Source organism: Paraburkholderia translucens (genome assembly GCF_020881035.1).
Taxonomy (GTDB): Bacteria; Pseudomonadota; Gammaproteobacteria; order Burkholderiales; family Burkholderiaceae; genus Paraburkholderia; species Paraburkholderia translucens.
Map to the genome: position 1 here is coordinate 1 of NZ_JAJITC010000024.1, position 50,914 is coordinate 50,914.

Genomic DNA, 50,914 nt, shown 5'->3' on the forward strand with positions numbered 1-50,914 from the left:
CACCCGACATTTCAGGTGCGTCAGGAAGACCCGACATGAAGAAGCCCCTGTAAGTCATTGACTAACAGGGGCTATTTTGCAGAATCAAAACACGCTTATCAACAGATTAAGCGATGGGCTTGCCCATACCGGCCCGTTTTACATGCCGGGCCGTCCGCAGCGTGCGTCACAGTGCAAGCTTTCTCGCGCGTATTGCGTGCGCTCGCCCACCTTCGGCGTCCGCCGTCTCGCTGTACCCTCGCCCTTGCTCCGCCGGCGCGCAACCTCGCGGGCCAACACGTTGGCACAGCGTTTGCTGGTTTGCGCGAGGAGCGATCACCCGCCCCGCTCGACCGCCGTCTGCCGTCAAAGCACCCGCGACGGGGCAGCGGGGCGACGATCTTTGCACTACATTGACCAATACGCGCCCCCGCTGACGCATCGCGTGGTATCCGGCACGGGAAGCCCGATGAGCGCTGTGATCGCATGCCAACTGCATCCACACCGCAGCAGGACAACTCTGGAAACGACCGATGGAACCTCCAAACGGGTACGCGCCGCGGATTTACTTTCTTCATTCTCTTCTCGTCGGGCCCCTCGATGCCTGGCCCGCGCAGTTCGCACACGCGGCCGCCCTCGGCTTCGATCATGCGTTGATCGGCGGGCTGTTCGAGCCAGGTCAGGCCGGCCACGCCCAGGTGGTCGGCAATCACGCGCGGCTGCATCCGGTGTTCGATGCACAGCAATCAACCCGCGACGGCGTGCGCATGCTCGCCGAAGCCGCGCGCCGCAACCGCCTCACGCTGCTGGTGGATATCGTGATGGACCGCATGGCCGCCGACGGCGTGCTGTACGCCGAACATTCGGACTGGTTCCATGCGCGCGAGTCCGAGCTCGCGCGGCTCGATCCGCGCCATGTGCATCGCGAAGACAATGTCGTCTACGCGAATTTCGACGACCCCGCGACAAGCGGCGCGCTGACCGTATGGTGGACCCAGCAACTGCTCTCGCTCGCCGAGGCAGGTGTCGGCGGCTTCCGCTTCGATTCGCCGCATCGCGTACCGGCCACCGTATGGCGGCATCTCGGCGACGAAGTGCGCGCGCGGCATCCGCAAGTGCGCTTTCTCGCGGCGACGCCGGGCCTTTCGCGCGGCGATCTGCCCGGTCTCGAAACAGCCGGCTTCGACAGCGCATTTTCGTCGGTCCGCTGGTGGGATTTCCGTTCGAGCTGGATGGCCGAGGAATACGCGACGCTCACGCGCATCGGCGGTCCGATCGCGTTTCCCGAAGCGCCGTATGACACGCGGCTCGCCGCCGAGCTGAGTCAGGTGCATGATGCGGCGATCGTCGAGCGTGCGTATCGACGCGCGCTGTTCACGTCGGTTGCACTGGGCAGCGGCTGGATGATGCCGATGGGCTTCGAATACGGCATGACCGAGCCGATGTCGCAAACGCGCGGCGACGCCGCGCAGTTCGCGCGCGCCGCGCAGTCACGCCGCTTCGATCTGAGCGCCGCCGTCACCCAGGCCAACGACATCGCGCGGAATACGCCGACGCTGCACGCCAACGGTGAATTGCGCCCATTGAGCGGGCCCGGCGCGCCAGCCGCGGTTCTGCTGCGCGCCGACGCGGCCGATCTGCGCGACGCAACCGAAGCAGTCCTGATCGTCGTGAACCCCGAACTCGGCGCGCCGGTGCGCGTCGATCCCGCGCGCTTCCTTGCGGGCGTGCCGGGCAGCTTTACCCGCTTCGCGCCGCTCGACGCGCGGGGCCGGACCGAACCCGTGGCGCTCGCGCCATTCGCGCTCGCGCCCGGCGCAGTGCGGCTGCTGCGCGCGTTCGCCGAAAAGCCGATCTACCTCGCGCCGCCGATCGACAAGACGAACAGCAAGCGCAGCGGCCACAAGACCGTGCTCGAAGCCATCGAAGCGCCGCGCGTCGCGATCGAGAGCGTGTCGCCGTCGGTCGAGAACGGCCGCTTCGCGGCCAAGCGCAGCGTCGGCGAGCGCGCTGAAATCCGTGCGGCGATATTCGCCGAAGGTCACGACAAGATCGCGGCCGCCGTGCTGTGGCGCGCTGCCGACGAAACCGCGTGGCACGAAGTGTTGATGTCACCCGCGCCGCCGGCCGGGCTCGATTTGTGGAGCACGCGCATTCCGCTCGAGAGGATCGGCCGCTATGAGTTCACCGTGATCGCTTGGCGCGACGACTTCGCGTCGCTCGTCGAGCACATCCAGAAGAAGCTGAAGGCTGGGCAAACGGTCGAGATCGAACTCGAGGAAGCCGCGCATCTGTTCGCACTCGTGCTCGCCGAAGTCGAGACGGCCGAGGGCGCCGACAAGGAACCACTCGAACAGATCGTGCGCAACTTCCAGAAAGCCGACGCTGAACAGAAGCTCGCGCTGATTCTCGCGCCCGCCACCGCGCAAGCGATGACGGCCGCACGCCATCGCCCGTTCCTGAGCCGCGATCCGATCATCTATAAGATCGACTCGGAGCGTACGGCCGCCTGTTTCGCGAGCTGGTACGAGATCTTCCCGCGCTCGATGAGCGACGACGAATCGCGCCACGGCACGTTCGCCGACGTCACCGCGAAGTTGCCGCGCATTCGCGACATGGGCTTCGACGTGCTGTACTTCCCGCCGATTCACCCCATCGGTCTCGCGAACCGCAAGGGCCGCAACAACACGTTGACCGCGCAGCCCGGCGACGTCGGCAGTCCGTATGCGATCGGCGCGGCCGAGGGCGGCCACACGGCCGTGCATCCGCAGCTCGGCACGCTCGACGACTTCAAGGCGATGCTCGCTGCCGCGCATGCGCACGGCCTCGAAATCGCGCTCGACTTCGCGATCCAGTGCTCGCCCGATCACCCGTGGCTGAAGGAGCATCCGACGTGGTTCGCGTGGCGCCCCGACGGCACGCTGCGCTATGCGGAGAATCCGCCGAAGAAGTATCAGGACATCGTCAATCCCGACTTCTACGCGCACGACGCGAAGCCCGACCTGTGGCTCGCGTTGCGCGACGTGATCCTGTTCTGGATCGACGCTGGCGTACGCATCTTTCGTGTCGACAATCCGCACACCAAGCCGCTGCCGTTCTGGGAATGGATGATCGCCGACGTGCGCGCGCGCCATCCCGACGTCATCTTCCTCGCGGAAGCCTTCACGCGGCCGCGCATGATGAACCGGCTCGGCAAGATCGGCTTCTCGCAGTCGTACACGTACTTCACGTGGCGCGAGTCGAAGCACGATTTCATCGAGTACCTCACCGAACTCACGCAGACTGGCGCGCGCGATTTCTACCGGCCGAACTTCTTCGTCAATACACCGGACATCAACCCGCGCCATCTGCAATCGCAGGGACGCACGGGCTTCCTGATTCGCGCGGCGCTCGCGGCGACGCTGGCGGGCCTGTGGGGCGCCTATAGCGGCTTCGAACTGTGCGAGGCCGCCGCGCTGCCCAACAGCGAAGAATATCTGGACTCGGAAAAATATCAGCTGCGTGCATGGGACTGGCACCGGCCCGGCAATATCGTCGGCGAGATCACTGCGTTGAACCGCATTCGCCGCGCGAATCCGGCGCTGCATACGCATCTCGGTCTCACGTTTCTCGCCGCGCACAACGACTACATCCTGCTGTTCGAGAAGGCGACCGAAACGCGCGACAATGTGATCGTCGTCGCGATCAATCTCGATCCGTTCAACGAACAGGGCGCGGACATCGAGTTGTCGTGGGACACGTTCCAGCGCTGGCATCTGCACGATCACGCCGCGCTCGAAGTCATCGACCAGATGACCGGCGCGCGTTTCGAATGGCACGGGCGCTGGCAACACGTGCGACTCGGCCTGGGCCAACCGTTCTCGATCTGGGGCATCGCGCCGCTAGGCGGCCTGCCCGCCGAACGCCCGGAGGAGACCGATCACGAACCCGACAGCGCTCTTCACGCAGACGCTGACAACCCAACCTGGATGGAAGGTGGAACATGAAGCGTGACGACCCAGCCCAAACCGTGCACGAGGCCCAAACGGCCGTAGCCGCCGGCACCGCGGCGAAGGTACGCACGCGCCGGCGCCGCAAGCCCGCGGCGCTCAGCGACGATCCGCTGTGGTACAAGGACGCGATCATCTACCAGGTGCACGTCAAGTCGTTCTTCGATGGGAACAACGACGGCGTCGGCGATTTCCCCGGCCTGATAGCGAAGCTCGACTACATCGCCGAGCTCGGCGTCAACGCGATCTGGCTGCTGCCGTTCTACCCGTCGCCACGCCGCGACGACGGCTACGACATCGCCGATTATCGCAACGTGCATCCCGACTACGGCCAGCTCGCCGACGTACGGCGCTTCATCCAGGAAGCGCACGCGCGCGGCATCCGCGTGATTACGGAGCTGGTGATCAACCACACGTCGGATCAGCACCCGTGGTTCCAGCGCGCGCGGCGCGCGAAGCCCGGCTCGAAATATCGCAACTACTACGTGTGGTCCGACACCGATCAGAAGTACCTGGACACACGCATCATCTTCATCGACTCGGAGCCGTCGAACTGGACACACGATCCGGTCGCGGGCGCGTACTACTGGCACCGCTTCTACTCGCACCAGCCGGATCTGAACTTCGACCATCCGGCGGTCATGAAAGAGGTATTGCAGGTGATGCGCTTCTGGCTCGACATGGGCATCGACGGGCTGCGGCTCGATGCGGTGCCGTACCTCGTCGAACGTGAAGGCACCAACAACGAGAACCTGCCGGAGACGCACGCGATCCTGAAGAAGATTCGCGCGACCATCGACGCCGAGTACCCGAACCGGATGCTGCTCGCCGAGGCAAACCAGTGGCCCGAGGACGTGAAGGAGTACTTCGGCAACGAAGACGAATGCCATATGGCGTTTCACTTCCCCCTGATGCCGCGCATCTATATGTCGATCGCGAGCGAGGACCGCTTTCCGATCACCGACATCATGAAGCAGACGCCGGATCTCGCCGAATCGAATCAGTGGGCGATCTTCCTGCGCAATCACGACGAGCTGACGCTCGAAATGGTCACCGATTCCGAGCGCGACTACCTGTGGAACACCTATGCGAGCGATCGCCGCGCGCGTCTGAACCTCGGCATTCGCCGCCGCCTCGCCCCGCTGATGGAGCGCGACCGCCGCCGCATCGAGCTGATCAAATCGCTGCTGCTGTCGATGCCCGGCACGCCGGTCATCTACTACGGCGACGAACTCGGCATGGGCGACAACATCCACCTCGGCGACCGCGACGGTGTGCGCACGCCGATGCAGTGGTCGTCGGATCGCAATGGCGGTTTCTCGCGCGCCGACCCCGAGCAATTGGTGCTGCCGCCGGTGATGGGTTCGCTGTACGGCTTCGACGCGGTCAATGTCGAGGCGCAGAGCCGCGACCCGCATTCGCTGCTGAACTGGACACGCCGCATGCTGGCGACGCGGCGCTCGAAGCAAACCTTCGGACGCGGCACGATCCGTTTTCTGAAGCCGGAAAACCGCAAGATTCTCGCGTATCTGCGCGAAGCACCCGAGGACGCGCCGATCCTGTGTGTCGCGAACCTGTCGCGCGCGCCGCAGGCGGTCGAACTCGACCTGTCCGAATTCAACGGCTTCGTGCCGATCGAGATGACCGCCGACTCGGTGTTCCCCGCGATCGGCCAGCTAACCTATCTGCTGACGTTTCCGCCGTACGGCTTCCTATGGTTCATGCTGTGCAAAAACGGCGAGCGTCCGACGTGGGCGCAGGCGCATTCGGTGCCGCTGCCGGAGTTCGTCACGATCGTGATCCGCGAAGGGCAGACCGGGCCGACACCGGAGAACGTGCGGCTGCTCGAATCCGAGGTGCTGCCGTCGTGGCTGAGCCGGCGCCGCTGGTTCGCGTCGAAGGATCAGAAGATGCATGCGGTGCGGCTCGCCGCGCTGACCACGATTCCGAACGGCGGCTTCGCGTTCACTGAAATCGAGGCGGACGTCGGCGACCACACCGAGCGCTATGTAGTGCCTATCGCGATCACGTGGGGCGGAGAAACCACCACGCCGCTGTTCATGCAACTCGCGTTAGCGCGCGTGCGGCGCGGCCGCAACGTCGGCCATCTGACCGACGCGTTCGCGCTGCCGATCTTCGCGCACAACGTGCTGCGCAAGCTGCGCGAGCGAGCGGTCGTGCCGACCGTGCAGAAGAGCGAGATCAGGTTCCTGCCGACCGAGCGCTTCGCCGAACTCGACAGTCTCGGCGAGCGGCCCGAGATCCGCTGGCTCGCGGCCGAGCAGAGCAACAGTTCGCTGATCATCGCCGATGCCGCGGTGCTGAAGCTCGTGCGGCGGCTCGTCAGCGGCATTCATCCGGAAGCGGAAATCAGCCGTTACCTGACCCAGCTCGGCTATGCGAACACCGCGCCGCTGTATGGCGAAGTGGTGCGCGTCGACCCCGCGGGCGTGCCGCATACGCTCGCGATCCTGCAAGGCTTTATCGACAATCAGGGCGATGCATGGAACTGGTCGCTCGATCATCTGCGCCGCTCGGTCGACGAACTCGCGATCGCGGTCGACACCACCGAAACGCAGACGGTCCCCGACCGCACGAACGAATCGATCCTGCTGGACGGCTATGGCGAGCTCGCGGGCATCATCGGCAAACGGCTCGGCGAATTGCATGTCGCGCTCGCCACGCCGAGCGACGATCCCGCGTTCGCGCCGGAACCGGCCACCCCGGAGCAGGTGAAGGCGTGGATAGCCGCGACGCAGACGATGCTCGCCAGCGCGCTCGATCTGCTCGCGCCGCGCATCGCGGACATGAGCGACCCGGAGACGAAAGGTCTCGCGCAGAGTCTGATCGATCGCCGCGCCGCGCTCGTCGAGGCGGTCGACAAGCTGGTGCCGGACGACGCAGGCGCATTGCGCATCCGCATCCACGGCGACTTCCATCTCGGCCAGGTGCTGGTTGCTCATGGCGACGCCTATCTGATCGACTTCGAAGGCGAGCCTGCGCGTTCGCTCGAAGAGCGTCGCCAGAAATCGAGCCCATTGCGCGACGTGGCCGGTCTGATGCGTTCGCTGTCCTATGCAAGCGCTGCCGCGCAGTCGACCACCGAAAGCGCGCCGCAACAAACCGCCGGTCGCAAGCGTGCGCTGTTCGAGCGCTTCCGCGCGCACGCCACCAGCGTATTCCTGGCCGAATACCGCGCGGCCGCCGCGCAGTCGCCGACGCCGCTCGTCGCTGCGGAATCCGAGCAGGCGCTGCTCGATCTGTTCCTGATCGAGAAGGCCGCTTACGAAATTCGCTACGAAGCGGCCAACCGGCCGACGTGGCTGAGCTTGCCGGTGCGCGGCCTCGCGGCGCTCACGAGCCGTCTGCTAGGCGACACCGGCGCGCCGCCGCACGGCGATCCATCAACCCAGGCGCCTGGCGCCGCCACGCCGCCTAACCCGGCGGAGGGCGACTATGAGTGAGCATGATCCGGCCGCAGGCCTTCAACCCGTCGATATCGACGCGCTCGTCGAAGCACGTCACCCCGATCCGTTTTCGCAGCTCGGGCTGCATCAGACCGGTGCCGGGCCGATCGTGCGCGCGCTGCTGCCGAACGCCGCGCACGTCAGCGTGATTTCGCGCGCCGATGGCGCGACGCTCGGCGAACTCGAACAGTTGCGTCCCGGCCTCTTCGCGGGTCGCATCGCGTCGGCGATGCCGTACCGTTTGCGAATCGACTGGCATGGCGTCGTTCAGGAAGTCGAGGACACCTATTCCTATGGTCCTGTGCTCGGCGACGAACCGCTCGAACGGCTCGCGCGAGGCGATCCGTACGCGGTGCTCGAATGTCTCGGCGCGCGGCCGGTCGACATCGACGGTGTGCCGGGCGTGCGCTTTGCCGTGTGGGCGCCGAATGCGCGGCGCGTGTCGGTGGTCGGCGACTTCAATGCGTGGGACGGCCGCCGTCATCCGATGCGGCTGCGTCATCAGGCAGGCGTTTGGGAGCTGTTCGTGCCGCGCGTCGGCGCGGGCGCGCGCTACAAGTACGAGCTGCTGTCGCGCGACGGCCATCCGCTGCCGCTGAAGGCCGACCCGTGCGCGATGCAGTCGGAAAAGCCGCCGGGCACCGCATCGATCGTCGCGCACGTGGACGAGATCGAGCAGTTTCCGTGGAGCGATCACGAGTGGCTCCAGACGCGCGCCGGCAAGCAGACCGCGCGCACGCCGATCGCGATCTACGAAGTGCACGCGGAGTCGTGGCTGCGCATCGCGGAGGAAGGTCAGCGGGGTCTCGACTGGGAGGAACTCGCCGAGCGGCTGATTCCGTACGCGAAGAGCATGGGCTTCACGCACATCGAATTTCTGCCGATCGCCGAGCATCCGTTCGGCGGCTCCTGGGGCTATCAGCCACTTGGGCAGTTCGCTCCGTCCGCGCGGTTCGGCAAGCCCGAGCAGTTCGCGCGGTTCGTCGATCGCGCGCACGCGGCGGGGCTCGGCGTGATTCTCGACTGGGTGCCCGCGCATTTTCCGAACGACGCGCACGGCCTGATCGATTTCGACGGCACGCCGCTCTATGAGCACGCCGATCCGCGCGAAGGCTATCACCAGGACTGGAACACGATGATCTACAACCTCGGCCGCCACGAGGTCAGCGCGTTCCTGATCGCGTCGGGGCTCGCGTGGCTGAAGCGCTATCACGTCGACGGATTGCGCGTCGACGCGGTCGCTTCGATGCTGTATCGCGACTACTCGCGCGCGGCCGGCGAGTGGGTGCCGAACATCTACGGCGGGCGCGAGAATCTCGAAGCGATCGCCTTCCTGAAGCGCCTGAACCACGAGGTCCGCTATGTGCCGGGCGCACCCGGCGCGATCACGGTCGCCGAGGAATCGACCGCATGGCCGGGCGTCACCGCGCGCGTCGCGGATGGCGGCCTCGGCTTCGACTTCAAGTGGAACATGGGGTGGATGCACGACACGCTGCATTACATGCACGAGGACCCGGTGTATCGCCAATATCACCACCACAACATGACGTTCGGCATGGTGTACGCGTATTCCGAGCGCTTCGTACTGCCGCTTTCGCACGACGAGGTGGTGCACGGCAAGGGCTCGCTGCTCGGCAAGATGCCCGGCGACCGCTGGCAGCGGTTCGCGAATCTGCGCGCGTACTTCGGTTTCATGTGGACACACCCGGGCAAGAAGCTGCTGTTCATGGGCGGCGAATTCGGGCAGATGGCGGAATTCGACCACGACGGCTCGCCGCATTGGCATCTGCTCGATGATCCGAACCACCACGGCGTGCAGTTGCTGGTGCGCGACCTGAACCACCTGTATCGCAACGAGCCTGCGCTGCATCTGCTCGACAGCGAACCGGGCGGCTTCGAATGGTTGATCGGCGACGACAGCCACAACAGCGTGTTCGCCTATCGGCGCACCGACGGCGCGGGCCAGGAGTTCGTCGTGATCAGCAACATGACGCCGGTTCCGCGGCTCGGTTATCGGCTCGGCCTGCCGCGCGGCGGACGCTGGGCGGAAGTGCTGAATACCGATGCAGGGGTGTACGGCGGCTCGAACATGGGTAATGGCGGGCTGATTCACACGGACGAGGTATCAAGCCACGGCAGGCCGCATTCCGCTGCGCTGACCTTGCCCCCGCTGGCAACGATCGTATTGCGCGCGGACTAAGGAAACGTGCCGCAGACCGGGCGCGCGGCGAGAGGCACGCGCCGCGCGCCCGTTGCATGAAGACCCAGGCAGACCGAGGCTCTAGCTCGACAATCAGAACGGGACAACGGAAAACATGTCGCATGCGCTGCCCGACCGGTTGCTGCCCGGCTCGCCATATCCGCTCGGTGCGAGCTGGGATGGGCTGGGCGTCAACTTTGCGGTGTTCTCGGCGAACGCACAGAAAATCGAGCTATGCCTGTTCGATTCCACCGGCCGCAAGGAAATTCGCCGCTTCGCCATGCCCGAATGCACCGACGAGGTCTGGCACGGCTATCTGCCGAACGCGCATCCGGGCACTGCGTACGGCTTTCGCGCGCATGGGCCGTATCAACCGCATTTCGGGCATCGCTTCAATCCTCACAAACTGCTGCTCGATCCGTATGCGCGCAAGCTCGTCGGGCAGTTTCGCTGGTCCGATGCGCTGTTCGGCTATCGCGTGCATTCGAATCGTGCGGACCTTTCCATCGACCGGCGCGATTCCGCGCCCGCGATGCCCAAGTGCGTCGTGATCGACGAGGCGTTCGACTCGTCGCACGACAAGCGCCTCGACGTGCCGTGGGGCGAGACCGTGATCTACGAAACGCACTTGCGCGGCGCGTCGATGCTGCGCGCCGATCTGCGCCAGCATGAACGCGGCACGTTCGCGGCGCTCGGGACGCCCGAGTTCATCGAGCATCTGCTGAAGCTCGGTGTGACCGCGGTCGAGTTGCTGCCCGTGCACGCGTTTCTGAACGACCGCTTCCTGGTGGGGCGCGGTCTGCGCAATTACTGGGGCTACAACACCGCCGCGTTCTTCGCGCCGGAGCCGACCTATCTGAGTACGCACAGGCTCGACGAAATGCGCATTGCCGTGCGGCAGTTGCACGCGGCGGGCATTGAGGTCATTCTCGACGTGGTCTACAACCACACCTGCGAAAGCAACGAGATGGGCCCGACCATTTCGTGGCGCGGCCTCGACAACGCCAGCTACTACCGGCTGATTCCCGGCGACGAGCGTCACTTCATCAACGACACCGGTTGTGGCAACACGGTCAATCTGCCGCATCCGCGCGTGCTGCAGATGGTGATGGATTCACTGCGCTACTGGTCGAGCGCGTTCAACATCGACGGTTTCCGTTTCGATCTCGGCGTGACGCTCGGGCGCGAAAGCCACGGCTTCGACCCGGGTTCGGGTTTCTTCGACGCGTTGCGTCAGGACCCGGTGCTCTCGCAGCGCAAGCTGATCTCAGAGCCGTGGGACATCGGCCCCGGCGGCTATCAGCTCGGCAATCATCCGCCGGGCTTCAGCGAATGGAACGATCGTTTCCGCGACACCGTGCGACGCTTCTGGCGCGGCGACGCGGGCCTGCGACCCGATCTCGCCGCGCGCCTGACCGGCTCGGCCGATGTGTTCAACCGGCGGCATCGCAAGCCGTGGGCATCGATCAACTTCGTCACGTCACACGACGGCTTCACATTGGCCGATGTCACCGCGTACGAGCAGAAGCACAACGAAGCCAACCTGGAAGACAACAACGACGGCCACAACGAGAATTGCAGCCGCAATTGGGGCGTCGAAGGCGCCACTGACGATCCCGCGATCCTCGCAACGCGCCGTCGCGTGTCGCGCTCGCTGATCGCGACGCTGATGATCGCGCTCGGCACACCGATGCTGCTCGCCGGCGACGAAGCCCTGCGCACGCAGCGCGGCAACAACAATGCATATTGTCAGGATAACGACCTATCGTGGCTCGACTGGGATCTCGCGGATTCGCAGGAAGGCCGGCGCATGACCGAGTTCGTCGGGCGCGTGATCGCGTTGCGCAAGCGCCATCCGTTGCTACGCGAAACGCGTTTTCTGTTTGGCGACCGCGAAGTACTGCCTGGCCTGTTCGACGTCGGCTGGTTCGACGAGCACGGCGATCCGCTCACAATCGAAGCGTGGCAGGACCCGGAGGGACGCGCGTTCACTTTGCGTCGCGCGGGTCCGGGCCTGAACGGCGAATCCGAAGTATTGTTACTGATGCTCAACGCCCACGAGCACCCGCTGCAGTTCATGCCCCCCGCGCCGCACCTGGAATGGCATGTGCTGTTGGACACGGCCACCCCGGAACGCGCGCCGCAGCGGCTCGCGACCGCAGAGTTCGAAGTCGCCGCGCACGGCCTCGTGATACTCGCCGCACAGCCGACCGGCGAAGCGGATTGGCAAGCGGGCTGGAAGGCTGGCGCACAGCACGGGCCGCGGCTCCTGACCGCACTGCCGCCCGATCCGGGCGCGCAGCAGTCAAACGGCGATGGTTCGCAATGAGCGATGCGCCGCGGCAAAACCGTTTGAGCGAGGTCAACTCGCCATGCAACCGGGGTGGCAAGAATGTTGCGACGCAATGCCTGCTGCGTCGCGTCGCATTTCGATCCAGGCTGGGTAGCAGATTCGAATGGTGAAGACATGTCTGAACGCCCGATTGATCCACACGCGCATCATCATGCGCATTGCCTGCCGTTCAGCGCGCAGTTGATCGGCGCGAGCGGCACGCGAGCGCAAACGCGGTTCCGTTTTTGGGCACCGTCGTGCAAAAGCGTGCAGGTGGTTATCGAAAATGGACCCTCGCAAGGCGCGCACGTCATGGAGCCGACCAGCAACGGCTGGTTCGAGACCACCGTGGAGAGTGGCGCGGGCACGCTGTATCGGTTCCAGCTCGACAACGGACTGTTGGTGCCCGATCCGGCCTCGCGTTTCCAGCCGCAGGATGTGCACGGTCCGAGCGAGGTCATCGATCCGCGCGCTTACCGCTGGGAAAGAACCGACTGGCACGGCCGGCCCTGGGAAGAAACGGTGCTGTACGAATTGCACGTTGGCGCAATGGGCGGCTATGCGGGCGTGCGCAAGCGCTTGCCCGAACTCGCCGCGCTCGGCGTCACCGCGATCGAGCTGATGCCGTTGAACGACTTTCCCGGTCGTCACAACTGGGGTTACGACGGCGTGCTGCCGTATGCGCCCGACTCCGCATACGGCCGCCCCGAAGAACTGAAAGCGCTGATCGACACTGCGCACGGTCTCGGCCTGATGGTGTTTCTCGACGTCGTCTACAACCACTTCGGTCCGGACGGCAACTATCTGCACGCTTACGCGGAGCCGTTTTTCCGCGCAGAGGTGAACACGCCGTGGGGCCCCGCGATCGACTTCGAGCGCAGCGAAGTCAGCGACTTCTTCACCGACAATGCGGTCTACTGGATCAACGAATATCGTTTCGACGGTCTGCGTTTCGATGCGGTGCACGCGATCGACAATCCAGAGTGGCTGCGCGAGCTGTCGGACCATATCCGCGCGCGCGTGCAGCAAGGCCGCCATGTGCATCTGGTGCTGGAAAACGAGCACAACAGTGCGAGCCTGCTAGAGGCGCATTTCGACGCGCAATGGAACGACGACGCGCACAACACGCTGCACGTGCTGCTGACCGGCGAGACCGAAGGCTATTACCACGCGTATGCAAACGAACCGATTCGCCGGCTCGCGCGCGTGCTGTCCGAAGGCTTCGCATATCAGGGCGAGCCATCACCGCTGCACGATGGCGCACCGCGTGGCGAAGCGAGCGCGCATCGGCCGCCCACGTCGTTCGTGATGTTCTTGCAGAACCACGATCAGATCGGCAACCGCGCTTTCGGCGAGCGTCTGCGCACGCTGACGACGGACGACGCGCTACGCGCCGCGACCGCGTTGCTGTTGCTGTCGCCGCAAATTCCGCTGCTGTTCATGGACGAGGAACACGGCTCGACGCAGCCGTTCCTGTTTTTCACCGATTACACCGGCGACCTCGCCGACGCCGTGCGCGAAGGTCGGCGCCGGGAATTCGCACGCTTCGCCGCGTTCAGCGACGAACAGCGTCGCGCGCAGATTCCCGATCCCAACGACGAAAAGACCTTCGCCGCTTCGTCGCCACCCGGGCCCGACGCCACGCCGACGCCTGATCGGCTCGACTGGTTGCATTTCTACAAGTCTGCGCTCGCGGTGCGCGCGAAGCTGATCACGCCGCGCCTGCAACATACGAAGGCGCGCGGCGCGGCCGTGCTGCGCGATACCGGCGGCGGCGACGCAAATGCGCTCATTGCGCGCTGGAAACTCGGCGATGGCGAGACGCTGTCGATCGCGCTGAATCTGTCGCAGCAGCACGTCGCGTTCGACGACATCCCCGACGGCAAGGTCATTTTCGAAACACCGCCGCGCGCGCGCGAGCAGGCCGACGCGCGGGTGCTGCCGGCGCATGCGTGCATTGTGTGGGTGAGCGGCGATGTCAACGAATTCGCGAGCCGCCACGATGCGCGCGTCGCATCCCAAGAGGAGCAGCGCGCGTGACGACCCGACGCCCCAACGACAGGCTCGCCGCCCTCGCCAGCCGCGCAGGCTTCGAGGTGGAATGGCGGGACGCGCACCACAACACGCAGCACGTGCCCGAGAGCACGCTCGCGACGCTGCTCGAACGCATGGGTCTGCCGTGCGGCAACGCCACGCAGATCCGCCACAGCGCGACTGATCTGGAGGCCGAACTATCGGGCCGCAAGCTGCCGCCGCTCATGACCGCGGTGATTGGGCGCGGCATCGCGCTGCCTGCTGCCGCGGTCAAGTCGGGCAGCCATTACCGGATCGAGCTGGAGAGCGGCGCGATCATCGACGGCCGCTTCACCGCGCCCAAGGGCGAGCAAGCGTTGCTCGCGCCGATCGACGAGGCGGGCTATCACTCACTCGTGATCAACGACCACCGCATGACGCTCGCGGTCGCCCCGCCGCGCTGCTACACCGTCGCCGACGCGTGGCGCACGCTGCACGACGGCGAAGGCGATCGAGAAGCCGCGCCGCCCGTGCCGCCGCTGTGGGGCATCGCCGCGCAGCTTTACGGCTTGCGCCGCACCGGCGACGGCGGGATCGGCGATTACACGGCGCTCGCGCAGCTTGCCCGACACAGCGCGCAGCGTGGCGCGCACGCGCTCGCCGTCAGTCCCACGCACGCGATGTTCAGCGCGCAGCCGGAGCGCTTTAGCCCCTACGCGCCGTCGTCGCGCTTGTGGCTCAACGTCACGCATATCGATCCGGCGGCGGTGTTCGGCGCGGACGCGTCTGCTTGCGCATCGGCGCTAGCCGGTAACGCACGGTCTCAATACGAGGACCTGGCGCTGATCGATTGGCCCAACGCGACGCGGCTGAAGCTCGCGGTGTTGCGCAAGTTGTACGAGCAGTTCAACGCGAACGAGCGCCCGCAACACTCGCCGCGCGCGCTCGAATTTCATGGCTTCTGTGAACGGGCCGGGCGCGCGCTCGAAGATCACGCGCGCTTCGAGTCACTACAGGCCGCTCAACTCGCGCAAGGCGGCGACGGTCATTGGCGCAACTGGCCCGACGCGTTGCGCGACCCTCGCAGCCCCGAAGTCGAGGCGTTCGCGGCCGCGCATCGCAATGAAGTGGACTTTCATCTGTTTCTGCAATGGCTGGCCTCGCGCGGCTTGTTGCACGCGCAGCACACCGCGCGCGAAGCCGGCATGGCAATCGGCCTGATCGCCGATCTCGCGGTCGGTTGCGACAGCGCCGGCAGTCACGCCTGGTCCTACCCCGACGACATGCTGCAGGGCGTGTCGGTCGGCGCGCCGCCCGACCTGTTCAACCAGGCCGGCCAATCGTGGGGACTCACCACGTTCTCGCCGCGCGCAATGCGCACGCAAGGATTCGTCGCGTTCATCGACATGCTGCGCGCGGCGTTCGCGCATGCCGGCGGCATCCGCATCGATCACGTGCTCGGCTTGCGGCGTCTGTGGCTCGTGCCCGAGGGTGAAAGCGCGCGCAACGGCGCGTATCTGCGCTATCCACTCGAAGATCTGCTGCGGCTGATCGCGCTCGAATCGTGGCGGCATCGCGCGATCGTGATCGGCGAGGATCTCGGCACCGTGCCGGCCGGTTTTCGCGAGCGGCTCGACGAGCACGGCATCGAAGGGATTCGCGTGCTGTGGTTCGAAGGCTCGCCCGACGGCCACGGCTTCAAGGCGCCAGCCGATTGGGACCGCTACGCGGTCGGCACGACGACCACGCATGATCTGCCGACCGTCGCGGGCTGGTGGCTTGGCAGCGACATCAGATGGCGCAACCGTATCGGCCAGACGATGGCGCGCGCCGACGGCCGCGATCCCGAGCAAGCGGCGCTCGAAGAGCGCGCGCGGGAGCGCGCTGACTTGTGGCGCGCATTCCAGCAAGCGGGCGTGGCCGCGGCCGGCGTCGCGGCGCCGGCCGACGACGACGCGCCTGTCGACGAAGCGCTCGCGTTCGTCGCCGCGACGCCTGGCTCGCTCGTCATGTTCCCGCTCGAAGATCTGCTTGCGCTCGCCGAGCAGCCGAACCTGCCGGGCTCGATCGACGAACATCCGAACTGGCGCCGCCGCATGACGCTGCCCGTCGACGCGATGTTCGACGACCCCACGTTCACCGACCGCCTGCTGGCCGTCGACCGCGCGCGCCGCGCTGCCGCGAATGTCGCGGCAGCGCCTCCATCCAACGCTTCTTCGGAGCCTGACACGCCATGACCGTCCCACGCTCCACGCTGCGCCTCCAGTTCCATCGCGGCTTCACGTTCGACGACGCCGCGCGCTACGTCGAATACTTCGCCGCGATCGGCATCAGCCATGTGTACGCGTCGCCGATCACGACTGCCGCGCCCGGTTCGATGCACGGCTACGACACCGTCGACTACACCCAGGTCAGCGCGGAATACGGCGGCGAGGAGGGTTTGAAGCGCCTCGTCGAGAAGCTGCGCGCGCACGACATGGGTCTCATCGTCGACGTGGTGGCGAATCACATGGGTGTCGGCAGTTCGAACAACGCGTGGTGGCTCGACATTCTCGAATGGGGCCGCCACAGCGCGTATGCGCGTCACTTCGACGTCGACTGGCATTCGCCCGATCCCGCGCTGCGCGGCAAGGTGCTGCTGCCGGCGCTCGGCGCGCCGTACGGCGACGAACTGGCGGCAGGCCGCATCGGGCTGCATTTCGCGGCCGACAGCGGGCGCTTTTATGTCGGCTACGGTCCGCACGTATTTCCGGTCTGCCCGGTCGATTACGCGGCGATCCTGCAAAGCGCCGACCGCGCCGATCTGAGCACGCTCGCCAATCGCTTTCAGGGACTCACCACGCAGCCCGCCGATCAGCCGCGCGCCGCCGAGGCGCGCGACGCGCTGCGCGAGTTCGTCGCGCGTGAAGGCAATGCGGCGATCGAGTTCGTGCTGGAGACTTACGCGCCCGAAGATCCGGTCACACGCGACCGGCTGCATCGGCTGATCGAGCGGCAGCATTTCCGGCTCGCGTGGTGGCGCACTGCCTCCGACGAAGTGAACTGGCGACGCTTCTTCGACATCTCGGCGCTCGCCGGCGTGCGCGTCGAGCGGCCCGAGGTGTTCGAAGCGGTGCATGCGCTGATCTTTCGCCTCTATCGCGAAGGGCTCGTCGACGGCTTGCGGATCGATCACGTCGACGGGCTCGCCGAACCGCGCGAGTACTGCCAGCGCGTGCGTCAACGGCTCAGCGAGTTGCGCGACACCGCGCCGTACCTGGTGGTCGAAAAGATTCTCGGCCGCGGCGAGCCGTTGCGCGACGACTGGCCCGTCGACGGCACGACCGGCTACGACTTCATGAACGACGTCGGCGCGCTGCTGCACGATCCGGCCGGGGCCGAACCGCTCGCCCGCACGTGGGCCGAACTCACGGGCCGCAGCGAACGTTTCGCCGACGAAGCGCTCGCTGCGCGTCGCAAGATTCTCGCGGAAAACCTCTCCGCGGAACTCGATCGCGCGGCGCGCGCGCTGCATCGGATCGCACGCGATTCGCTGAACACGCGCGACTTCACGTACACGACACTGCGCCGCGTGCTGGTCGAACTGGCCGTGCATTTCCCCGTGTACCGCATGTATCCGCAGAACGGTCTGTGCTGCGCGACCGACAACGTCTATTTCGAGCAGTCGCTCGCCGCCGCGTACGCTTCGTTGCCGCGCTCAGACCATGTGGCGCTCGAGCGCGTGAACGCGTGGCTTGGCGGCAGCGCCGAAGAGACGCCGCCCGGACGTGGCGGCCCGCAATCGCAGCAGCAGGGGCAAAGCGGCGGCCCGCCGCCGCATACGGGTTCCTCGCGGCGCAGCGCGCAAACGCTGTTTTCGCAATTGACCGCGCCGCTCGCCGCAAAGGCGATCGAAGACACCGCGTGCTATCGCTACGGACGTCTGCTGTCGCGCAACGAAGTCGGCTCAGACCCCGGCGAGTTTGCGCTGTCGGTCGAGCAGTTTCACGCGGGGAACTTAGAGCGCGCACAACGTTTTCCGCATGCCATGCTCACCACCGCCACGCACGATCACAAGCGCGGTGAAGACGTGCGCGCGCGGCTCGCGGTGCTCAGCGAGATCGCCGACGAGTGGGCCGCGACGTTGCGTGCATGGTCGACGTTGAATGCGCCGCAGCGCCGCGCGCTCGACGGCACGCCGATCAGCGTCGTGAGCCGGGACAGAAGCGACGCGTGGGCGCCCGGCCCCGCCGCCGAGGCGATGCTGTATCAAACGCTGGTGGGTTGCTGGCCGCCGGAGCTGCGCGCCGACGACGAAGCCGGCGTCAAGGAATTGGCCAAGCGCGTCGCGCAATGGCAGTTGAAGGCGCTGCGCGAAGCCAAGCTGCAAACCAGTTGGCTTGCGCCCGACGAAGCCTATGAAAGCGGCTGCCGCGAGTTCCTGTTCGACATCCTCGCGCCGCAGCGGCGCGACGGCTTCCTGAAGGAGTTATCGGCGTTCGTCGCGCGCATTGGCCGCGCGGGCGCGCTCAACAGTCTGCAGCAGACGGTGCTGCGGCTCGCCTCGCCGGGGATTCCTGATCTTTATCAGGGCACCGAGCTATGGGACTTCAGCCTCGTCGATCCGGACAATCGACGGCCCGTCGATTTCGCCAAACGCGAGGCGTGGCTGACGCAAGCGCAAACGCCGCCGTCGGAATTTCTCGCGGACTGGCGCGACGGACGCGTGAAGCTCGCGGTGATCCAGCGTGTGCTGGCCTTGCGCGCTCATCTGCCTGAGCTGCTGAGTCAGGGTACCTATCTGCCGCTCACGGTGCGCGGCGCGCAGGCGTCGAGTGTGATCGCGTTTGCGCGGCGGCATGGCAATGCGTGGGCGGTGGTGATTGCCAGCCGGCTGGCGGCAGGGCTGCTTCGCGAGCACGCCGATCTGCCCTTCGTCGAGCCGCAGCAATGGGCGGATACTGCCGTGGAGATGCCGTCCGATCTGTCGGCGCGCGCGCTGTTCGACTGGCTGAGCCCCGCTGCGCCGAAAGTCGACCAGCACGGGGTGCTGTTGCTGCGCGACGCGCTCGCCGCGATGCCGGTCGCAGTGCTGGTGGAGGATGGGGTGCCTCGAAGCTGAGGTAGCCAGGAATGCTTGAGGCGCGGGTTGACTCGCGTCTCAGCCGCCCTCGTCGTCGAACACCTTCGGGTACACGCGCACGAGGACGATGCGCGGCCCTTTCATCTTCTTGACCACGACGTCGAAGTCTTCGAACTCGATGCGCTGCCCTTCGCCCGGCAGATCGTTGAGCGCCTGGATCACGAGGCCGCCGACCGATTCGGCTTTGCCCTCGTCGATGTCGATGCCCAGCGCACGTTCGAGCGATACCACCGGCAAGCTGCCCTTGCCCATCAGCGTGCCGTCGTCCATGCGCGTCCAGTCGGCGTCGCCCTGACGGAACTCGTCGTGGATCTGCCCCACCAGCGCGCCGAGCAGATTGTCGAGCGTCAGGAAGCCGATCGGCTTCGCGTTCTTGTGGCCGACCAGCGCGAAATGCGGAGCGCCCTTGCGAAAGCGCCGGAATAGCTCCAGCGCCGGCATGTCGGGCTTCACGTACTGGACGGGCCGCACGTAGCGCGACAGGTCATCGAGCGTGCTGCCCGCCTGGCGCGCGAGCAGCAGGTCCTTCAGATGGATCATGCCGGCCACGCGCTCGCCCGATGCATCCTCGAACAGCGGATAGCGGCTGAAGCGATGCCGCGCGACCACCTGCATGTTGTCGCGCAACGGCAGGTCGCGCCGCAGGCCGACCATTTCATGCGACGGCCGCATCAGGTCCGATACGGTCATGCGCGAGAAATCGAGCGAATGCGCGATCGTGTTCCATTCGTCCTGGCTGTACGCACCGGCCGGCGCGCTCAGTTCGCTTGCGACGTTCGCGCGGCGCCCGCGCAGGATCAGCTTCAGTTCGTCAGTGGAGTAATGCGAGTCGTGGCCGTGCTCGCTATCGAGCCCCGCGGCCTTCAGCACCGTGTTCGCGCTGGTATTGAGCACCCAGATGGCCGGGTACATTACCCAGTAGAAACCGTACAGCGGCATTGCCGCCCACAGCGAAATCTTCTCCGCCTCGCGGATGGCGAGCGACTTCGGCGCGAGTTCGCCGACCACGATATGCAGGAACGAAATGCACGAGAACGCGAAGAACAGCGAAATGCCGTGGATCAGCCGCTCGGACTCGACGCCAATCACGGCGAAAAGCGGCATCAGCAGCTGCGCGAACGCCGGTTCGCCGATCCAGCCGAGCCCGAGCGACGCGAGCGTGATGCCAAGCTGACAGGCCGACAGATAGGCGTCGAGCTGTCCGTGCACCTTCGCGAGCAGACGCCCGCGCATGCCATGCCGGTCGGCGAGACTTTGCACGCGGGTCTGCCGCAGTTTGACCAGACCGAATTCGGCGGCAACGAAAAAGCCGTTGAGGGCAACCAGAAACAATGCACCGATAAGGGCGACAACCTGGATCAAAGCGACGGGCTCCGGCAACAAAAGTTGTCAGTATAGAGGCTGAAAGCTCACTGAAATGTTAATCGTGCGCTGACGCATCTGCTCACAGCACTCATTTCAGCGCCGCCGCGCTAAACGGCACGCGCAGCACGAGCGTGGCCGGGGTTGCCGTGACGTTGTCCGCCTGCGTCGCATCGCTTTGCTCGAAGCTGCCGCCGTGCGCCTCCGCGACGCGCTTGCACAGCGCGAACACCCACGCGATGCGCTTCGCCTCACGCGGCTCGCCGGCCTGCTTGCGCGCGAACGCTTCGAGCACGTGCGGCAGCGCGGGGTCGTTCAACGCCGCGTCGTTCGGCTCGTACGTGACGCTCGCGTGCCATGTGCCATTGTCCGGGCGCGCGGACAATACGACCTCGGTGCCCCGCGCGCTCGCTTCGGTGGCGAACGTCAGCATCAGCCATAGAGCGGCGGCAAGGCGCTCGCGATCACCGTTCAGTTGCTCGGTGGCGATCTGCGAGTCGAGCCGCACTTCGACTCCGCGTGCGCGGGCGAGGCCGGAGCGGACTTCCTCGACGCTTTCGTCGAGCAGCGGATGCAGCGGAAACGGTTCGTATGTGAGCGCAAACGTCTTGGTTTCGGCACGGGTCGCATCGACGATCGTCTCGAGAAGCTTCACCTGCTGATCGACGCCACTGCGAATGCCGGTGATCGCGCGCTGCGAGTTGGGATCGTTCGCGTCGAGCTTGCGCTCGAGCACATATGCCCAGCTGTGAATTGCATTCAACGGACCGCGCAGGTCGTGCGACACCAGCGACAGCACATGATCGCGCATGAACAACGCGGCTTCCGCGCGCAGGAGCGCGCTGCGTTCGGAGATGGCAAAGTCGGCGGACGCCGGCTGGGTGCCAGCAGTCCCTGTGGGTGACGGTGTCACGATCGAGTCCTCTCAGGCAATGCTGGTTGATGGAAGGAAGCCTCATTATAGGCATCCCGTCCCGGCGGGCCAGTGTGGCCATGGAGCGAGTCCGGACGCAATTCGTATGCCACATGGAACCCGGCGAGAGCGGCGAGATTCGGCGATCCGCGGCAACGCGCCTACAATGTCGGTTTTCCGTTTTTATTCGAGGAGTAACGCATGTCGACTGTGACGACCGCATCCGGCCTGAAATACGAAGACCTAGTGGAAGGCACCGGCGCCGAAGCCGTGGCAGGCAAGACCGTGACCGTGCACTACACCGGCTGGCTGACCGACGGCCAGAAGTTCGATTCGAGCAAAGACCGCAATGACCCGTTCGCGTTCGTGCTGGGTGGCGGCATGGTCATCAAGGGCTGGGACGAAGGCGTGCAAGGCATGAAGGTCGGCGGCAAGCGCAAGCTGACCATTCCGCCGCAGCTCGGGTACGGCGTGCGCGGCGCGGGTGGCGTGATTCCGCCGAACGCGACGCTCGTGTTCGACGTCGAACTGCTCGCGGTCTGAGCTACGCCTAAGTGTTGCGATGAGCCACGCCGCCGTCACCGCCCCTAACGTTTCGCTGCGCTGCTATGGCGCGATCGAAGCGTCGGACGTGCACGACTTTCATCAGGTCGTGCTCGGACTCGACGGCGCGATGGTGATGGCGGTAGAAGGCGTTGCGCAGCAGATCGACGCCGGCTCCGCATGGTTGATCCCGGCCGGCGCGCGGCACGATTACGCGGGCGTCGGCGCGAACCGGCAGCTTGTGCTCGATTTGCCAGCGGCGTCGCTGGCGGTGCCCGAGCGGCTGTTCGAGCGCGCGCGGGCGGTCACGCTCGATGAGTCGCTCGCACAACTCGTGCATCGGATTGCCGCGCACGCGGCGCACGGGGCGGACGAAGCGCAAGCGGGTGCCTTCGGTCACCGCCGCTTCCATTGGGATGCCGCGGCGCGTCTGGGCGCCGCGCTTGTAGCCGATGCCGGTACGCTCGCCGGCGCGCAGGCGAACCCCGTGGGGCTCGATGTTGCGCGCATCGACCGCTGGCTGCGTGCGCATCTGTCAGAGCCGCTGCGGATCGCGGACCTCGCCGCGCACTGCGGCTTCGGCATGCGGCGTTTCCATCAACTGTTTGTCGATGCGTTCGGCGAGACGCCGCATCGCTATTTGCAGCGGCTGCGGCTCGACACGTCGATCACGCTGCTTGCGGACCCGCGTCTTTCGTTGACCGATATCGCGCTCGAGATCGGTTTCGGCGATCAAAGCGCTTATACGCATGCGTTCACGCGGCGTTTTGGGCTGGCGCCCGGGCAGTGGCGCGCGTTGCGGCACTGAGAGCATACAACGCACCGATAAGGGCTCCGAGGCAGTTAAGCGCGTTGCTCGTCAGCCTTCGAGACCACGCTGCAAATCCGCACGAATATCACCGGCGTTTTCGAGTCCCACCGCAAGCCGGATCAGACCTTCGCTGATGCTCGCCGCCGCGCGCGCTTCGGGCGTAATGCGGCCGTGCGTGGTCGTTGCCGGATGCGTGATCGTCGTACGCGTGTCGCCGAGGTTGCCGGTGATCGAGCAGACCTTCGTGCCGTCGATCACGCGCCATGCATTCGCGCGCATCTGCTCGGGCGTGTCGCCCTTCAACTCGAACGACAGGATCGCGCCGCCCGACTTCTGCTGACGCCTCGCGAGCGCGTGCTGCGGGTGCGATTCGAGCCCCGGATAAAAGACACGATTCACGGCGGGATGCGAGTCCAGCCAGCGCGCGATTTCGAGCGCGTTAGCCGACTGTTTTTCGACGCGCAGCGACAGCGTTTCCATGCCCTTCAACAGCACCCACGCGTTGAACGCGGACAGCGTCGGCCCGGCGCTGCGCACGAACGGGAACACCTTTTCCATGATGAATTGCTTGGAGCCGACCAGCGCACCGCCGAGCACGCGGCCTTGGCCGTCGAGGAACTTGGTCGCCGAATGCATGACGACATCCGCGCCGAGTTTCAGCGGCTGCTGCAACGTCGACATCACGACCGACATGATCGCGGCCATGCCCGAAGCCGTCGCGATACAGGCTTCACCGCCTTCGAGCGCGGCAAGGCGGTCCTGGAACATCGAGACGGTCGGGTTCGTGAAGCGTGAGTACGTGAAGTAGTCTTCGGAGTTCTTGAAGCGCTCGGCGGCGTCGGCGGCGCTCGCGAACACGAAGCTCGAAGTCAGGAAAATCGCTTCCGAGTGCTCGTTGAAGTCGCTGCGCGCGGTGCCCGAACGGACGGCCAGCGTGTCGAAGCCGAAGTCTTGGGGGGCGTCCATGTTGTTCTGATTTTCAATGTTTCGTGGCTGTCTCGAAGGCCGCTTCGCCGGCTACCCGGCACCGCAACCCGCGGGTAACCACAATGGCAGCAACGAAAAAGCCCGCTTGTGCGACGGCATAAGCGGGCTTCACGTCGGGGACGCTGGGCTAGGGCTGATGTGTGCTCAGCCGACCGACAGTTGCAGATGCAGCTGCGAACGTGCCGGACCGCCACCGTCGATCGCGTCGCTTGCGGCGTCACGGTCCGACTGGGATGACGGCGCGAGACGCGCGCTTTCGATGCGGTCGAGGTATTCGGTCGTGACGTCGCCTGTCACATAGTTGCCGTCGAAGCACGACGCTTCAAACTCCTTCAGCGCCGGGTTGATGTCGCGCACCGCCTGCTTCAGCGCATCGACGTCCTGATACACAAGGTGATCCGCGCCGATCATGCGCGCGACTTCCTCGTCCGTGCGGCCGTGCGCGACCAGTTCGCCGCGCGTTGGCATGTCGATGCCGTAGACGTTCGGGAATTTCACCGGCGGCGCCGCCGACGCGAAAATCACCTTGTTCGCGCCCGCGTCGCGCGCCATCTGCACGATTTCGTGCGAGGTCGTGCCACGCACGATCGAATCGTCGACGATCAGCACGTTCTTGCCCTTGAACTCGATGTTCATCGCGTTCAGCTTCTGGCGCACCGACTTCTTACGTACCGCCTGACCGGGCATGATGAAGGTACGGCCCACGTAGCGGTTCTTGAAGAAGCCCTCGCGATACTCGACGCCGAGCTTCTTCGCGACCTGCATCGCGGCCGGGCGCGACGAATCGGGAATCGGCATCACCACGTCGATCGCGACGTCGGGCAGCTCGCGCTTGATCTTTTCGGCGAGGTAGTCGCCCATGCGCAGACGCACGTTGTAGACCGGCACGCCGTCGAGCACCGAATCCGGACGCGCCAGATACACGAGTTCGAAGATGCAGGGGTTCAAGCTCGGGCTTGCGGCGCACTGCTGCGAATGCAGCTGGCCTTCGGTGTCGATGAAAACCGCCTCGCCCGGCTGCACGTCGCGCACGAATTCGAAACCGACGCCTTCGATCGCCACCGACTCCGACGCCAGCATCCACTCGACGCCGTCGGCCGTTTCCTGCTTGCCGATGCACAGCGGACGGATACCGAACGGGTCGCGGAAACCGAGCAGACCGTAGCCGGCAATCAGCGAAACGATCGCGTACGAGCCGCGTACCCGCCGATGCACGCCGGCCACCGCCTTGAACAGCGCGGCCGGATCGAGCTGCAGACCCGAACTCGACAGTTGCAGTTCATGCGCGAGGACGTTGAGCAGCACTTCGGTATCGGAATTGGTGTTCACGTGGCGGCGATCGATGCGGAACATCTCATCTTTCAGCTGCTGCCAGTTGGTCAGGTTGCCGTTGTGCGCGAGGATGATGCCGAACGGCGCGTTCACGTAGAACGGCTGCGCTTCTTCTTCGCTCGATGCCGAACCGGCGGTCGGGTAACGGACCTGACCGATGCCCGTCGTGCCCGGCAGGCTGCGCATGTTGCGCGTGCGGAACACGTCGCGCACCATGCCGTTGGCCTTGTGCATGTGGAAATTGCTGCCGTTCGCGGTTGCGATGCCGGCCGCGTCCTGACCGCGGTGCTGCAGCAGCAGCAGGCTGTCATAGATCAGCTGGTTGACCGGAGAGTGGGAAACTACGCCTACGATGCCGCACATGGCATGTCCTTCAAAGGTACGAAATTCTAGATGGCGACCGGTGCCTGCGACCGCGTCCGCGCCGTGATACGACGAGACGCGCTACGACGTCAAGGCAACCGGTGTGCGCCGGAGTCCTGTTGCGCGTTGCTCGGAGCGCCCGGATCGTCCACATGAACGTATGCGGCGAGCGCCTCGGGAAGCAGCGGTTTCATTGCGCGTACACCCTCGACCGCATACGGACGAAGCAACGCATTGCGCCAGAATTCCTCTTTGGGCAGTTCGGTCAAGCCGGCGAGGGCGACCAGAATCAGCACCAGAACGACCCCGCGCACGAGGCCGAACATCAAACCGAGCGAGCGGTCCGCACCGCCCAGCCCCGTGACCTGCACGAGGCGGCTGAGCAGTGCGCTCACCACGCTCGCGACCAGCACCACGCCGATCACCACGAGCGAGAAAGCGAGCAGCCACTGGGTCAACGCGCCACCCGGCCACTTGGACGGGATATACGGGACCACGTAGCCCACGAACTCGCACGCCAGCAGAAACGCCGCGACCCAGCCGATCAAACCAAACAGCTCCGACAGCAACCCGCGCCAGGCGCCTCGCAGCGCTGACAAGCCGATCACCGCCATTACAGCGTAGTCGAAGGCAGTGAACATCGCTCGCTTACTGCGTACTGCTGCCGTTCGAACCAGGCACGAGACCCGCCTCGCGAACCTTCGCGATCGCCGCGGTCGCCGCAGCACGATCGGCGAACGGGCCGGCCCGCAGCAATGTCAGCGTCGAGCCGTCAGCCTGCTTCTTGTGTTCGGTATATGCGGGCACACCCGCCGCTTTCAACTTCGTGGCCCAATTGCGCGCGCTCGCTTCGTTCGCGAAGGCGCCAAGCTGCACCGCGAAACGGTTGCCCGGCGGCGAAGCCGGTGTGCCGGAGTTCGCATCCGCGCTGGCGGCGGCCGTGTTCGTGTCGTCGTCAGACTGTGACGGTGTAGCCGCGGGTGCCTTCGTCTGTTTGGCGGCGGCAGCGGGTGCGGTGTTGGGTGCGAGCGACTCGGCTTGCGGCTTCGCGGCGGATTTGGATACGCCGGCGCTCGCGGTGCCCGTTGACGCGGACGGGGTCGCGCCCTGCTTCGCTGCGGTCGATTGAGTCGATTGGGCCGGCTTCGCGGAGGAGGCCGACGCCGCTGCCGTGGTCGCCGCGGTCGTTGCGGGCGCGAGGCTGGACGCGGCAATGCCGGCGTCGGCTGCCGGCGGATTGTCCGGCGCGACGCCGGCTTGCACGTCTTCGTTGGCGGTGGATTTGGCGAGCTTCGGCGCGGGCCGGCTCGGAATGTCGATCGAGATGTCGTCGGTGACGGGCTTGGGGTGCGAGTCCAGCACCATCGGCAGGATGATCACCGCCGCGACGACCATTGCAATTGCGCCGACGAGCCGGCGGCGCGCGCGCTGCTTTTCCGGCAGCGTGGGGTCAAGCAGCATGGCGTCTGCATCGACGGTGCGCTCGCTGCGGCGGGTGCGCCGCTCGACGCGCTCGCCCCGGGCGGCCCGATTGGAACTGGTGTTTGCGCCGCGCCGGCTGGGCGCGTCGTCTTTCTTGCCGAACGAGAAAATTCCCATGAATCGCTTGGTTCGAGCCTGGCGCCCGCTCAGTGTTGCTGCGATTTCCGGTAGGCCATCACACCCGCTACCGTATAGAAACTGCCGAAAACCACGATTCTATCATTCTCTGACGCACGCTTAAGCGCGTCCTGGAAAGCCTGTGCGGGCGTCGCGAAACGCCTGACGCTGCTGTCGGTGCCGTCTTCCACGCCCAGCTCACGCAACGCGGTTTCCAGCTCCTGCGCGGACGCAGCGCGCGGAGTCGGCAAATCGGTCACGCACCAATGATCGATCTCGCCTTTCAGATGATTGAGGATGCCCGCGATGTCCTTGTCGCGCATCGCGCCGAACACGGCGTACGTGTACGGGAAAAAGCCCATATTGCCGAGGTTCTGTCCGAGCACCGCCGCCGCGTGCGGATTGTGGCCGACGTCGAGCACGATGGACGGCTTGCCCGGCAACACCTGGAAGCGGCCCGGCAGATCCACGTTGGCGATGCCGAGCCGGATATCCTGCGCCGACACCGGCAGACGGTCCCGCAACGCTTCGAGCCCGGCGAGCGCCGCGGACGTGTTGATCAGCTGATTCGCGCCGCGCAGCGACGGATACGCGAGTGCCGAGCGCCGCAGCGTCGGGCCGACGTAGCTCCACTGCTGGCGCTCGCTGCCGGCCTGGCCTTCATAACGGAAATCGCGGCCGAACAGCCACAATTGCGCGCCGATCTTTTCCGCATGATCGATCAGCGACTGCGGCGGCATCGGGTCCGCGCAGATCGCCGGCTTGCCGGGGCGGAAAATCCCGGCCTTTTCGAAGGCGATTTTTTCGCGCGTGTCACCGAGGTAGTCGGTGTGATCCAGATCGATGCTCGTGATGATCGCGCAGTCGGTATCGACGACATTGACCGCGTCGAGACGGCCGCCGAGGCCGACTTCGAAAATCACCGCGTCGAGGCCGCGCGACGCGAACAGCCTCATGATCGCGAGCGTCGTGAATTCGAAATAAGTCAGCGTAACCGGTTCGGCGAGGCTTAGGCGCGCGGCTTCGACGGCTTCGAAGTGCGGCAGCAGATCAGCGTCACTTGCCATCGCGCCGTTGATGCGCGCTCGCTCGTTGAACGACAGCAGATGCGGCGATGTGTGGCAGCCAACCGTATAGCCCGCGCGCAGCAGGATCGCTTCGAGAATCGCGCAGGTCGAGCCTTTGCCGTTCGTGCCGCCGACCGTGATGATCGGGCAGGCGAACGACAGCTGCATCGCATCGCGTACCTGGGAGATGCGGCCCAGACCCATGTCGATGCCGACTGGATGCGCGGATTCAAGGTGCGTGAGCCACGCGTCGAGGGTGGGGAATGTCGTCATCGGGTGAATCTTGAGTCAGTCGCGGTGGTTCGGATCTGCCGTGCTGCGGGCGGTACTGGTCACGAGCGGAAGACGCCGCGCGGTTTATGCGCACAAACCCGCACCTCGAGCCACGTCAGCTTCGGTTTCAAACACTGCGGCTTCGCAGGCGACCGTAATTATCCCGGAAATGACAGCGCGCCGCTTGATTGCTCACGCGGCGCGCTATTTTTGGTTGCTTGTCTGCCCGGCTCTTACGCGACCGCGTCCGCCGGTTGATGGCTCAGCAGCGCCAGCAATTGCGCTATTTCTTCGCGCAGCTTGCGACGGTCGACGATCATGTCGATCGCGCCCTTCTGCAGCAGGAACTCGGCGCGCTGGAAGCCTTCCGGCAGTTTCTCGCGCACAGTCTGTTCGATCACGCGCGGACCGGCGAAACCGATCAGCGCCTTCGGCTCGGCGATCACGACGTCGCCGAGGAACGCGAAACTCGCGGACACGCCGCCCATGGTCGGGTCGGTCAGCACCGAGATGAACGGCAGCTTGGCTTCGGCCAGCTTCGTGAGCATGGCGGTAGTCTTCGCCATCTGCATCAACGACAGCAGGCTCTCCTGCATCCGCGCGCCGCCCGAAGCGGTAAAGCAGATGAACGGCACTTTCTGTTCGAGCGCGTTCTGCGCGCCGCGCGCGAATCGCTCGCCGACCACCGAACCCATCGAGCCGCCCATGAACGAGAACTCGAAACAGGACACGACGACCGGCAGCGTGTGAATTGCGCCGCCCATCACGACCATTGCGTCGGTCTCGTCGGTTTCATCCATCGCCTCTTTGAGGCGCTCGGGGTACTTGCGGCTGTCTTTGAACTTCAGCGCATCGACCGGAACGATTTCCTGGCCGATTTCGTAGCGGCCTTCCGGATCGAGCAGGCTGTCGAGCCGCTCACGCGCGCCGATGCGCATGTGATGGTCGCACTTCGGGCAAACATGCAGATTGGCCTCGACGTCGTTGCGGTACAGCACGGCTTCGCATGACGGGCACTTGATCCACAGGCCTTCCGGAATTCCCTTGCGGTTCTTCGGGTCGGTTTGTTTGATTTTTGGCGGCAGCAGCTTATCGAGCCAGCTCATAGGAATCCTTCTGGGTCAGCAGTCGCGCGAACGGCGGGACGAGCCCGCCGCCCACGCTACCGCGACAAAAATAACTGTTATCGGGCAGTCGCGACACTATCGAGCGCCGCCCGCACTTCGGCGACGAAACGCGTGAGCGTCTCGGCAGCGGCGTCGGGCGCCGCCTGTTCGAGCAATTGGACGATACGGCTGCCGATCACGACGGCGTCGGCTATTTCGCCCACCGCGCGCGCCGTTTGCGCGTCGCGAATGCCGAAACCGACGCCCACCGGCAGGGGGACGCGCGACTTGATGGCCGGGATTTTACTCGCGATGCTGGAAACGTCCAGATTTGCCGCGCCGGTGACCCCTTTCAGCGACACATAGTAGACGTAGCCGCTAGCAATCCGGCCGACTTCGGCGATACGTTCGTCGGTAGAGGTCGGTGCGAGCAGAAATATCGGATCGATGCCGGCAGCTTGCATCTGTTGCGCGAAGCTTGCGCACTCTTCAGGAGGATAGTCGACCACCAGCACGCCGTCGACACCGGCTTCCTTCGCGGCTTTCGCAAAAACCTCGGCGCCCATCCGTTCGATCGGATTGGCATAGCCCATCAGCACGACCGGGGTTTTCTCGTCAGTTTCACGGAAGCGTTTGACATCAGCCAGCACGTGACGCAGCGATACTCCGCGCGCGAGCGCGCGTTCGGACGACTGCTGGATCACCGGGCCGTCGGCCATGGGGTCCGAAAACGGGACGCCCAGTTCGATCACATCCGCGCCGCCCGCGGCGAGCGCATGCATGAATTCGACCGTGCGAGCCGGGTCCGGGTCGCCGGCGGTCATGAACGGAATCAAGCCTTTCTTACCTTGGGCGGACAGCGCAGCAAACGTGTTCTTGATACGGGACATGGAAGTATTCTCGAATTAGGGCTACTGCGCGCTCTTCGGAGCGGGCTTTTCAGCGCACTTAGTCGCGGATTTAGCGCTTTTCACTGCACTTCGGTCGACGGCTGCACTTTCGACTTAGCTCGGGTCCGGCGCGGAGCAGCAGGCGTAGCGGCGACGCTGACCCGCTCGCGCGCTATTGCGCAATAGCTCTCGTTGATCTCATAGCCGACGAATTCGCGTTGATGACGAACGCAAGCGACCGCGGTAGTGCCGCTGCCCATGAACGGATCGAGCACACGACCGCCCTTCGGGCAACTGGACAGCACCATTCGCTCGACGATTTCCAGGGGTTTCTGGGTGGGGTGCGCGACGCGCTCGGCATGCTGCCTATGCAGACGCGAGACCGACCAGACGTCCTTCGGATTATAGCCAAGCTCCAACCACTTGCTTCCCTCGAACAACTTACGCGAACGCGCCTTCTTCGTGACTGCATCGTACGGAATGCGGACGGGGTCGAGATCGAAGAAATAGTCCTTCGACACCGCGAAGAAACCGATGTTGTCGTGCACCGAGGTGAAGCGACGCGTAGTGCCGCCCATACTCGGCACGCGCCGGTCCCAGATGATTTCGTTGACCATCAGGAGCTTGGTCTTCAGGAAGCTGAAGATTTCCGGCGCGTACTGCCACGTGCAGAAGATGTAGAGCGAACCCGTCGGCTTGAGCTTCGGGACGGCGAGCTCGAGCCAGCCACGCGTCCAGACGAGAAATTCCTCGCCCGTACGCATGTCCGAATCGTTGCCGTAGTCCTTCCCGAGCCCATAGGGCGGATCACAGACGATCAGGTCGATTGACCCGTCGGGAATGTTCGCTACATCGGTCAGAAAATCGCGGTTCAACAGCTGAATGCCGGCCGGCACCTGCGCCACCAACGGTGCGGATGCCGCGCCCGCCGATACTTCGGCGTCCGGATTCGCCGTTTCAATCGCCGGCTGCGGCTCGTCGAACTCGTCGCGCATCGTCGCGGCTCAGAATTGGATACCCGATCGCTCGGCGACCGTGTGCATGTCCTTGTCGCCGCGGCCCGACAGGTTGACCAGCAGAATCTTGTCTTTCGACAAGGTCGGCGCGAGCTTCGCCGCATAGGCGAGCGCGTGGCTCGACTCCAACGCGGGAATGATGCCCTCGATGCGACAGCAATCGTGGAATGCTTTCAGCGCTTCTTCATCGGTGATGCCGACATATTGCGCGCGATTGCTTTCTTTTAGCCACGCATGCTCCGGCCCGACGCCCGGATAGTCGAGGCCCGCCGACACCGAATGCGTCTCGATGATCTGGCCGTCTTCGTCCTGCAGCAGGTAGGTACGGTTGCCATGCAGCACACCCGGACTCCCGCCGATCAGCGAGGCCGCGTGACGACCCGTTTCGATACCGTCGCCGGCCGCTTCGACGCCGATCAGCTGCACGGAACTGTCTTCGATGTACGGATAAAAAATCCCCATCGCATTCGAACCGCCGCCCACACACGCGATCACGGCGTCCGGCTGGCGACCGGCGAGTTCAGGCATCTGCACACGGCATTCGTCGCCGATCACGCGTTGGAAATCGCGCACCATCATCGGATACGGATGCGGGCCCGCGACCGTGCCGATGATATAGAAGGTGTTTTCGACGTTGGTGACCCAGTCGCGCATCGCTTCGTTCAGCGCGTCCTTCAGCGTGCGCGAACCCGATTCGACCGGTACGACGGTCGCGCCGAGCAACTTCATGCGGTACACGTTGGCGGCCTGACGGTGTACGTCCTCGACGCCCATATAGACCACGCACTCCATACCGAAGCGCGCACAGATCGTCGCGGTGGCAACCCCGTGCTGACCAGCACCGGTTTCCGCGATTACCCGCGGCTTGCCCATGCGCTTGGCGAGCAAGGCCTGGCCGATGACGTTGTTGATCTTGTGTGCGCCGGTGTGATTCAGGTCTTCGCGCTTCAGGTAAACCTGTGCGCCGCCGAGCAATTCGCTCCAGCGGCGTGCGTGATAAATCGGGGAGGGGCGACCCACGAAATGCTTCAGTTCGCGCTCGTACTCGGCGACGAATTCCGCGTCTTTCTGATATTTCTCGTACGCTTGGCGCAGTTCGTCGAGCGCGGAAAACAGCGTTTCGGCGACGAACACGCCGCCAAACTGGCCGAAGTGGCCTCTTTCGTCAGGCAAGTTGTACATGGTGATCACTCTTCACAGAATGGCTCGCCGCTTTCATCGGAAAGCACTCGCGAGCCTGAATCATTCGGCGTCCGCCGCGCGCACCGCGCGTACGAACGCAGCCATCCGGGCGTGATCCTTCACGCCCCTGGCGCCCGGTACTTCGATGCCGCTCGAGACATCGACCGCGTACGGGCGCACGCGATGGATCGCATCACTGACGTTTTGCGCGTTCAACCCACCACTCAAAACGGCCCGATGCGCGAGCTCTGCTGGAATAAGTGACCAATCGAAAACCCTTCCACCGCCGCCGTAGCCTTCGACATGGGTGTCGAATAGAAGGCCACTGGCTGCTGAATAGTTGAAAGCTGATTTTACCAAATCGGCGGGTTGAGTATCCGCCGCAACCCGCAACGCCCGCAACCAAGGCAAACCCGCAACGCCGGCAAGCGTCTCGCACTGCTGCGGCGTCTCGTCGCCGTGAAACTGCAACAACGTCAGGTTCACGTTGCTCGCGACTTCACGGACCCAATCTGGCGTCGCATTGACGAACAGACCGACGACCGACACGAATGGCGGCACGCCATGCACGAGTTCGACCGCTTGCGCGACGTTCACCGAGCGCGGGCTGGGCGGATAGAAAACGAGGCCGATCGCGTCGGCTCCGAGGCTGATTGCGTGGTCGACATCGGCGGGTTTCGACAGTCCGCACAGCTTGATGCGCGTGCGGTGCGGCACGCTTTGCGGGGCGGTGGCCTCGGCCTGGGTGGCGGAGTTTTCTGCTGCTTTCATGTTTCCGGTTGCTCGATCCATATGCTGCTCCACGGCACGCTGCCCGTCGCCGGGGCGGGCACGCCGAATTGCTCAGGATAGCCCACTTGCGCGAGATACAAGCCGTCGGGCATGAAGGTCGGCGCCGCGCAATCGCGGCGGCGGCTCGCCAGTACGTCGGCCATCCACGCCGCCGGGCGGCGGCCGCTGCCAATCTCGATCAGACAGCCCATCACGTTGCGCACCATGTGGTGCAGGAACGCGTTCGCGCGAAAGCGGAAATGCACGAAGTTGCCTTGTCGTTTGACGTCGATCTGATACAGATGCTTGAACGGCGTTTTCGACTGGCATTGCGACGACCGGAACGCCGAAAAGTCATGCTCGCCGATCAGGTGCGCGGTGGCCGAGCGCATCGCGTCGACGTCAAGCGGTGTGTGCACCCAGCCGGCGCGCGTCGTGAGCATCGGCGAGCGCACCGGGTTGACGTACAGGACGTAGTAGTAGGTCCGTTCGAACGCCGAGAAACGCGCGTGGAAGTCGTCGGGCATCGGCTTGGCCCACTGCACGCCGATCGTCTTCGGCAGGAACGCGTTCGGGCCGCGCACCCAGGAGATATCGACGCGATCGAGTTCAGTGTCGAAATGCACGACCTGGCCGAGGCCGTGCACACCGCGGTCGGTGCGGCCGGCCACGACGGTCTGCACGGGCGTACGCGTGAATTCGCGCAGCGCTCGTTCGAGCTCGTCCTGGACCGTGTTGCCATGCGGTTGCGACTGCCAGCCGGCGAACGCAGCGCCGTCGTACTGCACGCCTAATGCAATGCGCTTCACGACAGCGGTGCGAGAGTCGAAAGCAACGCGCGGGCTTCGGTGCGCGTAGCTGGATCGTTCGCTTCGATCACTTCGTTGATGAGCGCGCGCGCGCCGGCGAGATCGCCGAGTTCAATGTACTCGGAGGCCAGCTCCAGCTTGTTGCGCGCGATGCGGCCTAGATCGGCGGGCGTGAAGGCCGGCAACGGCTGCGCCGGGCTCGGCGGCAATTCGAGGTCGAAGTCGAGCTTCAGCGCACCGAAGCCCGCCGCGCCGAGACCCGCTACGGCGCCGTGGCCTGCGGTGCCGGCGGCGATCTGATCGGCGATGTGCGGAGCGTCGTCGTTGAGGTCATGGGCGCCGAAGGCCTGCTGCGCGGTCGTATCGGGCGATGCGACCGGTTGCGTCGACAGCGACGTGGAACGCTCCGCGTCGCTGACTGTGGGCACTTCGATGCGCGGCGGCAGCGGCATGTTCAGGCTGCTGAACGCGTCGACGGCGTCGCGCGGGAACTCGGTCGGTACGGACGGCGAGGGTTGCGGCGGTGCCGGGATGTCGCTGAACGGCTGACCGAACGACGTGGTGGCGGGCTGTTCGGTCTGGTGTTGCGTGAAATCGATCACTGGAGGTGGAACGTTTAAGGAAGTCTGCGGTTCGGCCGTCGCGGTGTGCGGTGTGCTCGAGGGTGTTTCTGTTGGGCTTGGGCTCGCGCCTGTAGCGGTGCCTGCCGCATTATCTGCCGTCGGGCTTTCTGAGGATTCGTCGTCCCATTGCAGACGATGCGCGTGCTCGTCCTGCGTTTCGCCGGTGGCCGGCTCGAGCGGCCCCAGCGGCAACGCTTCGGCGCCGAGTTCTGCCGCGGCGGCGAGGTTGGCGGCGGTGGCCGCTGCGTGCAAGACTTCGTCGTGAGTCGGGCTGACTGCCGGTGGTTCAGTGGACGCTGCGCTTTCGCTCGAGGGCGGCATGCCAACGGGTTGTGCCGTCGGTGCGACGGGTTCGGGAGTGCCCGGTTGTGGTGGATGGTCTGCTTGCAGCGCCTCCTCTTCCGCAGCCGCTTGCCGGGCAGCGATGCGTTCCGCCTCTGCGTGTTCCGCTTCCGTACGTTCCGCCGCAACACGCGCCGCTTCTCGCTCGGCTGCTGCGCGTTCCGCTGCCGCCTTCTCCTCGGCCGCTGCTCGTTCTGATGCCGCTTGCTCTGCCGCCGCACGTTCTGCCGACGCCTGCTCGGCTGCAGCACGTTCCGCAGCAGCGCGTTCTGCCACTGCCGCCGCAGCCGCCTGCTGTGCAGCCTCTTGGTCTTGCGCGTCCGAACCTTCCGGCACCGCCGTCGGCGCGGTCGCCGTTCTCGCCGTGTCGGCATCAGTTGCCTCGGCAGCGCGCGCCGCGGCCATCTTTTCGCGTTTGCGGCGACCCATGCGCAGAGCCGCGAGCAGAACGACCAGCGCCGCACCCACCGCCGCCGCGATGCTCAGGCCACGCTGGGACAAGCCACCTTCGTTCGACGGCGACGTCGCCACGTTCGCGGGCGCCGGTGCTGTGGCGATCGTCGGCGCTGAACCACTCGCACTCGGCTGCGCAGCGCTCACCGGCGCGGGGCCCGAGGCGACGGGCGCTCCGCCGATACCGTGCTTCTGCAACTCCATCAGGACGCGATTTTTCAGCGCGAGCAATTGCTGCAGACTCGACACCTGCGGATGCGGCTGCGAGGCTGACTGCGCGGCCGTGGTGGCGGTCGACGGCGCTTGTCCGCCAGGCACACTCGCCGGCGCTTGGATCGATCCGGCCCATTCCTGCGCGCCGCTCGTCGCTACTGGGGGGGAGCTCGCCACCGGCGCGGACGAAACCACGCCACCCGCCGCCGCGCCAGTCGATACTGCCGCGCTCGCAGCGACCGGTGCACTGGCCGTGCCGGAGACCGCCGGTGCGGCCGATGTTGTTGCTTGAGCCGCGGCACTGGCCGCGCTTGCGCCGGCCGCGTTGAGCTGCGCGACAGCGCTCGCCGCGCTAGCCGCCGCTGCTGCCGACGCCGCCGTCGACGCGGAAGCGGCAGTAACCGCCGTAGACTCCGACGCCCCCGCCGCAGCCGCGGTCGACGAAGCCGCTAACGCCCCCGACGCATCGAGCGCCGGCACGATCAATACCGCGCCCACACGCAGCCGGCTCGGATCGTGATTCATGAACGCCGCAGGATTCGTGTCGAACAGGGCACGCGTCGCGCGCACGAGTACGGCCCGGTCATGCGACTGGGTGATAACGATCGCGACATCGTTCAGGGATTGTCCAGCGTGTACCGTGTAGCGACTGCCCACGGCGACACTCACGGAAGTGGAAGCCGCATCCGGCGCGCTCGCGGTACCGGCCGGCGCGGCGAACGAATTGCCTGCGCCACCGACGAGCAGCGCGAGAGCAAAAGCGGCAGCTGCGGCCATCGCGGCCGGACGGCTCCTCAATCGTCGCTTATCGTGACGAATGGACACAGCCCGAAGAGCGGAACGTCGAAAGTTCATCGGGACTCCTGGCGCATCAGCGCGCAGCCTATTTTGCGAGTGGAAAGAGACAAGATGATCGGAGCACACAATGAAAAAAGCGCCGCGCAAGCGCGACGCTTCTTGAGTTGTCTACGCGTCGTGAGCGCGTAGTTTACTTTACTTGTCGAGCACAATGCGAAGCATACGACGCAGAGGTTCAGCCGCGCCCCACAGCAGTTGATCGCCGACCGTGAAGGCCGACAGATATTCGCCGCCCATCGCGAGCTTGCGCACGCGGCCGACCGGCACCGTCAGCGTACCGGTGACGACCGCCGGAGACAGATCGCGCATCGACGCTTCACGCTCGTTCGGTACGACCTTGACCCAGTCGTTGCCCGACGCGAGGATGCTGTTCACTTCGTCGAGCGGCACGTCCTTGTTCAGCTTGATCGTAAGAGCCTGGGAGTGGCAGCGCATCGCTCCGATCCGCACGCACAGGCCGTCCACCGGGATCGAACCCGGCATGCCCATGGCCGGCTTGCCGAGAATCTTGTTGGTTTCCGCGCCGCCCTTCCACTCTTCTTTCGACATGCCGTTGCCGAGATCCTTGTCGATCCACGGAATCAGCGAGCCCGCAAGCGGCACGCCGAAGTGGTCGGTCGGCATGCTGTCGCTGTTCATCGCATTCAGAACGCGACGGTCGATGTCGAGAATCGCCGAAGACGGGTTCGCGAGTTCGTCCTTCACCGCACCGTGCAGCGTGCCCATCTGCGACAACAGTTCACGCATGTTCTGCGCGCCCGCGCCCGATGCGGCCTGATAAGTCATGGCCGTCATCCAGTCGACGAGGTTTTCGCGGAACAGGCCGCCCAGCGCCATCAGCATCAGGCTGACCGTGCAGTTACCGCCGATGAAATTCTTCTGCCCTTTGACGAGTGCGTTCTTGATCACGTCGAGGTTGACCGGATCGAGAATGATGACCGCGTCGTCCTTCATGCGCAGCGACGAAGCCGCGTCGATCCAGTAGCCATTCCAGCCCGCCGCGCGGAGCTTCGGGAACACCTCGTTGGTGTAGTCGCCGCCCTGGCAGGAGATGATCGCGTCGCACTTCTTCAGGTCTTCGATGCTTGTCGCATCTTTGAGCTTGGTCTCGTTTTTGGCGAACGACGGCGCGTTGCCGCCCGCGTTGCTGGTGCTGAAAAACACCGGTTCGATCAAGTCGAAATCGCCTTCCTGCTGCATACGTTGCATCAGGACGCTGCCGACCATGCCGCGCCAACCTACGAGACCTACGTTCATGACTTCATACCCTTCGAATGGAAACTTCCCCGCATCTTTGCCCGCAGTGACCGCGCGGGGAAGATGGGCGGACACAACGGACGATCAGCGTTTCGTAATCGTTTTCGGGGTAATCGTTTTGATGGTAATGGCGAACTCGATTGCACGAGCAGATGTGCCGTGCAATTTGGAAATCGAGGAGATTTGGGAGATCCGGGCCATCAGCACAATATACACGAAAACGGAAAACCGGCGGCGCTCTCTTCGCCGTATTGAGCGCGAATCGGCCTGTTTGAAGGCCGATTCGCATTTTCAACGCGCTTTACAGCGCGGCCACCACGGCATCGCCCATCGCGGCGGTGCCGACCTGCTTGCAACCCGGCGTGAGAATGTCGCCGGTGCGGTAGCCCTGTTCGAGCACCTTCTTCACAGCGCTCTCAATGCGATCCGCCTGCTCCGCCTTATTCAGCGAATAGCGCAGCATCATCGCGGCGGACAGGATCGTCGCAAGCGGATTCGCGACGCCCTTGCCGGCGATGTCCGGAGCGGAACCGTGCGAGGGCTCGTACAAGCCCTTGTTGTTCTTGTCGAGCGATGCCGACGGCAGCATGCCGATCGAGCCAGTCAGCATGGCCGCCTCGTCGGACAGGATGTCGCCGAACATGTTGCCGGTCACGATCACGTCGAACGACTTCGGCGCTTTCACGAGTTGCATCGCGGCGTTGTCGACATACATGTGCGACAGCTCGACGTCCGCATATTCCTTCGACACGTCGATCATCACGTCCTTCCAGAACTGCGAGGTTTCGAGCACGTTGGCTTTGTCGACCGAGGTCAGCTTCTTGCCGCGCTTTTGCGCCGCCTGGAACGCGACGTGCGCGATGCGGCGCACTTCGGGCTCCGAATAACGCATCGTGTCGAAACCTTCCTTCGCGCCGGCGAACAGGCCGTCCGGCGACGTACGCACGCCGCGCGGCGCGCCGAAGTAGATGTCGCCATTGAGTTCGCGCACGATCAGGATGTCGAGACCCGACACGATCTCTTCCTTCAGCGACGACGCACCCGTGAGTTGCGGATAACAGATCGCCGGACGGAAGTTCGCGAAGAGTTCCAGGTGCTTGCGCAGACCGAGAATCGCCTGCTCGGGGCGCAGAGCGCGTTCGAGCTTGTCGTATTTCCAGTCGCCGACCGCGCCGAACAGGATCGCGTCGGCTTCCTTCGCGAGCGCGAGCGTCGAGTCCGGCAGCGGATGGCCCTTCGCTTCGTAGCCCGCGCCGCCGACCGGCGCTTCTTCGAGTTCGAACTTCTCGCCGAGCACGTTGAGGACCTTGACGGCTTCCTTGACGATTTCGGGACCGATGCCGTCGCCCGGCAACACTGCGATCTTCATGCGAATTCCTTGATGATTTTTTCGAGTCTTTTCTGGCGCAAACCGGCGCGGGCGCGCGGACCTCGCGTCCTCACGCCCTCGCGGATTCGGTCAACGAACGAGGCGATTGTTCAGCCACGGTTGCTTCGCGAGACGCTCCGCTTCGAACTGGCGGATTTTGTCGGCGTGACGCAGCGTCAGGCCGATGTCGTCGAAACCGTTCAGCAGGCAGTACTTGCGGAAACCCGCGACTTCGAACGGATATTCGGCGCCGCCGTCGGCCGTGCGCACGACTTGCGCTTCGAGGTCGATAGTCAGCTTGAAGCCGTTGAACGCGTAGGTTTCATTGAACAGGTGATCGACCTGTTGTTCGCTCAACACGATCGGCAGCAAGCCATTCTTGAAGCAGTTGTTGTAGAAGATGTCGGCAAAGCTCGGCGCGATCAGCGCGCGAAAGCCATACTGCTGCAATGCCCAGGGCGCGTGTTCGCGCGAGCTGCCGCAGCCGAAGTTCTTGCGCGCGAGCAGCACCGAAGCACCTGCGTAGCGCGGCTGATTCAGCACGAAGTCCGGGTTCAGCGGACGCTTCGAGTTGTCCTGACCCGGTTCGCCGTGGTCGAGGTAGCGCCATTCGTCGAACGCGTTCGGACCAAAGCCCGTGCGCTTGATCGATTTCAGGAACTGCTTCGGGATGATCGCGTCCGTGTCGACGTTCTCGCGATCGAGCGGCGCCACGACGCCGGTGTGTACGATGAATTTATCCATGACGCTAGCGCCTGTTCAGGACCGGGCGATGCGGGTGGTGCTGCGAAGGCCCCGTGCCGCATCGCCGGCAAAAATCAAAACCCGCTTATTTCTCAGCGTGATTGCTGATCGAATTGCCGAGGTGCGACATGTCCTCGCCAAATCCGTGCACCGTGTTGCAGCCGGCAACACCGAGCAGGAGTCCGGCGAGCGCACCGAGTGCGAAGCGGCGCAATAGAGTGATGCGATTCAAGTTCTTCATCATTCGATTTATCCAAGCTTGCGAATATCGACGAAATGCCCTTCGATGGCCGCAGCAGCGGCCATTGCGGGACTTACCAGGTGCGTGCGGCCACCGGCACCCTGACGACCTTCGAAGTTCCGGTTCGACGTGGATGCGCAACGCTCGCCCGGCTCGAGCCGGTCGGCGTTCATTGCGAGGCACATCGAGCAGCCCGGCTCGCGCCATTCGAAACCGGCGTCGGTGAAGACCTTGTCGAGGCCTTCACGCTCCGCCTGCGCCTTCACCAAGCCCGAACCCGGCACGACCATCGCCAGACGGATGTTCGGCGCGACACGGCGGCCCAGTTTCTTCACGACGTAAGCCGCGGCGCGAATGTCTTCGATGCGCGCGTTGGTGCACGACCCGATGAAGATTTTATCCGGCTTGATCGACTCGATCGGCAAGTTCGGTTCGAGCGCCATGTACTTGAGCGCGCGCTCCATCGCGTCGCGCTTGACCGGGTCCTTTTCGCGCTCCGGGTCTGGCACACGGCCGTCGACCGGCGTGACCATTTCCGGCGACGTGCCCCACGTGACCTGCGGCACGATTTCGGCGGCATTCAGCTCGACCACGCGATCGAAATGCGCGCCGTCGTCCGACTTGAACTGCTTCCAGTACTCCACCGCATGATCCCATTCGACGCCCTGCGGCGAGAACGGACGGCCCTTCAGGTAGTCGATCGTGGTCTCGTCGACAGCGACCATGCCGGCGCGCGCGCCCGCTTCGATCGCCATGTTGCAGACGGTCATGCGGCCTTCCATCGACAGCGAGCGGATCGTCGAGCCGCCGAATTCGATTGCGTAGCCGGTGCCGCCCGCGGTGCCGATCTTGCCGATGATCGCGAGCACGATGTCCTTCGCGGTGCAGCCGCGCGGCAATTGGCCCTCGACCTTCACGAGCATGTTCTTGCTCTTCTTTTGCAGGAGCGTTTGGGTGGCCAGCACGTGCTCGACTTCCGACGTGCCGATGCCGTGCGCGAGCGCGCCGAATGCGCCGTGCGTGGACGTGTGCGAGTCGCCGCAGACGATCGTCATACCCGGCAGCGTGGCCCCCTGTTCCGGCCCGATGATGTGGACGATGCCCTGACGCACGTCGTTCATCTTGAACTGCGTGATGCCATAGGCGTCGCAGTTCGCGTCGAGCGTGTCGACCTGCAGCTTCGAGACCGGATCGGCGATGCCGTGGCTGCGGTCCGTGGTCGGCACGTTGTGGTCGGACACGGCCAGGTTCGCGCTGATGCGCCACACCGGGCGCTCGGCCATCTTCAGGCCTTCGAACGCCTGCGGGCTGGTCACTTCATGCAGCAGGTGACGGTCGATGTAGAGAATCGTGGTGCCGTCGTCTTCCGTGTGGACCACGTGCGTGTTCCACAATTTGTCGTAGAGAGTCTGTGCCATGGTATGCGGGGTAGTAATGACTGCGGGCTGACTGTGTCGATTGATTATGCCACGCTGCGCATCGCGATGGGCCGCTCAGTCAACGAAAAAACCGATAAAAAACATGGAGTTGGCTGGTAGTGGCAATACCTGTATCGACGTTACCCGGCAAGCGTCGGCCACGACGGCAGCAACGCGCGGCATGCGCGACCTGCGGCGCACGCACAAACAGAAACGCCCCAACGGTAGACCCGTTGAGGCGTTACATTCACTCCGATTTCGCGCTGCTGCGCGGCACGAATGCCGCGACGAAGCGCGTGTGTCGAGGTCGACCAGTGCTTAGCGCTGTGCGATCGGCTTCGCCTCGCGCGGCGCCTCGCCGATGAACAGTTGACGCGGACGGCCAATCTTCTGCTCCGGATCGGCGATCATTTCGTTCCACTGCGCAATCCAGCCGACCGTACGTGCCATCGCGAAGATGCACGTGAACATCGAGGTCGGAATGCCCAGCGCGCGCTGCACGATGCCCGAATAGAAGTCGACATTCGGGTACAGCTTGCGCGACACGAAGTATTCGTCTTCGAGCGCGATCTTCTCCAGCGCCATCGCGAGCTTGAACAGCGGGTCGTCGTGCAGGCCCAGCTCTTCGAGCACTTCGTGGCAGGTTTCGCGCATCAGCTTCGCGCGCGGGTCGTAGTTCTTGTACACCCGGTGACCGAAGCCCATCAGCTTCACGCCCGAGTTCTTGTCCTTCACCTGCTTGATGAACTCAGGAATGTTGTCGACCGAGCCGATTTCCTCCAGCATGTTCAGCGCGGCTTCGTTCGCACCGCCGTGCGCCGGACCCCACAGACACGCGATACCCGCTGCGATACATGCAAACGGATTCGCGCCCGACGAACCGGCAAGACGCACGGTCGACGTCGAGGCGTTCTGCTCGTGGTCCGCGTGCAGGATGAGAATACGGTCGAGCGCGCGCACCAGCACGTCGTTGACCTTGTACTCTTCGCACGGGTTCGAGAACATCATGCGCATGAAATTCGCGCTGTACGACAGGTCGTTCTTCGGGTACACGAACGGCTGGCCGATGCTGTACTTGTACGCCATCGCCACCAGCGTGGGCAGCTTCGCGATCATGCGGATCGCCGACACTTCGCGGTGGTGCGGGTTATTGATGTCGAGCGAGTCGTGATAGAACGCGGACAGCGCGCCGACCGCGGCGACGAGAATCGCCATCGGGTGCGCGTCGCGACGGAAGCCGCGGAAGAAGAACTGCATCTGCTCGTGCACCATCGTGTGCTTCGTGACGGTGTCGACGAATTCCTCCTTCTGCTGCGCGTTCGGCAGCTCGCCGTTCAGCAACAGGTAGCAGGTTTCGAGGAAGTCGGCGTTTTCCGCGAGGTTGTCGATCGCGTAGCCGCGGTACAGCAGTTCACCCTTGTCGCCGTCGATGTAGGTGATCGCCGAATTGCACGCCGCCGTCGACATGAAGCCCGGATCGTACGTGAATTTGCCGGTCTGGCCGTACAGTTTGCGAATGTCGATCACGTCAGGGCCAATGGTGCCCTTGTAAATCGGCATTTCAACGCTCGGCGAATTGTCGCTGAACGATAGCGTGGCTTTAACATCTGACGGGGTCATAGCACATCCTCAATCGAAGTATAAAAACAGGGTTTCGATAATTGCACGCCTGGAACAACGGACTGGCGGCGCTCAAGCGTTGCGCAGCAACGTCAGAACCCGGATCACGTCCGGGTCGGCCAGATCGCCTTCTGGTTCCTTGCGCGCGAGTAGCAAGTCCATCAGGTCGTTATCGCTCAGCTCGAGCAGGCGCGTGAGTGCGCCCACGTCGGCATCGCTGAGGTCATGCTCATATCGGCTGAAAAAACGCTCGAAAATCAGATCGTTTTCCAGCAGGCCCCGGCGTGCGCGCCAGCGTAGGCGCGCACGGCGGAGAGGGTCGGACTGATGCGATGTATCGGTCATGTCGGTCCACCCCGGGCCGCCCTGAGGCGTACTGACCGCCCCCTTCGGGGCAGCGCACGCGAGGGAGCGCGGGGCTCATTCATACTAGACGGCGCGGCGAACCATCAATTCCTTGATCTTGCCAATTGCCTTGGTCGGGTTCAGGCCCTTCGGGCAAACGTCGACGCAATTCATGATGGTGTGGCAACGGAACAGACGGTACGGATCTTCCAGATTGTCGAGGCGTTCGCCGGTTGCCTGGTCGCGGCTGTCCGCGATGAAGCGGTAGGCTTGCAGCAGACCAGCCGGGCCGACGAACTTGTCCGGGTTCCACCAGAAGCTCGGGCACGACGTCGAGCAGCTCGCGCACAGGATACATTCGTACAGGCCGTCGAGCTCATCGCGTTCTTCCGGCGACTGCAGACGTTCCTTTTCCGGCGGCGGCGTATCGTTGATCAGGTACGGCTTGATTGAGTGATACTGGTTGAAGAACTGCGTGAAGTCGCAGATCAGGTCACGCACGACGGGCAGGCCCGGCAGCGGACGCAGCACGATCTTCTGCGGCAGGTCGTTCAGGTTCGTCAGGCACGCGAGGCCGTTCTTGCCGTTGATGTTCATTGCATCCGAACCGCACACGCCTTCGCGGCACGAGCGACGGAACGACAGCGTTTCGTCGAGCGCCTTCAGCTTGACGAGCGCGTCGAGCAGCATGCGTTCGTGCGAGTCGATTTCGATCTCATACGTTTGCATGCGCGGTGCGGCGTCCTTGTCCGGATCGTAGCGGTAAATTTCAAATGTACGCTTGGCCATTTCTCTGAATTCCTTTGACTTGTGCCTTAGAAGGTACGCGCTTTCGGCGGAACCGATTCGACGGTCAGCGGCTTCATGTGGACCGGCTTGTAGTCGAGGCGATCGCCTTCGCTGAACCACAACGTATGGCGCAGCCAGTTTTCGTCATCGCGATGTTCGAAGTCGTTGTGCGCGTGCGCGCCACGGCTTTCCTTGCGCGCTTCGGCGGAGACCATCGTGGCGCGCGCCACTTCGATCAGGTTCGCCACTTCCAGCGCTTCGACACGGGCCGTGTTGAAGACCTTCGACTTGTCCTTCAGATGGATGTTGTCGACGCGTGCGGCCACTTCGCGGATAGCTCCGACGCCTTCAGCCAGCAGGGCCGAGGTACGGAACACGCCCGCGTGCTTCTGCATCGTGCCGCGAATGTCGTTCGCGACCGACTGTGCGTACTCGCCCGACGACGAGCTATCGAGCTTCGCCAGCCGCGACAGCGCGAAGTCGGCAGCATCTGCCGGCAGCGGCTTGTGTTCCTTCAGTTCCTTCACGTGCTTGACGATGTGGTTGCCGGCAGCGCGGCCGAACACCACGAGGTCGAGCAGCGAATTCGTGCCGAGACGGTTCGCACCGTGCACCGACACGCACGAGCATTCGCCCACTGCGTAGAAACCATTGACGACTTCTTCGTGGCCGCGCGGCGTACCAACGACCTGGCCGTTGATGTTCGTGGGAATACCACCCATCTGGTAGTGGATGGTCGGCACGACCGGGATCGGCTCTTTGATACAGTCGACGTTCGCGAACTTCAGCGCGATTTCGCGGATCGACGGCAGACGCTTCATGATCGTCTCGGCGCCGATGTGCGACAGGTCGAGCAGCACGTGGTCCTTGTTCGGACCCACACCGCGGCCTTCCTTGATTTCCTGGTCCATCGAACGCGAAACGAAGTCGCGCGGCGCCAGATCCTTCAGCGTCGGCGCGTAGCGTTCCATGAAACGCTCGCCGTTCGAGTTACGCAGAATACCGCCTTCGCCGCGCACGCCTTCGGTGATCAGCACACCCGCGCCGGCCACGCCGGTCGGGTGGAATTGCCAGAATTCCATGTCCTGCAGCGCGATGCCCGAACGGGCCGCCATGCCGAGGCCGTCACCGGTGTTGATGAACGCGTTGGTCGATGCCGCGAAGATCCGGCCCGCGCCGCCCGTGGCGAACAGCGTGGTCTTGCCTTCGAGGATGTAGACGTCGCCGGTTTCCATTTCCAGCGCGGTCACGCCGAGCACGTCGCCGTCGGCGTCGCGGATCAGGTCCAGCGCCATCCATTCGACGAAGAATTGCGTCTTGGCAGCAACGTTCTGTTGGTACAGCGTGTGCAGCAGCGCGTGACCGGTACGGTCAGCCGCCGCGCAGGCGCGTTGCACCGGCTTTTCGCCGTAGTTCGCGGTGTGGCCGCCGAACGGGCGCTGATAGATCGTGCCGTCCGCGTTACGGTCGAACGGCATGCCGAAGTGTTCGAGTTCGTAGACGGCGTTCGGTGCTTCACGGCACATGAACTCGATCGCGTCCTGGTCGCCGAGCCAGTCGGAGCCTTTGATCGTGTCGTAGAAGTGGTAATGCCAGTTGTCTTCGCTCATGTTGCCGAGCGAAGCGCCGATGCCGCCTTGCGCCGCGACCGTGTGCGAACGCGTCGGGAACACCTTGGACAGCACGCAGACCGACAGACCGGCGCGCGCGAGTTGCAGTGACGCGCGCATCCCCGAGCCGCCCGCGCCGACGATAACCACGTCGAATTTACGACGCGGCAGAGAATTCTTGATTGCAACCATGCTTTTATACTCTCCAGAGAATCTGCGCAGCGTAGCCCGCACATGCGAGCAGCCAGAGGATCGTCAACGCCTGCAGGACGAGACGCGTGCCAACCGGCTTCACGTAATCCATCCAGATGTCGCGCACACCCACCCAAGCGTGGTAGAACAGCGAGAGAAGCGTGACGAACGTGGCGAGCTTCATCCACTGCGTCGCGAAGATCGACGCCCAGCCGTCGTACGAGAAGTCGTGCGCGCCGAAGAACCACGCGAGCAGAATCACCGTGTAGACCGCCATCACGCAGGCGGTGATGCGCTGCGCGAGCCAGTCGCGCAGACCGTAATGCGCGCCGACGACGAGACGCTTCGAACCGATTCGGTTATTGGCTGCCATTTTTTAGAATGCTCCGAACAGTTTTGCCGCGAATGCAACGGTAAGCAGCGACGACACGACGATCACGACGATGGAGGTCGACTTGCCCTTCTCCTTCGACACGGCATCGTGATTCGTATCCATCACGAGGTGACGGATGCCGGCGCAGAAGTGGAACAGGAAAGCCCAAGCGAGAACGAGCGTGATCAGCTTGACGATGATGTTGGAGAGAAAGCCCTTGAAGACTTCGAAGCTCAGCTCGGAAGTCAGGCTCTGATCGAAGAGGAACAGCAGGAACGGAAGAAAGAGAAACAACAAGGCACCGCTCACGCGGTGCAGAATCGACACGCGTCCCGCCAACGGGAGACGGTATGCCGTCAATATTTGCCCAAGACCGATGTTCCGGAATTCCGGCCTCGGTTTTTTTACGGCTTCTGCCATGCTAGACCCCTACTATGTAGTCACACCAATCCGCAATTTTAGCGCCTTTTTATATCGCGCTGCAGCGAAAACCACCATGGTTTCTCGGCTGCGCGCGCAATGAAAGCGCCTTCCGATCGGCACGCGTGCGGGACGCCGCGCCTCGTTCCAACCTGCGTTAGCTCAGGTCGTTCTGATAGTAATACCCGGTTGTGACATACCAACCCCGCCGGACTTCGACCGGCCGGTCCCCATAGGTATAGGACACGCGCTCGACCGAGAGCAACGGAAAACCCGCCGGCACATGCAGCAGGTCCGCCACGGCAGGGTCCGCCGCGACCGCGCGGATCTTCTCCGTCGCGCGAATCATGCGGGTGCCGAATTCCGTCTCGAACATCGCGTAGAGAGGACCCTTGTACTCCGACAGCCGCTCGAGCGTGAGCCCGCGGAACACGGCGCCGGGCAGCCAGATCTCGTCGAGCACCGTGACTTCGCCGTCGAACTGCAGCAAACGCTTGATCAGCACGACGGGATCGGCGGGCTTCAGATCGAGTTGCCGGGCGATTTCCGCGGAAGCGCGCAGCCGCCGGCATTCGAGCAGGCGGCTCACGTGCGGATGCTCCGCGCCGTCGTCGGCGAGCAGTCTCAGGAAGCGGAACTGGGCGCGCTCTTCGTTGTGCGTGGCAACGAAGGTGCCCTTGCCCTGACGACGCACCAGCAGGTTGTCGGCCGCCAGTTCGTCGATCGCCTTACGCACGGTGCCCTGGCTCACCTTGAAACGCGCGGCCAGTTCGACCTCACTAGGGATGATTTCGCCCGGCTTCCATTCGCCGCTTTCAAGGCTCTGCGTAATCAAGCCCTTGATCTGCTGATACAAAGGGCTGAAAGTAGGCGACGCAGCTGCACCGGCAGCGGGTACTCCTTCGCCCGCGGCCCCCTGGCCGTTCGGATTCACAGGATTCGCCGGGTTCGAATTCATGCGCGCATTTCATCATAAAGGGCTGGGGCACGTCTAGGTTTTTCCCGCGATAGATATGTCTTATATAAGACATAAGATACTGTTGACTTTGCCGGTTTCGACTCCTACACTCCTTGTCGAGCAAGGGTTTGCGGGGTTTTGCGAGGGCTGTATGATGCAGCGCCGCGACGCTCCGGCCGCCACTCTGCGCCATGCCGTCCTCCACGCAGTTCAGGTTTCGATTCGCCGCCATCCGTTGCATTCGCGCGTTGTATCGGTGTCGCACGCGCTGGCCAGACGTTTGCCGAACCGGGCTGTTCGCCGGAGCCCGCAGCGTGTGGTTGCGGCCCAGGCCCGGCGTGAGCCCAGGTCCATCCGGTCCCGCTCGGCAGTACAGATTTTCGGCACGGTGGTCTTGCCGCAAAGCGCCTCCCGGTCTCGGCACATTCCGAGCCGCACGCGAACAGTGATTTCCGCCGTGTTTCATAACGCTTCGCTGAACGCGCATATAGAATGGCGTTTTCCCTAGCGTCTAACGCATCGTCCTGGAGAATTCTCAATGGCTAAGCCCGCAAAGCGCGTTGCCGTCACCGGCGCCGCAGGTCAAATCGCTTACTCCCTGCTGTTCCGCATCGCCAATGGCGACCTGCTCGGCAAGGATCAGCCGGTGATCCTGCAACTGCTCGATCTGCCGCAAGCGCAAGCCGCCGTCAAAGGCGTCGTGATGGAACTGGATGATTGCGCATTCCCGCTGCTGTCGGGCGTCGTGATCACGGACGACCCGAGGGTCGCGTTCAAGGATGCCGACATTGCGCTGCTCGTCGGCGCGCGTCCGCGTTCGAAGGGCATGGAGCGTAAGGATCTGCTGTCGGCCAACGCCGAGATCTTCACGGTTCAAGGCAAGGCGCTGAACGACGTCGCCAGCCGCGACGTGAAGGTGCTGGTGGTCGGCAACCCGGCCAACACGAACGCGTACATCGCCATGAAGTCGGCACCGGATCTGCCGAAGAAGAACTTCACCGCAATGCTGCGTCTGGACCACAACCGCGCGCTGTCGCAACTGGCCGCCAAGTCGGGCAAGCCGGTCGCATCGATCGAAAAGCTCGCGGTATGGGGCAACCACTCGCCGACCATGTACCCGGACTTCCGTTTCGCGACGGCAGAAGGCCAGGACCTGACCAAGCTGATCAACGACGACGAATGGAACCGTAACACGTTCATCCCGACCGTCGGCAAGCGCGGCGCGGCGATCATCGAAGCGCGCGGCCTGTCGTCGGCGGCATCGGCGGCTAACGCCGCGATCGACCACGTGCGCGACTGGGTGCTCGGCACGAACGGCAAGTGGGTCACGATGGGCATTCCGTCGGACGGCTCGTACGGCATCCCCGAAGACATCATCTACGGCGTGCCGGTGACCTGCGAGAATGGCGAATACAAGCGCGTCGAAGGTCTGGCAATCGACGCGTTCTCGCGCGAAAAGATGGACGGCACGCTGCAGGAACTGCTGGAAGAGCGCGACGGCGTTCAGCATCTGCTCGGCTAAGCACCTGATGCGGATGAACCGGAACTCCGAACCGTTAGCGCGGCGGGTTCCGGTTTTTTTCGTGCGAATGGCCATTCAATCATCGCCATTCGCGTCTGATTCGAACGTGCTTTGCGATTGCCCGGCGACACTCGCGCAGAGCACGCCCGAATCCGATTCCCCCTGATCCTCACCACGCCCCACACGCCGAAGATGCGCGTTCTCACACCCGCCGAAGTGCTGTTCGAAGGCGAAGCGCCGCCCGCTGTCCTCCCTGCCTGCGATCACTACGCGGGCAGCGAAAAACTGATGCTGAAGTCGCTCGCATTGCAGCAGCACCTCGGCCCGGTGTTCGATATCACGCTTGATTGCGAAGACGGCGCGCAGGTCGGCCGCGAGGCCGAGCACGCGGAGCTGGTCGCGTCGCTGCTGGGCAGCGAGCATGACCGCTTCGGCCGCGTCGGCGTGCGCATCCACGACTTTGCTCACGCGCACTGGCGCGACGACGTGCGCCTGATTCTGCGCGCCGCGAAGCGGGCCCCCGCTTACATCACCCTGCCGAAAATCCGCAACGTCCACGATGCCGCCGAAATGATCGCGTTCATCGAGGCGACGCGGCGCGAGCTCAATGTCGCGCAACCGGTGCCGGTGCAACTGCTGGTCGAAACGCACGGCGCGCTCGTCCGCGTGTTCGAGCTGGCCGCGCTGCCGGGCGTCGAGGCGCTGAGCTTCGGCCTGATGGACTTCGTCTCCGCGCACGACGGCGCGATTCCCGATACCGCGATGCGCTCACCGGGCCAGTTCGATCATCCGCTGGTGCGGCGCGCGAAGCTCGAGATTTCGGCGGCCTGTCATGCGTACGGCAAGGTGCCGTCGCACAACGTCAGCACCGAAGTACGCGACATGAGCGTGGTCTCGAACGACGCCCAGCGTGCCCGCAACGAGTTCGGCTACACGCGTATGTGGAGCATCCATCCGGCGCAGATCGAGCCGATCGTCGCGGCGTTCGCGCCGCGCGACGAAGAAATCGCCACCGCCACCGAAATCCTCCTGGCAGCGCAGTCCGCGCATTGGGGCCCGACGCGTCACGGCGATACGCTGCACGACCGTGCGAGCTATCGCTATTACTGGTCGGTGCTGCGCCGCGCGCAAACCACCGGCCGCGCTGTTGCGCAAGAAGCGGCGCCGCTTTTTGCGAAAGCGGGCGCTAAAGGACAGTCGGCGGCATGAGCGACAGGGTTGGAACGGCAGCAATCAGCCGGCACACTGGAGAAGGCGGAAGATGAGCGAGACAACCCAAGCCGCTGGCGCAACAGGCGGCAACGGAACGCAAAGCGGCTTCAAGCCGAAAAAATCCGTCGCGCTGTCGGGCGTGACCGCGGGCAACACGGCCCTGTGCACGGTCGGCAAGACCGGCAACGATCTGCACTATCGCGGCTACGACATTCTCGACATCGCCAGC

Annotated in this window: 37 protein-coding genes and 1 pseudogene; 12 read left to right on the plus strand and 26 right to left on the minus strand. The window is 64.4% G+C overall.

Going from position 1 to position 50,914, the window contains the following annotated elements:
• The first annotated feature begins 512 nt into the window (after positions 1 to 512).
• From LJ655_RS28100 to treY, 7 genes are all read left to right on the plus strand, one after another.
• Positions 513 to 3,965: an alpha-1,4-glucan--maltose-1-phosphate maltosyltransferase gene (locus LJ655_RS28100; RefSeq protein ID WP_230564429.1), complete on the plus strand. Its 3,453-nt coding sequence runs from the start codon at positions 513 to 515 to the stop codon at positions 3,963 to 3,965.
• A complete protein-coding gene (gene treS / locus LJ655_RS28105; protein ID WP_230564430.1) occupies positions 3,962 to 7,432 on the plus strand; it encodes a maltose alpha-D-glucosyltransferase in 3,471 nt (1,156 codons plus the stop codon). The genes LJ655_RS28100 and treS overlap by 4 nt, the downstream gene beginning before the upstream one ends.
• On the plus strand, positions 7,425 to 9,635 hold the full coding sequence (gene glgB / locus LJ655_RS28110; RefSeq protein ID WP_230564431.1) for a 1,4-alpha-glucan branching protein GlgB: 2,211 nt from the start codon (positions 7,425 to 7,427) through the stop codon (positions 9,633 to 9,635). The genes treS and glgB overlap by 8 nt, the downstream gene beginning before the upstream one ends.
• Before the next feature lie 115 nt (positions 9,636 to 9,750).
• Entirely contained in the window at positions 9,751 to 11,964 is a 2,214-nt protein-coding gene (gene glgX, locus LJ655_RS28115; RefSeq protein ID WP_230564432.1) for a glycogen debranching protein GlgX, read from the plus strand.
• A gap of 138 nt (positions 11,965 to 12,102) precedes the next feature.
• Positions 12,103 to 14,007, plus strand: coding sequence for a malto-oligosyltrehalose trehalohydrolase (gene treZ / locus LJ655_RS28120; protein ID WP_230564433.1), 1,905 nt, complete (start codon positions 12,103 to 12,105; stop codon positions 14,005 to 14,007).
• On the plus strand, positions 14,004 to 16,217 hold the full coding sequence (gene malQ / locus LJ655_RS28125) for a 4-alpha-glucanotransferase (protein ID WP_230564434.1): 2,214 nt from the start codon (positions 14,004 to 14,006) through the stop codon (positions 16,215 to 16,217). The genes treZ and malQ overlap by 4 nt, the downstream gene beginning before the upstream one ends.
• On the plus strand, positions 16,214 to 19,081 hold the full coding sequence (treY, locus tag LJ655_RS28130; RefSeq protein ID WP_230564435.1) for a malto-oligosyltrehalose synthase: 2,868 nt from the start codon (positions 16,214 to 16,216) through the stop codon (positions 19,079 to 19,081). The genes malQ and treY overlap by 4 nt, the downstream gene beginning before the upstream one ends.
• A 39-nt stretch (positions 19,082 to 19,120) precedes the next feature.
• On the opposite strand, the gene LJ655_RS28135 is transcribed toward treY, so the two are convergent.
• Together LJ655_RS28135 and LJ655_RS28140 are read right to left on the minus strand one after the other, a co-directional pair.
• Positions 19,121 to 20,464, minus strand: a complete 1,344-nt coding sequence (locus LJ655_RS28135; RefSeq protein ID WP_230564436.1) for a hemolysin family protein — start codon at positions 20,462 to 20,464, stop codon at positions 19,121 to 19,123.
• 91 nt (positions 20,465 to 20,555) lie between these two features.
• Positions 20,556 to 21,377: a sensor histidine kinase gene (locus tag LJ655_RS28140; protein ID WP_230564437.1), complete on the minus strand. Its 822-nt coding sequence runs from the start codon at positions 21,375 to 21,377 to the stop codon at positions 20,556 to 20,558.
• A gap of 201 nt (positions 21,378 to 21,578) precedes the next feature.
• On the opposite strand from LJ655_RS28140, the gene LJ655_RS28145 reads away from it, so the two are divergent.
• Complete coding sequence (locus LJ655_RS28145) at positions 21,579 to 21,920, plus strand: FKBP-type peptidyl-prolyl cis-trans isomerase (RefSeq protein WP_230564438.1); 342 nt, start codon at positions 21,579 to 21,581, stop codon at positions 21,918 to 21,920.
• Positions 21,921 to 21,939: 19 nt separating this feature from the next.
• Positions 21,940 to 22,728, plus strand: coding sequence for an AraC family transcriptional regulator (locus LJ655_RS28150; protein WP_230564439.1), 789 nt, complete (start codon positions 21,940 to 21,942; stop codon positions 22,726 to 22,728).
• A 51-nt stretch (positions 22,729 to 22,779) separates the two neighbouring features.
• Here LJ655_RS28150 and LJ655_RS28155 read toward each other — a convergent pair whose 3' ends face one another.
• From LJ655_RS28155 to LJ655_RS28270, 24 genes are all read right to left on the minus strand, one after another.
• Positions 22,780 to 23,697, minus strand: a complete 918-nt coding sequence (locus LJ655_RS28155) for a PLP-dependent transferase (RefSeq protein ID WP_230564440.1) — start codon at positions 23,695 to 23,697, stop codon at positions 22,780 to 22,782.
• Positions 23,698 to 23,862: 165 nt separating this feature from the next.
• Positions 23,863 to 25,413 carry an amidophosphoribosyltransferase gene (gene purF, locus LJ655_RS28160; protein ID WP_230564441.1) on the minus strand — a complete coding sequence of 517 codons (1,551 nt, stop codon included), beginning with the start codon at positions 25,411 to 25,413 and terminating at the stop codon, positions 23,863 to 23,865.
• Between the two features lie 89 nt (positions 25,414 to 25,502).
• Positions 25,503 to 26,054 carry a CvpA family protein gene (locus LJ655_RS28165; RefSeq protein WP_230564442.1) on the minus strand — a complete coding sequence of 184 codons (552 nt, stop codon included), beginning with the start codon at positions 26,052 to 26,054 and terminating at the stop codon, positions 25,503 to 25,505.
• A gap of 7 nt (positions 26,055 to 26,061) precedes the next feature.
• Positions 26,062 to 27,012: an SPOR domain-containing protein gene (locus LJ655_RS28170; RefSeq protein ID WP_230564443.1), complete on the minus strand. Its 951-nt coding sequence runs from the start codon at positions 27,010 to 27,012 to the stop codon at positions 26,062 to 26,064.
• A 29-nt stretch (positions 27,013 to 27,041) separates the two neighbouring features.
• A complete protein-coding gene (gene folC, locus LJ655_RS28175; protein ID WP_230564444.1) occupies positions 27,042 to 28,352 on the minus strand; it encodes a bifunctional tetrahydrofolate synthase/dihydrofolate synthase in 1,311 nt (436 codons plus the stop codon).
• 233 nt (positions 28,353 to 28,585) lie between these two features.
• Positions 28,586 to 29,458, minus strand: coding sequence for an acetyl-CoA carboxylase, carboxyltransferase subunit beta (gene accD, locus LJ655_RS28180; protein ID WP_230564445.1), 873 nt, complete (start codon positions 29,456 to 29,458; stop codon positions 28,586 to 28,588).
• A 77-nt stretch (positions 29,459 to 29,535) separates the two neighbouring features.
• On the minus strand, positions 29,536 to 30,348 hold the full coding sequence (gene trpA / locus LJ655_RS28185; RefSeq protein WP_230564446.1) for a tryptophan synthase subunit alpha: 813 nt from the start codon (positions 30,346 to 30,348) through the stop codon (positions 29,536 to 29,538).
• Positions 30,349 to 30,428: 80 nt separating this feature from the next.
• The gene (locus LJ655_RS28190) at positions 30,429 to 31,343 is read right to left on the minus strand and encodes a DNA-methyltransferase (RefSeq protein ID WP_230564447.1); all 915 of its coding nucleotides are present in this window, start codon (positions 31,341 to 31,343) and stop codon (positions 30,429 to 30,431) included.
• A gap of 9 nt (positions 31,344 to 31,352) precedes the next feature.
• Entirely contained in the window at positions 31,353 to 32,546 is a 1,194-nt protein-coding gene (trpB, locus tag LJ655_RS28195; RefSeq protein WP_230564448.1) for a tryptophan synthase subunit beta, read from the minus strand.
• Between the two features lie 60 nt (positions 32,547 to 32,606).
• Entirely contained in the window at positions 32,607 to 33,317 is a 711-nt protein-coding gene (locus LJ655_RS28200) for a phosphoribosylanthranilate isomerase (protein WP_230564464.1), read from the minus strand.
• Positions 33,314 to 34,126 (minus strand): tRNA pseudouridine(38-40) synthase TruA, encoded by an 813-nt coding sequence (gene truA, locus LJ655_RS28205; protein WP_230564449.1) that lies wholly within the window; start codon positions 34,124 to 34,126, stop codon positions 33,314 to 33,316. Before truA ends, LJ655_RS28200 begins: the two co-directional genes overlap by 4 nt.
• Complete coding sequence (locus LJ655_RS28210; RefSeq protein ID WP_425605846.1) at positions 34,123 to 36,534, minus strand: FimV/HubP family polar landmark protein; 2,412 nt, start codon at positions 36,532 to 36,534, stop codon at positions 34,123 to 34,125. Before LJ655_RS28210 ends, truA begins: the two co-directional genes overlap by 4 nt.
• 216 nt (positions 36,535 to 36,750) lie before the next feature.
• Positions 36,751 to 37,872 (minus strand): aspartate-semialdehyde dehydrogenase, encoded by a 1,122-nt coding sequence (asd, locus tag LJ655_RS28215; RefSeq protein WP_230564451.1) that lies wholly within the window; start codon positions 37,870 to 37,872, stop codon positions 36,751 to 36,753.
• Positions 37,873 to 38,173: 301 nt separating this feature from the next.
• Positions 38,174 to 39,241 (minus strand): 3-isopropylmalate dehydrogenase, encoded by a 1,068-nt coding sequence (gene leuB / locus LJ655_RS28220; RefSeq protein ID WP_230564452.1) that lies wholly within the window; start codon positions 39,239 to 39,241, stop codon positions 38,174 to 38,176.
• Positions 39,242 to 39,331: 90 nt separating this feature from the next.
• Positions 39,332 to 39,985, minus strand: a complete 654-nt coding sequence (leuD, locus tag LJ655_RS28225; protein ID WP_230564453.1) for a 3-isopropylmalate dehydratase small subunit — start codon at positions 39,983 to 39,985, stop codon at positions 39,332 to 39,334.
• Positions 39,986 to 40,070: 85 nt separating this feature from the next.
• Positions 40,071 to 40,229 (minus strand): entericidin A/B family lipoprotein, encoded by a 159-nt coding sequence (locus tag LJ655_RS28230; RefSeq protein WP_230564454.1) that lies wholly within the window; start codon positions 40,227 to 40,229, stop codon positions 40,071 to 40,073.
• Positions 40,230 to 40,234: 5 nt separating this feature from the next.
• Positions 40,235 to 41,644, minus strand: a complete 1,410-nt coding sequence (leuC, locus tag LJ655_RS28235; RefSeq protein ID WP_230564455.1) for a 3-isopropylmalate dehydratase large subunit — start codon at positions 41,642 to 41,644, stop codon at positions 40,235 to 40,237.
• A 318-nt stretch (positions 41,645 to 41,962) separates the two neighbouring features.
• A complete protein-coding gene (gene gltA / locus LJ655_RS28240; RefSeq protein ID WP_230564456.1) occupies positions 41,963 to 43,264 on the minus strand; it encodes a citrate synthase in 1,302 nt (433 codons plus the stop codon).
• A 72-nt stretch (positions 43,265 to 43,336) separates the two neighbouring features.
• Positions 43,337 to 43,609 carry an FAD assembly factor SdhE gene (locus LJ655_RS28245; protein ID WP_230564457.1) on the minus strand — a complete coding sequence of 91 codons (273 nt, stop codon included), beginning with the start codon at positions 43,607 to 43,609 and terminating at the stop codon, positions 43,337 to 43,339.
• 84 nt (positions 43,610 to 43,693) lie between these two features.
• Positions 43,694 to 44,398, minus strand: coding sequence for a succinate dehydrogenase iron-sulfur subunit (locus tag LJ655_RS28250; RefSeq protein WP_008924387.1), 705 nt, complete (start codon positions 44,396 to 44,398; stop codon positions 43,694 to 43,696).
• 26 nt (positions 44,399 to 44,424) lie between these two features.
• Positions 44,425 to 46,200, minus strand: a complete 1,776-nt coding sequence (gene sdhA / locus LJ655_RS28255) for a succinate dehydrogenase flavoprotein subunit (protein ID WP_230564458.1) — start codon at positions 46,198 to 46,200, stop codon at positions 44,425 to 44,427.
• 4 nt (positions 46,201 to 46,204) lie between these two features.
• A complete protein-coding gene (sdhD, locus tag LJ655_RS28260) occupies positions 46,205 to 46,573 on the minus strand; it encodes a succinate dehydrogenase, hydrophobic membrane anchor protein (protein ID WP_230564459.1) in 369 nt (122 codons plus the stop codon).
• Positions 46,574 to 46,576: 3 nt separating this feature from the next.
• Positions 46,577 to 46,993, minus strand: a complete 417-nt coding sequence (gene sdhC, locus LJ655_RS28265) for a succinate dehydrogenase, cytochrome b556 subunit (protein WP_230564460.1) — start codon at positions 46,991 to 46,993, stop codon at positions 46,577 to 46,579.
• A 157-nt stretch (positions 46,994 to 47,150) separates the two neighbouring features.
• Positions 47,151 to 47,951: a GntR family transcriptional regulator gene (locus LJ655_RS28270; RefSeq protein WP_230564461.1), complete on the minus strand. Its 801-nt coding sequence runs from the start codon at positions 47,949 to 47,951 to the stop codon at positions 47,151 to 47,153.
• A gap of 538 nt (positions 47,952 to 48,489) precedes the next feature.
• Between LJ655_RS28270 and LJ655_RS28275 the strand changes: the two genes are divergently transcribed.
• The 3 genes and pseudogenes from LJ655_RS28275 to LJ655_RS28285 form a co-directional block, all read left to right on the plus strand.
• Complete coding sequence (locus tag LJ655_RS28275; protein ID WP_230564462.1) at positions 48,490 to 49,473, plus strand: malate dehydrogenase; 984 nt, start codon at positions 48,490 to 48,492, stop codon at positions 49,471 to 49,473.
• A gap of 192 nt (positions 49,474 to 49,665) precedes the next feature.
• Positions 49,666 to 50,682, plus strand: a complete 1,017-nt coding sequence (locus LJ655_RS28280; RefSeq protein ID WP_230564463.1) for an HpcH/HpaI aldolase/citrate lyase family protein — start codon at positions 49,666 to 49,668, stop codon at positions 50,680 to 50,682.
• 52 nt (positions 50,683 to 50,734) lie between these two features.
• A pseudogene (locus tag LJ655_RS28285) lies at positions 50,735 to 50,914 on the plus strand (2-methylcitrate synthase); the annotation flags it as partial.

Coding starts and splice junctions, on each gene's coding strand:
- LJ655_RS28275 (WP_230564462.1), top strand. CDS start 48,490: ATGGCTAAGCCCGCAAAGCGCGTTGCCGTCACCGGCGCCGCAGGTCAA.
- treZ (WP_230564433.1), top strand. CDS start 12,103: ATGTCTGAACGCCCGATTGATCCACACGCGCATCATCATGCGCATTGC.
- LJ655_RS28210 (WP_425605846.1), bottom strand. CDS start 36,534: ATGGCCGCAGCTGCCGCTTTTGCTCTCGCGCTGCTCGTCGGTGGCGCA.
- LJ655_RS28100 (WP_230564429.1), top strand. CDS start 513: ATGGAACCTCCAAACGGGTACGCGCCGCGGATTTACTTTCTTCATTCT.
- trpB (WP_230564448.1), bottom strand. CDS start 32,546: ATGTACAACTTGCCTGACGAAAGAGGCCACTTCGGCCAGTTTGGCGGC.
- LJ655_RS28150 (WP_230564439.1), top strand. CDS start 21,940: ATGAGCCACGCCGCCGTCACCGCCCCTAACGTTTCGCTGCGCTGCTAT.
- glgX (WP_230564432.1), top strand. CDS start 9,751: ATGTCGCATGCGCTGCCCGACCGGTTGCTGCCCGGCTCGCCATATCCG.
- asd (WP_230564451.1), bottom strand. CDS start 37,872: ATGAACGTAGGTCTCGTAGGTTGGCGCGGCATGGTCGGCAGCGTCCTG.
- gltA (WP_230564456.1), bottom strand. CDS start 43,264: ATGACCCCGTCAGATGTTAAAGCCACGCTATCGTTCAGCGACAATTCG.
- treS (WP_230564430.1), top strand. CDS start 3,962: ATGAAGCGTGACGACCCAGCCCAAACCGTGCACGAGGCCCAAACGGCC.
- treY (WP_230564435.1), top strand. CDS start 16,214: ATGACCGTCCCACGCTCCACGCTGCGCCTCCAGTTCCATCGCGGCTTC.
- LJ655_RS28190 (WP_230564447.1), bottom strand. CDS start 31,343: ATGCGCGACGAGTTCGACGAGCCGCAGCCGGCGATTGAAACGGCGAAT.
- LJ655_RS28280 (WP_230564463.1), top strand. CDS start 49,666: ATGCGCGTTCTCACACCCGCCGAAGTGCTGTTCGAAGGCGAAGCGCCG.
- LJ655_RS28170 (WP_230564443.1), bottom strand. CDS start 27,012: ATGGGAATTTTCTCGTTCGGCAAGAAAGACGACGCGCCCAGCCGGCGC.
- trpA (WP_230564446.1), bottom strand. CDS start 30,348: ATGTCCCGTATCAAGAACACGTTTGCTGCGCTGTCCGCCCAAGGTAAG.
- sdhC (WP_230564460.1), bottom strand. CDS start 46,993: ATGGCAGAAGCCGTAAAAAAACCGAGGCCGGAATTCCGGAACATCGGT.
- leuD (WP_230564453.1), bottom strand. CDS start 39,985: ATGGATAAATTCATCGTACACACCGGCGTCGTGGCGCCGCTCGATCGC.
- folC (WP_230564444.1), bottom strand. CDS start 28,352: ATGACGACATTCCCCACCCTCGACGCGTGGCTCACGCACCTTGAATCC.
- leuC (WP_230564455.1), bottom strand. CDS start 41,644: ATGGCACAGACTCTCTACGACAAATTGTGGAACACGCACGTGGTCCAC.
- purF (WP_230564441.1), bottom strand. CDS start 25,413: ATGTGCGGCATCGTAGGCGTAGTTTCCCACTCTCCGGTCAACCAGCTG.
- accD (WP_230564445.1), bottom strand. CDS start 29,458: ATGAGCTGGCTCGATAAGCTGCTGCCGCCAAAAATCAAACAAACCGAC.
- LJ655_RS28245 (WP_230564457.1), bottom strand. CDS start 43,609: ATGACCGATACATCGCATCAGTCCGACCCTCTCCGCCGTGCGCGCCTA.
- glgB (WP_230564431.1), top strand. CDS start 7,425: ATGAGTGAGCATGATCCGGCCGCAGGCCTTCAACCCGTCGATATCGAC.
- LJ655_RS28250 (WP_008924387.1), bottom strand. CDS start 44,398: ATGGCCAAGCGTACATTTGAAATTTACCGCTACGATCCGGACAAGGAC.
- LJ655_RS28155 (WP_230564440.1), bottom strand. CDS start 23,697: ATGGACGCCCCCCAAGACTTCGGCTTCGACACGCTGGCCGTCCGTTCG.
- LJ655_RS28200 (WP_230564464.1), bottom strand. CDS start 33,317: ATGAAAGCAGCAGAAAACTCCGCCACCCAGGCCGAGGCCACCGCCCCG.
- sdhA (WP_230564458.1), bottom strand. CDS start 46,200: ATGGTTGCAATCAAGAATTCTCTGCCGCGTCGTAAATTCGACGTGGTT.
- LJ655_RS28270 (WP_230564461.1), bottom strand. CDS start 47,951: ATGAATTCGAACCCGGCGAATCCTGTGAATCCGAACGGCCAGGGGGCC.
- LJ655_RS28145 (WP_230564438.1), top strand. CDS start 21,579: ATGTCGACTGTGACGACCGCATCCGGCCTGAAATACGAAGACCTAGTG.
- LJ655_RS28230 (WP_230564454.1), bottom strand. CDS start 40,229: ATGATGAAGAACTTGAATCGCATCACTCTATTGCGCCGCTTCGCACTC.
- leuB (WP_230564452.1), bottom strand. CDS start 39,241: ATGAAGATCGCAGTGTTGCCGGGCGACGGCATCGGTCCCGAAATCGTC.
- sdhD (WP_230564459.1), bottom strand. CDS start 46,573: ATGGCAGCCAATAACCGAATCGGTTCGAAGCGTCTCGTCGTCGGCGCG.
- LJ655_RS28165 (WP_230564442.1), bottom strand. CDS start 26,054: ATGTTCACTGCCTTCGACTACGCTGTAATGGCGGTGATCGGCTTGTCA.